Here is a 56,314-nt window from a genome sequence, read left to right on the forward strand (position 1 = left end):
ACGCGAAGGCTGCCCGAGGGCCGTTGCCATCGAGCAGAAGCAGTTCGACATCACATACACGAAGCACGCCGCTCAGCGTCGCCAGGTCGATCGACCGCAGGCCGCTGTCGTCGCTGTCTCCTACCCCACCATCGACCATGACAGTGTCGTCCCCCCGTTGATCCGCCACACGGCGCGACCCCCACTGCCTGACAGGGCCACGCCATTCCAGGAACCGCCGCTGCTGCCGGGGCGGACGCGGCCAATGCCACGCAACCGCCCATGAAAATACGAGAGCTTGAATACGAGTATGCCCGATAATCCATCCCGGTAAACCCGCAAGCCCCCGCTGAAGAAAACAGATACACAGGTGAAGAAAATGTCCCTGCCACTGGCACGGTTTTCGCATGCGCCGGCAGGCGGAATCACATTATCTGCACGTCGATGAATCGTTTTGCCAGGGAACGGATTTTCGTCACAGAAACCGACTGAAGTTTTAAGGTCCGCCGATTTTCTGCCGAATTTGCATATAGGTTCCGGTTGCAGCCGGCCGCCATTCAGGCAAAGTCGATAACACGGTGATCCGGTCTTTGATAATGACCGCACCCAGGGGGACAGCATGACCATGCACGCATCGCTCGACACGTCGACCACCGGCCCCGCGCCGCGCGGTCGCGGTTGCGCGAACGGCGTCCCGCCTGGAGACGATCACCCTGCTTGAGCACAGCGGGTCCATCCCGCCGTGCCTCCTCCGCCAGGATGCGCGGAGGCCCACGGACGATCCCGGCGGAGCCGGGCCACCGCCCAACAGGTGTCCTGTAGCAGACAGGTAGAGGGAGACAAACGTCATGAACGCATCGATCCGCAAGTTCCTGAAGGAAGAAGATGGCGTTACCGCACTCGAGTACGGCCTGCTGGCGGCTGTGATTGCAGGTGTGCTGATCGCACTGGGCAGCACGCAGATCCAGACGTTCTTCAGCACGCTCTTTGAGAATCTCACCAAGCTTGCCAACAAGGCATCAGGCACCACGCCCGCCTGAGCCGCGTCCCAGGCTGGATCAGGGACAACAGCTGCTGACCGTCCACTGACGGACGATGGAGTGTGCGATGACACTGCTGGGATTGCTGGCCATCGGTGTATGCCTGCGGATCGCGATCAGCGATCTGTACGCCCGCCGAGTGCCCAACGCCTGGCTGCTGTCCGCATCCGTCATCGCCATCGTACTGATCATCGCCGGCCAGTTCAGCGCGCCGCGCCTGCCGTGGGCTTCCCACGTTGCCGGCGCGGCGCTCGGCCTGGTCGCGCTGCTCCCGTTCTACGCGTTTCGCTGGATGGGCGCTGGCGACGTCAAATTCTTCTCGGTGCTGGGCCTGATGCTTGGCTGGAAAGCACTGCTGCCGATCTGGATCGTCGCCAGCCTGGCGGCGGGCGCACATGCCGCACTGGTGCTGGTGTCGCGCCGGCTGGGTCCGGTACTGCCCATCGGCCTGCAGGCCCAGGTGCACCGGGCGAGTTCGCAATGGCATTCGCACCCGGCGCTGCGCGGGATGCAGAGCGCCCGCCAGGGACGCCAGGGCATTCCCTACGCCGCCTACCTGGCAGTGTCCGCCATCGCTTGGGTCCTCATCAGCACGTACGGAGGTGTGGCATGAACATCCACAGTCCACGGCAGCAACGCGGCGTGGCCAGCATCGAGTTCGCATTGATGCTGATGCTGGGCCTGCTGCCGCTGCTGCTGTTCACCTTTTCCGGGGTCATGATCATGGCCGCGCAGCAGACCCTGGCGACGGCCTCGGCCGAGGGCGCGCGCGCCTCCCTGCGCTACGGCACCGCCAATGAGCGCCGCACTGCAGCCTGCGTCGCGGCCCGCAGCTCGATGCAGTGGCTGCTGAACTTCTCGGGACAGAGCGTCGACTGCAGCAACGGGGGCAGCAACGCCATCACTGTATCCGCTCAGGCCCCCTGCGCCGGCCTGGCCACGGCCCAATGCATGACCGTAACGGTCAGCTACGACTACGCCAGCCATCCCTTCCTGCCCGGCACCGCCACGCTCTACAAGTGGGTGATGACGGCTCCCATCCGCAGCATCGCGGTCGCGCAGCTCGACCTCGGCAGCGGCAACTGACGATCGCTGAAGGAGACGGTTCCATGCTCAAGTTGACCCGCATCGCCGCCGTCGCCCTGATCGGGCTGGCCGTGCTGCTGGCGGTGATCGCATTGATGATCGGGCGCAAGCAGGCCACACCTGCCGCGGCCGCACCGGTCGCGCACAGCGAAGCGCAGGCGGTCACCGTGGTGGAAGCGGTCGCACGCCTGCCTGCCGGCGAGCCGATCAGCGCCAACGGGCTGCGCCTGGCGCAGCGGACCACGGCGGTTGCCGGTGCTGCCAGCAGCATCGCCGCGGTGGTCGGCAAGGTGCCGGTGCAGGATATCGCTGAAGGCACTGCGATCAGCAGCAGCGCACTGGCCCAGGGCTTCTCGCTGCAGCTTCGCCCTGGTGAGCGTGCGCTGGCGGTACCCGTCGACGAACTGGTCGGTGCCGGCAACCGCATCCTGCCGGGGGATTTCGTTGACGTCTTCCTCAACCTGCGCAACGCACAGCCCAACGCCAGCGGTCCGGCCGAAGCAGCCCAGACCCGCCTGCTGCTGTCACGCCTGCGCGTACTCAGCTACGGCCAGCAGGATATCGCCCCGGTTGCCAGTGATGCCGTCGCCAACACTGAAGGCGACACCCGCAACGATCCACGCGCTGCCGACATCACCGGCAACAGCAGCAACCACGCTGCGGGCAATGAAGCCACCCAGCCAGCGCGCAGCGCCGTGCTGGCCGTACCGGTGGCCGATGCCAACCGTCTGCTGCTGGGCGCGCAGCAGGGCAAGCTGTTCCTGGCCCTGCGCAATCCCGCCGACACCGGCCTTCCCGACCTCGCCCTGTTCCCCCAGGCGCGCGGCGTGATCGATCCGCTGCGCGGCCTCGACGCAGAACAGCAGCTCGCGCTGCAACGGCCGGAGAACAACGCTTTCGCAGGCATCGACGGCGACGCGCTGGCCGGTCGCGGCAACGCGCCTGCCCGCAGCACCCCGGATGCGCCCGCCCGCGCCCCGGCGCCTCGACGCAGCGCGCCACGCGGGTCCGCCGGCATCGAGATCATCCGCGGTGACAGTTCCACCCCTCGTGGTTCCCTTTGACCTGCATCGAGCGCATCCATGACCCAACGTCGCCACCGCCCACACCCCTCTCCCCGCCAGCGTTGGCTGGCCCTGCTGCTGGTGCTGCTGGCTCCGGCAACGAGTGTGGCCGCCGACGATCTGGTATTGCAGGCGCGTGAGCAACGCCCCTGGAACCTGCCGGCTGATCTGGAGCGGGTTGCCATCGCCGATCCCGGTGTCGCCGATGTCGTGATGCTGCGTGGGCGGCGCCAGGCATTGCTGGTCGGCAAGGCGCCGGGCACCACCACCCTGCTGCTCTGGCACCACAAGCAGGCCGAGCCACAGCGGTTGCAGGTACGCGTGCAGAGCGCGGTGCAGGGCGCGGCCGACGCCGGCACCAGCGGGCTGATGTTCACCCAGCAGGACAGCCAGGGCCTGCTGCAGGGCAGCACCGACAGCGTGCTTTCGCACATGCAGGAACAGAAGACCGCTGCCATGGCGCTGGGCAAGGATGGCCTGCTTGCCGACGCCTCTACCGTCAACAGTGGCGGCGTGGTCCAGGTCGAGGTCAAGGTGGTCGAGTTCAACAAGACCGCGCTGAAGCAGATCGGCATCAGCTTCCAGAACCGCAATGGCAACTTCGCCTATGGCTTCGCCCGACCTGGCGGCCAGCTGCCGGGCAATACCGGCATCCTGCCCGGCATGAAGGAAGGCAACTCCGGCAATGAAGCCGAATCGCCCATTTCCTCGGCCTTCCGCCTGGTGTTCGGCTCGACCAAGGGCCTGTGGAACGCCGATGTCGACCTGCTGCAGAGCAATGGCATGGCACGCGTGCTGGCCGAACCGACCCTGGTCGCCCTGTCCGGGCAGAGCGCCAGCTTCCTCGCCGGTGGCGAACTGCCGATCCTGGAGCCCCAGGGCCTTGGCACCACAACCATCACCTACAAGCCGTTCGGCATCGGCCTGACCGTGACCCCGACGGTGCTGGCCCCCAACCGCATCGCACTGAAGGTGGCGCCGGAAGCCAGTGACCTGGACTACAGCAACGCCATCGCCCTCAACGGCGTGCAGATTCCATCGATCACCACGCGCCGCGCCGACACCACGGTCGAGCTGGGCGACGGTGAGAGCTTCGTGATCGGCGGCCTGGTCAGCTCCAACGTCGTTTCCAACGTCGGCAAGATCCCGCTGCTGGGCGACCTTCCGATCATTGGCTCGTTCTTCCGCAACTTCGACTACAAGCGCCAGGACAAGGAGCTGGTGATCATCGTCACGCCACGGCTGGTCCAGCCGTTGGCCCGCAACACCGAGCTGCCGCTGCCTGGCGAGCGCGAGGCCAAGCCGCACCTGCCCGAATGGGGCGCGTGGCTGCTTGGCCCGATCAGCCAGGACCCGGTACCCGGCTTCTCACGCTGATTCCATGATGCCTGCGATACCACGCCCATGCCCTACGCCACCGCCCAGCCGCTGCATCCGCAAGGACCACCGATGAACCTGGTCCTGTACGGAATCGATCGCGAACTGCTGCCCCGGCTGGCGGCAAAGCTGCCGCCGACCACCACCCTGCACTGGCAGGACAGCAGTACCCCGACCTCTGCACAGGACCTGCAGCGAGGGCCGCAGAGCCTGGTGCTGCTCGACTTCCGCCCGGAGCACGCGGCCGCCTCAAGCGTGCTTGCACAGCAGCTGCAGCAGACCGAACCGGACCTGATGCTGGTTGCAGTCGGCGCCACCAGCGCAGGCCAGGTGGAAGGCGTGGTGATGGCCCTGCGCGTTGGACTGCGCGACGTGCTGGACCTGGACAGCGACAATATCGGCATCGAAGCAGCGTTGCGCCGGGCGCTGTCGCCACGGCCGGCCGCCGCAGCACAGCACGCGCACAAGGCACGCTTGATCGTGCTGCTGGGCGTGCGTGCCGGCGTCGGCACCAGCACCCTGGCCGCGCACCTGTCGGTGCTGGCACAACAGACACGTGCGCTCGCCCAGGGCGAGGCCCTGCAGCAGGATGGCCTGCTGATGGAGCTGGCACAGCCTTCAGGCGATCTGGCGCTGTACCTCAACCTGGACAGCCGCTTCCACTACGAAGACGCACTGCGCAACGCCAGCCGCATTGATGCCACCCTCGCCCGCACCGCGATGGCACGTCACGATTCCGGGCTGGTCCTGCTGGACCGTGCGAGCGGTAGCGATGCGGTGCCGCCGTCCGATCCCGGCGCGCTGCTGCAGCGCCTGCGCGGCGTCTTCGCCAGCGTGTTGTGCGATGCCGGTGGCTGCCCGTTGCGGCAGCTGCCACCGCTGCTGCTGGACCAGGCGGACGAGATCTGGCTGGTCACCGACGCTTCGATCGCCACCCTGGTGTCGCTCGACCAGGCCCTGAAGCATCTGGCCGGGCAACGCGAACGCGAAAAACGCCTGCAGCTGGTGATCAACCGCCACGACGACAGCAGCGGCATGAGCCCGGAGCAGATCGCGCGCCGCTTCGAGGTGCCTCTGCTGGCCACTCTGCCTGAGCGCCCGCGCGTGCGCCTGGCCGCAAGCCAGGGCCACCTGCTGCTGCAGGACGCGCCGCGCGACCCCTATCTGCGTGCCCTCGCCCCGCTCGTCTCGCGCCTGGACCCGGCGGCCTGCCCGGTCCAGGCGCAAGGCCTGCGGGAAAGACTCTCCCTTGCCCTGGGTGGATCGCAATGGAAGACAAGGTAACCCCGTTCCCGCATGCCGCCACCCGCCCGGTGCTGCCCGACAGTACACCGGGCCACCAGCCGTTCGCGCAGACCGAGCAGTACCAGAAGGTGCTGTCGGCCGCACATGAGCACCTGCTCAACAGCATCGAGGACGAGCGCATCGACATCGATTCCTGGGCCCCTGACACCATCGCCCGCTGGGTGCAGGTGCAGACCGTGGGCTTCATCCAGGAATGGCGCATTCCGATCAACGAGGAAGAGATGCAGGTGGTCGCCGAAGGGCTGGTCAAGGAACTGACCGGCTTCGGGCCGCTGGACGACCTGCTGCACGATCCGTCCATCGAAGACATCCTGATCAACGGCTTCAAGGACGTGCACGTCTCGCAGGGCGGCCAGCTCAAGCGCGCCACCCAGCGCTTCACCGATGACACGCACCTGCTGCGCATCCTGCGCCGCATCCTGGCCCCGCTCGGCCGCCGCCTGGATGACTCCAATCCGATGGTCGATGCGCGCCTGCCCAATGGTGGCCGCCTCAATGCGATCATCTCGCCACTGGCGGTGGACGGGCCGATGGTCTCCATCCGCAAGTTCCGCAAGGATCCGTTCACCCCCGACGAACTGTTGGCCAAGGGCACCTTCGATGCGCCGATGCAGGCCTTGCTGAAGGCCATGGTGCTGGGCCGCTGCAACATCCTGGTGTCCGGCGGCACCAGTTCGGGCAAGACCTCGCTGCTGAATGCACTCGCCAGCTACGTGCCCCCGAACGAGCGCGTGATCACCGTCGAAGATACCGCCGAACTGTCGCTCAACCACCCGCATGTAGTACGGCTGGAAAGCCGCATCGGCGGCGCGGAGGGCCACGGTGCGGTCAGCATCCGCGACCTGGTCCGCAACAGCCTGCGCATGCGCCCGGACCGTATCGTGGTCGGCGAGGTACGTGGCGCCGAGGTGCTGGAAATGCTGCAGGCGATGAACACCGGCCATGACGGCTCGATGGCCACCATCCATGCCAACTCGCCACGCGACTGCCTGTACCGCATCGAGATGCTGGCCGGGTTCGCCGGGTTCCAGGGCAGCGAGGACAGCCTGCGCCGGCAAATTGCCAGTGCCATCGATTTCATCGTGCAGATCTCGCGCCTGGGCAGCGGGCGCCGTGTGCTGGTCTCGATCACCGAGATCACCGGCGTCAGCGACAACCTGATCACCACCCAGGAGATGTTCCGCCACGAGCTGCAGATCGACGGCAGCGGCAAGGAGACCGATCGCTGGATCGGGCTGGGCTTCCATCCGCATTCGCACAAGCTGGAGCCGTTCCGCCAGCAGCTGCGCGAATCGTTGTACGGAGACTTCTGAGCATGGGCACCGGCCTGCTGCTGGGCGTGTTGAGCATCATTTCGGTGCTGGTGGCGCTGGCGGTCTGGCTGTGGGGCACGGCCAGCAGCCGCGAACAGCGCCAGGCCTCGATGCAGCACGCCGAGCAGCAGCTGGCGCGTGGCAGTGCCGGCGGCGGGGTACCTGCCGGACCGTCCGTCACCGCGGCCAACGATCCTGCGCGACCCGCCGGCAGCGGGCGACGCGTGCTGCCACTGGACGGCCTGCTGCAGCGCGCAGGCCTGCAGACGGGTTGGAAGCTGCCGATCATGCTGCTGGTACCCGGCCTGGTGCTTGCGGTGGTGGCAACACTGCGGCTCGGCACCGCATGGATGTTCCCGCTGACCCTGCTGCTGTACCTGCTGGGCTGCTGGCTGTGGGTGATGCGGCGGACCACGAAACTGCGTGCGCAGCTGCTGCACCAGTTGCCGGACTTCCTCGACAACCTGGTGCGGCTGACCGCACTGGGCAACAGCCTGCAGGCCGCCTTCCAGGTTGCGTCGATGCAGACCAGCGCGCCGCTGCGCGGCCTGCTGGACACCACGGTGCGCTTCGCGCGCAGTGGGATGGAGCTGGACCGCGCGCTCGCACAGGCCGCCCATCCCTATCGCATGGATGTGCTGAAGGTGCTGTCGGTAGTGATCGGTGTCAGCGTGCGCATCGGTGGCCGCTCCGACCAGATCCTCCAGCGCATGGGCGATTTCATGCGCGACCTGGAGCAGGCCCAGCAGGAGCTTTCAGCGACGACTTCGGAGACGCGCATGTCGGCCTGGGTGCTGGGCCTGCTGCCACCGGCCTGCGCCGTACTGATGGCGATCGCCAGCCCGGACTTCTTCCAGCCGGTGCTGCACGACCCACTCGGTCACAAGATCCTGTTGATTGCCTTGGGCATGGAGCTGGCCGGTGGCTTCCTGCTGTATCGCCTGGCCAAGTCGCTATGAACGACCACCACTCCCCTGGAGAAGACCGATGAGCGCCAGCGCCTGGTTCGCCCTCTCCCTTCTGGTACTGGCCGCCGGCGTCGCCCTGCTCGGTATCGGCGGCTGGATACGCAGCCATCGTGAGCAGCGTACAACGGCCACGCTGAAGACGGCCCTGCAGCCGCGCGAAGAGTCCCGTGACACCGAAGCTGCACGGCGCGATTCGCTGGGCTGGCTGGAACGCTTCGGCCGCGCCCTCAGTGGCGGTCGTCTGGAAACGGCATTGCTGGCCAATGAAGACCGCCTGCTGTTGGATCTGGCCGGGTGGAACACCCGCCGTGGTACCGCCATCTACCTCGGCCTGCGCCTGCTGCTGGCCGTGCTGGTGCTGGTGCTGGCGTTGACGTTCAGCAGCGTCACGGGGTGGGCCAGGATCATGATGATGATTGGTGCGCTCGCCGCGGGCCTGCTGCTGCCCAAGTTCATTCTCTCCTCCTGGGTAAAGCGGCGCCGGCGTGCGGTCGACAACGAGCTGCCGCTGCTGATCGACCTGCTGCGCCTGCTGCAGGGCGTGGGCTTCAGCATGGACCAGAGCCTGCAGACGCTGGGCGACAAGCTGCGCGATGCGCTGCCGGTACTCGGCACCGAGCTGCAGGAGGCCAACGTCGCCTACACCCATGGCCGCACGCGCGCGCAGTCGTTGCGGCGCCTGAGCGAAGTCTATGCCGACGATGACCTGACCAGCCTGATGCAGCTGATCCTGCAGGTGCACGCGCATGGCGGCGCGGTGCAGGAGCCGCTGCGGCAGTTCAGCATCCGGCTGCGCGAACAGCGTCGCAACACACTGAAGGAAAAGGTCGGCAAGCTCTCGGTGAAGATGACCGTGGTGATGATGCTGACCTTGCTGCCAGCGCTGATGCTGGTCCTTGCCGGCCCGGCGCTGGTCGCGCTGGCCACCACCATGTCCAAGATGGGATCGCCCTGATGCCTGCCCTGCGCACCTCCTGCCTGCTGCTTGTGCTCGCCGCCGCCGCCAGCGGCTGCGCGTCGACGACGCCGAAGTACCTGCGTGCACCCAGCCTGGCCGCCCCCGAACCGGCGCCGCAGGACAGCCGCAACGCCTACCTGGAACTGATCGGGCGCATGCAGCTGCAGGGCGCCTGGTATGCCTCGCTGGCCCACGTGGACGCTTTCCGCCAGCGCTACGGCGATCCGCCGGCGCTGCGCCTGCTGCAGGCCGATGCGCTGCGCGAAACCGGCCAGGCCGACGCAGCGATCGCCCTGTACCGCGATCTTTCCAGTGGCTCCCAGGCCGCCGCGGCCGCACACGGGCTTGGCCTGATCGCCGCGCGCCGTGATGACGATGCCGGCAGTGAACAGGCGCTGGCCCGTGCCACGCAACTGCAACCGCTGAACACCGACTACCTGGGCGACCTCGGCTACGCGCGCCTGCGGGCCGGCCAGTTCGAACAGGCGCGGGAGCCGCTGGCCAAGGCGCTGGAACTGTCCCCGGGCAACGCCAAGGCCACCGCCAACCTCGCCCTGTGGGCCGTGCTGCGCGGCGATACCGCCACCGCCGAGCGCCTGGCCCAGCAGGCCAACCTCAACGAGGACACACGGCGCAGCATCCAGCAGCAGGCCGCGCAGATCCGCACCCGCCTGCAGCAGCGCCAGGCCACAACCGCAGCCTCGGCAACCGCCCCGCCACCGCCGCGTGCCGTCGCCAGCAGTACTGCAGGCAACACACGACTGGCCGTCGAGCCGCGCCGCGAGACCCGCGATGAGCGCGATCCGCAGCGCCTGCCGCCTTCGATGCTGGAACGCTTCAGCACCTCTGATCACCCGAACGGGAACACACCATGACCGCAACGCTCCTGACCCGACGCCTGTTGCCAGTGCTGGCCTGCCTGTTGATTGCAGGCGCCGCGCAGGCGCAGCAACAGCCGTTGACCGGGCAGATGCTCGGCGGCGGCAGCCCCTCACCGGCCTCGCAACCGTTGCAGTCCGAGGCGCTGACGACTGTGGACCTGTCCGCGCCAGCCCCGCCGGCACCTGCCGCGATGCCGGCGGCGATCGCCGCCACTGATGCCGCCGCACCGGTGGTCCGCCCTGCACGCAGCCAGATCGGCGATACCGCCCGCGGCCTGTTCCGCCTGCAGGCATCGGGCCAGCAGGCCGGCCAGCGCCTGCCGATCCTCGGCGACCAGGCCACGTTGAGCTATGCCCGCTACATCAAGAGTTTCGAACACGAGATCCCGGACTTCTTTGAAACCGATGTCGCCAAGTCCAAGGGAACATCCTCATCCGGACGCTGAGGTAGGCCATGAAACGCCCACGCCAGTTCAGTTTCAGCCGCCCGCGCGGTGGCATGTCGGTCACCATGATGCTGGTCATGCTGGCATTGCTGGCAATGCTGGGCCTGATCGAGATCGGCTACCTGTTCTGGGCCAAGCGTGACGCGCAGAAGGTCGCCGACCTGGCCGCGCTGGCCGGTGCGCAACGACTGGAGCTGTGCACCTCGGACAACAGCGACAACAGCGCAGCACGGCAGAGCGCAGTCACCCAGAACAAGTTCCCGGGCACCCTGCAGATCCGCTGCGGCAACTGGAGCGCCACACGCGCCACCACGAACCGCTTCATCACCAGCGTCGATGCCGCCAATCCGCGCAATGCAGTGCAGGTGGTCGCGCAGCGCAGCGTGCTGCCGTTCTTCGGCCAGAACACCAGCCTGCCCACCGTCAGCGTGCAGGCGGTAGCCCGACGTTCCGAACCGACAGCGGTATTCGCGGTCGGTTCGCAGCTGCTGCGCACCAATGGCGACTCGGTACTGCTGTCGACCCTGCGCCTGGTCGGCCTGGATGTCACCAACGCCACCGTGCTCTCCTATGACGGTCTGGCCCAGGCCAACATCACCCCGTCGGGCCTGCTCAAGGCGTTGAACATCCCGGTCACCGCCAATCTCAGCGTGGCCGACTTCAATCGCCTGCTGTCGGTCAACAAGATCTCGCTGGCGCAGCTGGTCGATGCCACGGCCACCGTGGTCGGCCGCGATACCACCGTGGGCGTGCAGCTGCGCGCCCTGTCCGACCTGGTCGCCACCCAGCTGGACATCAACAAGCTCAACATCGTGCTGGGCAGCCAGTCCGGCGGCGGTGGCCTGTTCGCGGAAGTTGTCTCACCCGATGGCACCGTCGGCAGCGCGCTGGAAACGAAGGTCAACGTGCTCAACCTGATCAGTACCGCCATCTCCATCGCCAACGATGGCAATGGCGTGGCGGTGAAGGGACTGGATCTGCTGGGCATCAACATCCAGGCCGGCGTGGTGGAGCCGCCCTCGATCGCCATCGGCGGCGTCGGCACGCGCGCGTACAACGCCCAGGTGCGGCTGATGGTAGACGTGGACAGCAATAACCTGTTCGCGGTGGGCCCGCTGCTGAATCTGCTCGGCACGCGCCTGCACCTGCCATTGCATGTCGATGTCGCCAATGCGATGGGCACGCTGACCGGCATCCAATGCGGCGCCAGCCCACAGAAGGCCACCATCCAGGTCGATTCGTCGGTGCTGCGCGCCTGTGTCGGCAATGTCGACCCTGCGCAACGCTTCTCCAAGAGCAATGTCTGCGACGCCACCCTGAAGAACGAGCAGTTGCTGAAGCTGCTCGGACAACCCTTGATCAATGACAAGATCACCCTGCCCGCCCTGACCAGCTCGCAGAACCTGACTCTGGCCGCCGGCGAGACTGCATCGACCCGGATCAACCCGCTGGCAGTAGGCAACGCGGTGTCGGATCTGGTCAATGAACTGCTGCGGGTGCTGTCGGGCATGCTCAGCTCGCCCAAACAGGGCATGAGCGCCAACGACACGGCCAAGGCATTGGCCGACCGCTACCTGCAGGCGGCCTTTCCGCCCAACACGCGCTATGACGTCAACAAGCTGATTCCGCTGCTGCGCGATGGCGACCCCAGCCGGCAGCTGGCGCCGCTGAACAGCTGGAACGTACCCGGTGGCCTGCCCTACGCCTGCGGCCTGCTGAACCTGGCCACCTGCCACAAGGACGGGCCGGTCTGGGATGCGTTCAATGTCACCGTCACCGGCCAGGGCCTGGGCGTGCTCGACGGGCTGCTCGGCTCACTGGTCGGCGGCCTGCTGATCAACCGCTGCGACAGCCTGCTCGGCAACCTGATCGACTACAACGGCTGCGTGCGCAACAATCTCGCCTCGTACATCCAGACCGCGCCGGCCGGCTTCCTCGATGGTGCCGGTGGAACCGGCGTCACCAACCCCGATGGCAGTGTCAGCTGCAGCGGGCTGCTGTGTACGCTGCTGAAGCCGATCCTGGCCGCGCTGCGCCCGGTCCTCAACAGTGTCGGCACCCTGCTGACCAACCTGCTGGCCAGCGTGCTGGGGCTGGAACTGGGTCGCACCGACGTCAATGTGCAGTCGATCCAGTGCAGCGCGGCACAGCTGGTCTATTGACCCGTGACGGGCGCCCTTGGCGGCGCCCGCGCCCATGCTAGACTCCCGGCGGGGAACCACCTTCATCTCAACCCACACTCATCCGTGGATGGTCTAGACATGCGAGAAACTTCAGGGGGCGCGGTCTTCGCCCGGCACGCGCGCGGCGCGGCACTGCTGGCCGTGGCCATGATGCTGGTGGCACCGGCGGCGATGGCCGCACGTGGCGACCGCGACGCTGCCGCCGAGCCGGCCACGCGCAGCGCGCCGGTGGTGCGCAACACCGTTGACGAGCTCAAGCAGCTGATGGATGCGCGCCAGCTGACCGAGCTGCGCACCACCTATAACGGCAACTACGGCGCCAGCCTGCTGTTCAACGCCAACACCCTGACCTACTACGTCGCGCTGTTCCAGGAGAAGAACTTCTGGCGGGTGATCAAGACCGACGCGGTGGACAACGCCGAACGTGTCTACCGCACCTTCGCCCAGCAGTCCGAGCAGCTGGCCCAGGTCTACATCGACACCACCCGCCTGGAAGCCGGCAAGCGCTACACCGAGCGCCTGGTGGCCTACAACGAAGAACGCCTGCGCACCCTGCAGCAGGAAATGGAACAGCAGCAGGCGCAGTCGGCGCAGGTCAGCGCCGCCCTGCAGCAGGCCCAGCAGCAGGCGGTCAGCCTGAGCAGCGACGTGCAGAGCACCAACAGCCAGCTGGACGCCCTGCAACGCCGCATCCAGATCCTGCAGGCCGAACAGGGCAACCCGGAGCTGAGCCTGCCCAAGCCGGACAGCGTGCCCTCGCCGGCACCCGCCGCCGCCAGCGACGGTCGCTGAAGGCCAACGCCCAGTAGTCCCGCACGACGGCGCCCTTGGGCGCCGTTGTCGTTTCCAGCATTAGCGGATTCAGCGGCACGCGTCGTACACCGCGTCATCGAGCTGCCGACGCTGTACGAAGTCCAGGCGCTTGGCCTTGGCCAGCACCTTCCCGCGCTGCTGCCGCGCACGCTCACAGGCGCCGGGATCCGCGCTGATGGGTATCAGCGCGGCCCGTGCCCGTCCCACCCGCGCGGCACGAGGTCGAGCCGGAACGACACTGGCCGTCCTGGCTGCCTCTGGCACCGGTCCACGCGACAGCGACGCCTCCGCCGGCACCTCCCAGCGCCATTCCGCACGTCCCTGGCAGGGCGTCTGCTGGTACACCGCATGCGGTCCATCCACGCACTTGTAGACATTGCTCTGTGCCTGCGCTGCCGTGGCCAGCAGCAGGCACAACAGCGGGCTGCATCGCAGTCTCGGCATCGCGGGCTCCTCGACCAGGCTGCCGCCATCGTCGGCGCGGTGGCCGCTTCATGCCAGAGCGATATGCGTCACAGCCCGGGCAATCCAGCACAGCCGTGCAAGCCGTCCGATGTGCGCTGCGATGTACTGCCGAAGGCACTGGCACCGCTGCCAGTACCTTCCCTCCCTTCCGCCAAGGAACCTGCAATGAGCAATTACGTCACCGTCGCCGATGGCGCCCGCATTTTCTACAAGGATTGGGGCAACGGCCAGCCGATCGTGTTCGCGCACGGCTGGCCACTGTCCTCTGATGCCTGGGACCCGCAGATGCTGTTCATGGGCCAGAACGGCTACCGCGTGATCGCCCACGACCGCCGCAGCCACGGCCGTTCCAGCCAGACCTGGGACGGCAACAACATGGACACCTACGCCGACGACCTCGCCGCGGTCATCGACGCGCTGGACCTGAAGGACGCGATCCTGGTCGGCCATTCCACCGGTGGTGGCGAAGTGGCCCACTACATCGGCCGCCACGGCAGCAAGCGCGTGGCCAAGGTGGTGCTGGTCGGCGCCGTGCCGCCGCTGATGCTGAAGACCGACACCAATCCGGCCGGTACCCCGCTGGACGTCTTCGACGGCATCCGCAGGGGCACCGGCGGTGACCGCTCGCAGTTCTTCAAGGATCTGACCACGCCGTTCTTCGGCGCCAACCGCGACGGCAACGCCGTTACCCAGGGCATGCGCGATTCGTTCTGGCTGCAGGGCATGCTCGGCGGCGTCAAGGGCCAGTACGACTGCGTGCACGAATTTTCGGAGGTGGACTACACCGAGGATCTGAAGAAGATCGATGTGCCCGCGCTGGTGGTGCATGGCGATGACGACCAGATCGTGCCATTCGATGCCTCGGCCAAGCTGTCCTCGCAGATCATCAAGGACACCGAACTGAAGGTGTACGCCGGAGCGCCGCACGGCCTGACCGTCACCCACGCCGATCGGTTCAACGCCGATCTGCTGGCGTTCGCACGCAGTTGATGTGCCGCGGCGGCGCCGTAATGGCGCCGCCGCCCCTTCGGTAGTGCCGGCCGCTGGCCGGCAATCCGATCATCCATCGCGATCCAGCGCAGCCGGCCAGCGGCCGGCTCTACCACGAGAACGTCAGATATCGCTGTGGTGGTGCGGGACACCGGTTTTCGGCAGCGGGTCATGCCCACCCACGAAGTGGCGCACCACTGGCGCACGTTCGCCGCGATGCAGCCCGCGCAGCACTTCCTGGATCGCCTTGTCATCGGCAGTGATGCGTTCGTGCTGGCGCAGATGCTCCAGCCACGACGGGGTCACGAAATACTCCAGGTGGATGCCCGGGCTGGCCACGTCCTCCACCACACCCCAGACCACGGCGCCATCGCGGCGACGGATCGTGCCCAGTGCGCGCATCTGCGCCTGGAACGCGGCGCGATCAGCATCGTCAATGCGGTACTCGATGGTCACCAGCACCGGGCCGCGATCGTTGGATACCGGCACCGACAGTTCCGGTGCCGGCCAGTGTCCCGCCGGGCGCAGGTTCAGGTCTTCAGTACCGGCAATGCGGACGCGCCACACCAGCAATCCGCCGATCACCGCACCCGCGGCAGCCACCAGCAAGGCCAGCTCCGGCGAGGTGCGCTGCGCCAGTGCACCCCAGCTCAGGCCACCCGCCGCCATGCCAGCGGAAAACACCATGATGTACAGCGCCAGTGCACGCGCCCGTACCCACGCTGGCACTGCGGTCTGCGCGGCAATCTGCAGCGACGACAGCACGGTGATCCAGGCAAACCCATTGATCAGCATCACCAATGGCAGCACGTACCAGCTGCGGGTCAGCGCCAGCCCGACCAGGCTGAGCGCCAGCGACAGGGTGGCCAGCAGCACCAGCAGGTCACGGTCCATCTGCGCACGCAGCTTCGGCAGCAGCAACGCACCACCCACGGCACCGATCCCGATGCAGCCGAGCAGCATGCCGTACTGCCCCGCCCCACCCTGCATCTGGCCGCGCACCACCACCGGCAGCAGTGCATTCATTGCCGCAGCAAAGAAGAAGAAGCCGACCGACTTGATCAACACCGCCTGCAACCGTCCGGCACGGCTGGCATAGCGCAGGCCCGCCTTCAGGCCGGCACCGAAGCCTTCCGGCGGCAGGCTGGACTGCTTCGGGTCGCGCTTCCAGCCCCACACCACGAACAGCATCGCGGCGAAGGTGATGGCGTTGAAGCCGAACGCCCAGACCGCACCGAGCTGGGCGACGATCACGCCGCCGATGGCCGGGCCGATCGAGCGCGCGATGTTGATGCCGATCGAGTTCAGCGCCACCGCCGAGGCCAGCATCGGTTGCGGCACCAGTTCGGACACGATCGCTGCCTGCGCCGGCATCGCCATCGCCGCACCGCAGCCCATGCAGAAGGTCAGCAGCACCAGCAGCTGCGGGGTCAGCATGTCCATCGCGGTCAGTGCCGCCATCACCGCCGCGACCAGCAGCATCCAGCCCTGGGTGGCCAGCAGGTACCTGCGACGGTCGACGATGTCGGCCAGGGTACCTGCGGCCAGTGCCAGCAGCACGATCGGCACCGTGGTGGCCGATTGCACCAGGGCCACCATCAACGGTGAGCCGGTACGCTCGGCCATCACCCAGGCAGCGGCCACGTCATTGACCCAGGTGCCGATGTTGCTGGCCAGGATCGCCAGCCAGATCGAGCGGAACATCCGGATTTTCAGCGGGGACCAGGCGCCTGCGGCCTGTGCGGAAGGTTGCGACGCGGTTGCGTTCACCATTGCCATGCTCCAACGATCGAGGCGAACAACGTGTCCTGGCCTCCGGCCTGCTTCAGCGCAGGACCGGCGTCGACCCAGGCCAGCTGCAGCTGCCATTGCCAGTGTTCGCTGGCCTGCCAGCGGGTTTCGGATTTGTACTGATTACCGATGCGGCGCGCGCCACCGGCGCTGCCCGGCAAGGCCACCAGCGGTGCCGGCGTGGTGTAGACCGCATCGGCGCGCCGATGCTTCCAGGCCATCTGTACGCCCAGTTCCGTCGTCACCGCGTCGTGCAGGCGCAGGGTCAGGGTCGGCTGGATGTCCATCAGGTTGGCCGGGGCCAGCAGGCTGGCCTCGCTGAAATAGGCCGACTTCGGGAACAAGGCGTTGAAGGTTCCCAGCCGGCCGTCATGCAGGTTGCCATCGCCACTGGCGATGTCGGCCTTCAGCCCCAGCCGCGGCTGCAGCGGCAGGTTGGTCCAGCGCCACCCCGTATCGGTCGCCAGCGTCCAGGCGCGGATATCGAGCGTGCCGGCGGTCGTCCGCAGTTCACCGCCCTGCGCCACCAGCTCACTGTTCCAGTCCAGTGCACCGGCCTGGCCGAACCAGCGCGTGCCCAGAGTGTGCCGACGTTCGGTACCGCTGCCTGCGGCGAAGCGCGCGCCGTCGCGGCGGTAGTCCAGCAGGTACAGATCCCACTGGCCCGCCCACTGCCCGCGCGCCGTCGTGGCATACGCGCCCCAGAGATGGGCGCCGTGTTCGCCGCGATCATCAAAGGCGCCCGGCCGGTTCTCCACCGGCCGCAGCGCCATCAGATCAAGCGTGCCGAATCTACCTTTCCAACCCATACGTGCACCGTCGAACGCCAGGCGGATGTTCGGCCCATCACGCACCGACAGCAGCCGTGAACTGCCATAGCCGGCTTCCTGCCGGCCCAGCTGCAGATGGAACGCGCCCTGCTGCCAGCGCCAATACGCCTGCTGCACATCCAGCGCGCTGCGGTCGGTACGACCCGGGCCGCCGGCCTTGCCACTTTCACCATGCACACCCAGCTGCAGCTTCGCCTGCCAGGTCTCTTCCACATAGGTGGCCGAGGCCAACGCGCGCAGCAGGCCATAGCCATCCTCGCCACCGCCAATGCCGAACCGGCTCGGGTCGTAGTACAGCCCACGCACGCGCAGCGACGCCTCCCATTGCAGTTGGCCGTCGCCCGCGTCGCTGCAGCGGCCGCCGTCGCAGGCCTGCACCAGCGAGGGTGCGGCCAGCAGCGCCAGGCTCAGAACGCGAAGCACGAGCATCCCATCGCGCCCCAGAACGCGGTCAGGTCGTCGGTGGGTGCAGCATGCCGGGCCGCATGGCCGTGCGCGCCGTGGGTGCTGCAGGCCACACCGTGATGGTGATGGTGCGCGGCGGCCAATCCGGTGGCGGTACCGCCGACGTGGTAGCCACCGAACCTGTTGACCGGCGACCAGTTGGGCATCGCCGGCGGCAGCTGCGGCGCAAGCCCGGCATAGTCGGCGTCGGCATGCACGATGCGGCCACCGACCACGGTCAACACGCTGGTGATGTCGGCGATCTGCGCATCATCCACGCGGAAGAAATCGGCCGAGAGCAGGATGAAGTCGGCCAGCTGGCCGGCCTTCAGCGTGCCCTTGACCGCCTCGTCGCCGGAGAACCAGGCGCTGCCCTGGGTCCACAGGCGCAGCGCCTGCTCGCGTTCGAGCAGGTTCTCATCGCCATACAGGGCCAGCCCGCCCACGGTGCGTCCGGTCACCAGCCAGGACAACGCCACCCAGGGGTTGTAGCTGGCCACGCGGGTGGCGTCGGTACCGGCACCGACCGGCACGCCTTCGGCCAGCATGCGCTTGACCGGCGGCGTATGCCGCGCGGCCTGCACGCCGTAGCGCTCGACGAAGGCCTCGCCCTGGTAGGCCATGCGGTGCTGCACGGCAATGCCGCCGCCCAGCGCGCGGATGCGCTCGATGTTGCGCGGCGTGATCGTCTCAGCATGGTCGATGAACCAGTGCAGGCCATCGAACGGCACCTCGCGGTTGACCTGTTCGTACACATCGAGGATGCGGGTGATGCTCTCGTCGTACGTCGCATGGATGCGGAACGGCCAACGCTTCTCGACCAGCAGCTTCACCACATCGTGCAGTTCCGGTTCCAGCTCCGGCGGCAGTTCCGGGCGCGGTTCGTTGAACAGCTCGAAGTCGGCCGCGGAGAACACCAGCATCTCGCCGGCACCGTTGTGGCGCAGCAGGTCATCACCCTGCCGCGGCTGCAGCATCTCGCTCCAGCCGCGGAAATCATCCACTTCCTTGCCCTTGTTCTGGGTGAACAGGTTGTAGGCGATGCGCACCGTCAGCTGGTCATCGCGATGCAGCTGCTCGATGACCTGGTAGTCCTCGGGATAGTTCTGGAAACCGCCGCCGGCGTCGATCACCGAGGTGATGCCGAGCCGGTTCAGTTCGCGCATGAAGTGGCGCGTCGAATTGGCCTGGTACTCGATCGGCAGCTTCGGACCCTTGGCCAGGGTCGCGTACAGGATCAGCGCGTTGGGCTTGGCCAGCAGCAGCCCGGTCGGGTTGCCGAGCGAATCACGCACGATCTGCCCGCCCGGTGGATCCGGCGTGTCCTTGGTATAGCCGCAGGCGCGCAACGCGGCGCGGTTGAGCAGCGCCCGGTCGTACAGGTGCAGCAGGAATACCGGCGTATCCGGCGCGATGTCGTTGAGCTCCTGCAGCGTGGGCAGGCGCTTCTCGTTGAACTGGGTGGCGGTGAAGCCACCGACCACGCGCACCCACTGCGGTGCAGGCGTGCGGTCGACCTGCGCCTTCAGCATGTCCAAGGCATCGCCCAGCGAACGCAGGCCGTCCCAACGCAGTTCCAGGTTGTAGTTCAGGCCACCACGTATCAGGTGGGTATGGCTGTCGTTGAGGCCAGGCAGCAGGCGCCGGCCCTGGGCGTCGATCAGGGTCGCTTCATTGCCCCAGCCACGCATGATCTCCTCGTCGCTGCCGACGGCAACGATGCGCCCTTCCTGCACGGCCAGCGCCTGTGCATGCGGCTGCTGTGGGTCAAGGGTGGTGATGCGGGCATTGCGGATGACCAGCGTGCTCATGCGACGCTCCTTGGAAGTGGAATCGAGTGCGGCACCGGCACGGCCGGCCAGGCCCAGCGCCACCGCGGCGCTGCCGGCCAGCACCACGTTGCGGCGGCCGTGATCGAGTGGATCGTGACTCATGCGAGGTCTCCCGGAAGGCGTTGGCCGTCCAGTGCCCAGGCGCCGGGCCCGGTCAGCGCGAGGGCCAGCAGTACCGTGGTCCACATCAACGGGTACTCGCTGCCGCCGCGCATCCAGAACCAGCCCTTGGGCAGGGCCAACAGTACGGTGAAGCCGATGAAGGCCGCCGCTGCAAGCGCGGCGACGCGGGTCTGCCAGCCCAGCAGCACGGCCAGCCCTGACAGCACCTGCAGCAGGGCCAGCAGCAGCGGCAGCGGTGCCACCGCTGGCAGGCCGAAGCCGCGCAGTTCGGTGGCGAAGCCGGCCAGCCCGGGGCCACCGAACCAGCCGAACAGCTTGCCCAGCGCATGTGGCAGCAGGAATCCCCCGGCTGCCACGCGCAGCATCAGCAGGGCCAGGTCGAGGCCATGGCCAGCCAGCATGCTCAGTGCCCGCCTTCCTGCGCGCCGAACATGCGCTTGGCGTACTGGATGCCGATGCCATAGCCACCGGCGTGGTCGCGGGCGATGCCGGTGGTCAGGTCGTAGGTCTCACCACGCGCCCAGTCACGCTGCAGCTCCAACAGGTACTGCACGCTGGTCATCGGCACCGCACCGGCCTGCACCATGCGGGTGATCGCACGCTCGTGTGCTTCTTCGCTGACATCACCGCAGGCATCGGTGATCACGTAGACCTCGAAACCCTGCGCCAGCGCCGACAGCGCCGGGCCGACGATGCAGACGCTGGTCCACAGGCCGGCAAGGACCAGGCGACGCTTGCCGATGCGGTTGATCTCATCGATCACCGGCTGGTCTTCCCAGGTGTTCATCGAGGTACGGTCGAACACCGGCTGGCCCGGGAAGATCTCCGGCAGTTCCGGGAACATCGGGCCGGAGAACGACGCTTCGGCAACGGTGGTCAGCAGCACCGGCACGTTGAAGCCCTTGGCGCCCTTGCTGATCAGCGACACGTTGTTGCGCAGCGCGGAGATGTCGATGGTGTGGGTAGCAAACGCCATCTGTGACTGGAAGTCGATCAGCACCAGGGCATGGTCGGTGGGCGACAACAGGGCCGGGGCGGGCGTGGCGGTGGCAAGGCTCATGGTTGGACTCCGTTGGAAACACGATCAGGGGGAAGCAACAGGGCGGCATCACCGGCCAGGTACTGGCCGGGGCTGCAGCCGGTCTCGGCGCGGAAGCTGCGGACGAAATGGCTCTGGTCGAAGAAGCCCAGCTGCTGCGCCAAGCAGGACATCGGCAGCTGCGCGACCGGCAACAACTGGCGCGCACGTTCGATGCGGCGACGGCGCACGTAGCGCAGCGGGCTTGCACCGGTGCCGCTGCGGAACAGGCGCACCAGATGGAAACGGCTGACACAGGCGGCCTGCGCCAGTTCGGTCACCCGCAACGGTTGTGACAGATGCTCGTCGACGTAGCGCAGGGCGCGCTGCAATGCCGCCGCCTGGTGCGGGGCCAGCGATGCAGCAGGCGAAGCCGACGGGGAAACAGTGGCCATGTGGGGCGCCGCGAAGGGGTGGCCCATGGTGCGTGTACGCCGGGCGATGCCCTACCCCCGTCGGTCGAGGCCAGCACCTACCCGAATGGGGGAGGCCGATGGCCGAGCCGGCGACGACCGAACAGCCGCGCATCCAGTGAATAGGCACCCGGGCCCAGCGCCAGCAAGGCCAGCGGCAACACCACCAGTGGCCACGGCAGTGCCTGTGCATACAGGCCCAGTGTTGCCGGCAGTACCGCCAGCGGCGTCAGTACGCCCAGCGCGAGCATCGCCACCGCCAGCAGGCACAGCGCCGACAGCCAGCCCGCGGCGTGCGTGCCCGGCGTGCACAACGCAGCGGCCACGCACAGCCGCAGCCACAGCAGGCCGATGCCCGGCCCGCGGTCGGGGAACATCACGAACAGGCGCTGCATGGCCGGGCTCCACAGGACATGCCGGCGTGATAGCCGACCTCGGCACCAGGCGCCTACCCCGTTCGGGTCACCCGGGGCTGCCCCGCACCTGCCAGAATGCGCGCCATGCATGGCCGCCCCTTCCCGTTCCTGCGTCGCCTGCCGGCGCTGCTGACGTGCCTGCTGCTGTGGACCGCCCTGCCCGCCCTTGCCGTGCAGCGACCGGCCGTGAGCAGCGGGTTGCCTGGCTACGAGCACACCGCGTGGCGGGTCGGCCAGGGTGCACCCGGTGACATCTGGGACATCAGCCAGGACCGTGACGGCCTGTTGTGGCTGGCCACCGGTTCGGGCCTGTACCGTTTCGATGGACGCCGCTTCGAACGGCAGGCGCCACCGGCTGGCACCCGCTACCCGTCCACCAACATGGTCACGTTGGAACACAGCGCCGATGGCGCACTGTGGATCGGCTATTTCCAGGCAGGCATCAGCCAGTTCGCGCGCGGCCAGCTGTACAACTACGGCCGCGGCCAGGGCGTGCCGGTTGGCGTGGTCCCGCACTTCAGCCAGGACCGCGACGGCCGGATGTGGGCGGCCATCAATGGAGGGCTGCGCGAGTTCGATGGCCAGCGCTGGCAGCCGCTGCCCGCGGGCGCCGGGGTGCCGGAACACCGCGTGCAATGGGTGCTGCACGACAGCCGCGGCACCTTCTGGGTACTGGCCGACCTCAGGATCTGGATGCGCCCTGCAGGCCAGCCGCGTTTCGAGGACACCGGCATCGCCGTATCCCAGATGGCGACGCTGACCGAGAGCCCGCAGGGCGAAGTCTGGCTGGCCGACCGTGTGCGCGGCACCTCGCCGCTGGCCAACGCGCAGGGCCTGCTGCCGGACAGCGAACGCGAAGCGCGACGCCTGCCGGACCTGGTCGCCGCACGCCTGCAGTTCACTGCCGACGGCGCGTTATGGGCCACGATGAGCCCGCATGGCGGTGTCGCGCGGATCACGTTCGACGGCAGCCGCGCCGTGCGCATGGAGCGTTTCGATTCGCCGCACGGGCTGACCGCCACCTCGGCCGTGCCGATCATCGCCGACCGCGAAGGCAATCTCTGGGTTGGCACCAATCTCGGCCTCAACCGCTTCCGCGCGCGTAGCGTGCACACGCTGGCGGTCGGCCCCAGTGATCCCTATCGCTCGCTGGTGCGGGCCAGCGATGGGCGTGTGTACGGCTACGGCGAGGACCTCAAGCCGTACGACCTGCGCCGGCCACTGCTGGAAGGCAGCGCCGCACAACTGCAGGCGGCCGCGCGCCGGGCGCCCACGCCGATCTGGCAGTTCGACTGGGTCAACCTGGCACGCACGGTGGCTGGCCACTCCACGCTGATTCCGCTGCCCGAGCCCTTCACCGGGCAACCGCTGCATGCCCTGCTGTTCGCCGATGACGACCAGGCCTGGGTCTGCACCGGTGAACGTGGCGTGCTGCATTATCTGCACGGCCAGTGGCAGCGCGAAACGCGCCTGCCCGAACAGGCCTGCTCATCACTGGCGCTGGATGCCAATGGCCAGCTGCTGCTCGGCTATGCCGACGGCCGGCTGCGCAGCATGGGAGCGACCCGCATCGAAACCTTCGATGCCAACCACGGGCTGTCGGTCGGCCCGGTCACCGCACTGCTACACCACGAGGATCTTTTGCTGGTGGCCGGTGAGGCCGGGCTGGCCGCCCGCATCGGCAAGGGCCGCTTCATGCCGGTCAACACCGACATGGCCGGCGTGCTGGAGGGCATCACCGGCATGGTTGCCGATGCGCACGGTCACCTGTGGCTCAATGGCAGCCGTGGCCTGGTCCGGCTGGGGAGCGATCAGCTGCGACGGGCGCTGCGTACCGGGCAGCCGGTGACGCCACGCCTGTTCGATGCGGTGGATGGCATGCCGGGCATCGCCCTGCAGAGCGGACCGATCGCCACCGCCGCGCTGGCCGATGACGGACTGCTGTGGCTGGCCACCAACCAGGGCCTGGCCTGGCTGGATACCACGCGCTCGCACATCAACACCATGGCGCCCAGCGTGCGCATCGGCGAAGTGCTGTACGGCAGCGCACACGAGCCCCTGCGTGACGGCCTGCGCCTGCCGGCCGGCACCAGCCAGCTGCCGATCGACTACGTGGCGCTGTCGCTGGCACGTCCGGAGCGCAACCGCTACCGCTATCGCCTGTCCGGCGTTGACGATGGCTGGCAGGATGCCGGCAGCAGCACGCGGGCGTACTACACCAACCTCGCCCCGGGCAATTATCGGTTCGACGTGGAGGCCGCCAACGAAGACGGTATCTGGAGCACTACGCCTGCCAGCCGCAGCTTCCGCATCGCGCCCACCTTCATGCAGACCGTGTGGTTCAAGCTGCTGTGCGCAGCCGCGATCCTCGCGCTGCTGGTGATGGCGGTGCGAATCCGCAGCGGGCAACTGGCGGCCTTGTTCCGCGCACGCCTGCAGGAGCGCAACGGCGAACGCGAACGCATTGCCCGCGACCTGCACGACACCCTGCTGCAGGGCAGCCAGGGCCTGATCCTGCGCCTGCACGCGATCAGCCAGTCGCCGCAGACCCCGGACACGGTGCGCGGCCAGCTGGAATCGGCGATGCAACTGGCCGAGCGCAACCTGGCCGAGGGCCGTGAGCGGGTCAACGCACTGCGTGATGGTCCCTTCGCCGGCCGTGACCTCGCTTCAGCGCTGGCCGATGTGCATGCCGAGTACGCCGGGCATGGCACCAATCCACTGCGCCTGACCGTGGAAGGCGCAACCCCACCACTGCAGGCCGATGCCGCCGAAGAAGTGTTCCTGATCGGACGCGAAGCCATCCGCAATGCGTTGCGCCATGCCAACGCCAGCGCCATCGAAGTGGAGCTGTCCTACGGCACGCGGTGCTTCCTGCTGCACGTGCGCGATGATGGCGTCGGCATCACCGATGAAGACGCCGGCCACGGCCATTGGGGGCTGCAGGGCATGCGTGAACGTGCACAACGTCTTGGCGCCGAACTGCAGCTGTGGACCCGGCCCGGCCTGGGCACCGAAGTGGCGCTGGCGGTCCCGGCACGGCGCCTGTATCACCGCCGTCCATCGCGCTGGCGCTGGCCCTGGAGTAAAGCAAACCATGACTGAGTCCCCTGCCCCGATCGGCGTGCTGGTGGTCGACGACCATCCACTGCTGCGCGACGGCCTGGCCGCCCTGCTGGGCGCACAACCCGATCTGCGCCTGCTCGGCGAGGCCGCCGATGGCGAGGAAGCCATCGCCTGCTACCAGCGGCTGCAGCCCGACGTGGTGCTGATGGACCTGCAGATGCCACGGCTGGATGGCGTCGAAGCGATCGCGCGGATCCGCGCGATGGACCCGCGCGCGCGCATCATCGTGCTGACCACCTACCGTGGTGACGTACGCGCGGTCCGCGCGCTGCAGGCCGGTGCCAGCGCCTACCTGCTGAAGGACATGCTGCGTCACGAACTGATCGACACCATCCGCATCGTCGCCGGTGGCCGGCGCGCACCGATTCCGCCGGCAGTGGCGGCGAGCATTGCGGCGCATGTCGTCGAGGATCGGCTGTCACCGCGTGAAACCGAGGTGCTGCGGCACGTCGCCAGCGGGCTGTCGAACAAGCGCATCGGCGAGCGCATGCAGATTTCCGAGCAGACGGTGAAAGCGCACATGAAGAGCCTGATGGACAAGCTCGGCGTGGGTGATCGCACGCACGCGGTCACCCAGGCGCTGCGGCGCGGGATCATCAGCCTGGACGACAGCGGTCACGATTAGGGGGTTGTTCGGCAGGGCCTGCGGCCCTGCACCTGCGGTAGTGCCGGCCGCTGGCCGGCAACCTCAACGGCAACAGCATGGAATCCGTGGGATGGCGGTAGAGCCACGCCATGCGTGGATGAATCGCAATCGGGGTCGACCATCCCGACGTTCGGTCCAAGGACAAGGCGGCGCACTTCCAGCTACAGCGCCTCGGCCAGGAACGCGAGCACCGCGGGCCCTACCTCACGGTCCGCAAGCGCGTGACCTTCAGCGGTACCCCCCACGTCAATGAACGGGCCCACATCATGGCGATGGGTGGTCGGCTGCAGGATCGGCGTGAGCAGATGTCCGGCGTCTGCGTAATACAGGAAGCGATCGCGCGTTCCCCGCCCGGCCGCCGCCAGCTGGCGTTGCGCCACCGCCATCATCACACCTGAATCGCCGAGGCGATCATCCCCTCCACCAATCCACAGCGTGCGTGCAGCGATGTTCCCGATGGGCAGCATCGCCGCACGCAATGCCGGTTCCCACTGCGGCCCCGGCCTACCCCAGTCAATCTCCTCGCGATACGGCAGCCACGGCAGCGGCCGGCCCTGCCAGCTCAATGGTGATCGCTCCACCGCGCGGAAATCCGCAGGAGCCACGTCGCGTGCAATACCGCGGAACGGGGCTGGACTGCCGACCCAGGACACCGCGGCGCGCAGCCCGGGCAGATGCACCGCCGTCGCCATGGTCACGATGCCGCCCCAGGAGCCTCCCATCAGCCCCACCCGCTGCGGGTCCACGCAGGGATGCCGTTGCAGCCAATGCACTGCATCGCGCACGGTTTCGAGCGGAACCTCGATCAGGTCCTTGGGCACCCCCGGCCCGCGGTACCACGCCACCGACAGCGCGACGTAGCCGTTGCTCGCCAACCAGGCGGCATAGAGGTCACCACCGTCGAATCCACCTTCCGCACCGCCCAAGGCCACCACTGCGGGCGCCCCTGCATCGGTTTTCAGGTCCGCCGGCAGGTACAGGTGCGCGGGGCGACCCTCGATCTGGACCCGTTGCACCCGCACCCCAGGCAGCATCAGGTGGCGCTGCAGGGAACGCCGTGCAACCACCGATCCTGCACGCTCCACCTCCAGTTCGAAGGTCTGTGGCTGGAACCCCACGCCATCGCCGGAGCGCTGCCACTGCACGGGAAGTGCACGGGCCCTTCCTTCCTGCGGCTGCATCGACCAGATCAGCCCGCTGGCGTCGATACCCCGGTAGCTGCCCTGCTCGGAGCCGCTGCGTGAGGTGTCGACAATCCCTTGGAGGTCCGCGCGAAGTACGGCCTGTGACTGCCAGCGCTGGCCGGCACTGTCCTGCATCGACAACCGCAGCTGGATCGCTTCGGCCGCCGCCAGCCCCTCGACGGTAATGATGGGCACGCGATCGGCGCGCCCCTGATGATCCTCGACGTTGACCCTTACATCAGCCAACGCAGGCAGCGTCAGCACGCCCAGCAACACCCCCACGCTCCAACGCATCCGCATATCCCGCCTCGCTCTGCAAAACCGCAGGGTGCACTGCCCGCAGCGCGTGGATTGCATACTTCGGCGACGATGGCGCCAACCGTTCCATCTCTGGCACCAGCCGTGCGTCAGGTACGTGTCGCCAGTGCTGCTTCCAGCGCCGGCCGGTAGCTGCGGCTGACAGGTAGCTGCACATCGTCGGCCAACACAAGCAGCGCATCGCCATTGTGACGCTCGATCAGTGATCGCACCCGCAGCGGATTCACCAGTATCGAACGATGCACGCGCAGCAGCCCTCCCCCCGCCAGTCGCCCGGCCAGCTGTGCCAGAGGTTCGCGAAGCAGATGCAGTTGCTGTCCTACGTGCACGCAGGCGTAGTGTCCGGCCATGTCGACATAGTCGATCTGCGCCAGCGGCACATACTGGACGCCACCGGTACCAGGTACTGCCAGCGCCTGCGCACCGTGGTCCGTAGCCGGTGCCAGCCCCGCCAACCGGCGCACGCGCTCGATCGCTTCCTGCAGGCGCGGCGCCGCCACCGGTTTAAGCAGATAGTCGGCTACGCCCAGTTCAAAGGCGCGCAGCGCGTGCTGTGGTAGCGCGGTGACGAAGATGGTGTGTGCCGCCAGCGCCGGCTGCTGCTGCGGCAACTCCCAGCCGCGACCGTCGGGCAGCACCAGATCCAGCAGCAACAGATCGAATCGGCGCCCCCGCAGCTGCTCGCGTGCCTGCGAAAGAGTGGCGGCTTCGGCATCGATCCGGACCTGCGGAATGTCAACCAGCAACTGGCGCAGGCGGCCACGCGCCAGTGCAACGTCGTCCACCAGCAGGACACTCAATGGACGCGTCATGCGACGACCTCCGGCAGGACCAGCCGTGCACGGTAGCCACCGTGCTCGCTGCCGGCCTGCAGCCTGCCTCCCGACAACGCCAGCCGCCGCTGCACCGCAGCGTGGCCAGTACCCAGGCCATCGCTCGTAGAGGGGCGCATGCAGGGATTGAACAGCGTCACCTCAAGCAGGCCTCCTTCCACCTGCGCATGCAGCTCGATCCGCAAGGGCGCATCACCGGGCTGCCAGCCGCTGTGCAGGACCGCGTTCTCGATCAACGGCTGCAGCAGCAGGCCCGGCACCTGCCACGCCAGGGCCTGGGCGCTGGCCTGCAGGTGCAGCTGCAGCGCCTCGTCGCGCAGCAGCGACTGCAGGGCCACATAGTCCTGGGCGGCTCCGAGCTCATCGGCCAGGGCGCGATGCGGCGGGCATTGCAGGGTATCGCGAAGCAGCGAGGACAGCTGTGCCAACGCCATGTCCGCCATGCCGGGGTGCTGCAGGGCCAGGCCACCAATGGCGTTGAGTGCATTGAACAGGAAGTGGTGCTGCAGATGTTGGCGCAGGGCGGCTTCACGGGCCTGCCGCAGCACCTCCGACTGCGCCTTCAAGCGCTGCAACCCGGCCAGGCCATGACCCACGCCCGCCACCGCGATGAAGGTCGGCAATGCGAACAACGCCGTGATACCGATCGCACGCATCACCTGCGCCGGTGCAGGCCAGGGTCGCGCCTGCCACTGTTGCAGCAGCAGGTGGCCCAAGGTCCATCCCAGTGCGGTCAGCAATGGGGTCAGCAGCAGGCCCAGACCCAGCCAGCCAATCAGATGCCGGCGTCCAGGCAGTGGCCAGCGCCGGCACGCTGCCCACAACGCCGGCGTCGCCAGCATCCAGGGCAGCTCGGCGCCCAGGATGAACAACGCCGCCGGCAGCAGACCACCGGGTGTCTGGCTCAGGTGTACTGCAGGCACCGCGGTGGCGATCAACAGCCCCCACAGGGCCAGCATCACCCAACACGGGCGTGGCAACGAAAGTGGCGGCTCTGCGGCAGGCAGCAGGAAGTCAGGGGAAACAGGCATGCAGGGATTCAAACCGGAAACGGGCACCATGCTAGGTGCCCGCACCGGATCGTTCCCGTGCCGGAAGCAAGGGGCTCATCCACGCATGGCGTGGATCTACTGCTGACCGCAGGTGGCGATGCCTTGAAGGTTACCGGTAGATCCACGCCATGCGTGGATTCCGTTCGAGGCCCCAGGGTCGGATCCCTTCCCACGGGGAAGGGCTCTGACCCTGTCTATCATTGCGCCTTCGCAGCCTCGACATTCCACGCTGCGACCTTGGTCTTGGTGTCGGCCAGCATCTTGTCCAGCGCGGCGCGGTCATACACGTTGCCGCGCAGGATCACGCTGTCGATTTTTTCGGTGGCAGCAATGTCCTGCAGCGGGTTGGCGGTCAGCAGCACCAGATCGGCGGCCTTGCCCTGCGCGACTCCACCATAACGGTCCATCTGGCCGAACCAGGACGGGCCGGAACGGGTTGCGGCCGACAGCGCCTGCGGTGCGCTCAGGCCCTCCTTCACGAACAGCTGCAGCTCCTGGTGCAGGGCGATGCCCGGGAAGTTGAACGAGTTGAGGAAACCCGCATCGGTGCCCGCAATGATCGTCACACCGGCTTCCTGCAGCATCGGCAGCACCGCCGCGACCTGGTGATACTGCGCGTGGCGCGCTTCGATCTGTGCCGGCGTGGCCTTGGCGGCACGGTCGACGCGCCACTGGTAGGTCGCGCGCAGGCCCGGACCGATATAGGCCAGGTACGGATCGTTGGCGTGGTCATCCTGGTCGAGGTAGTCGAGGATGCGGCCGCCGTTGAGGGTCGGGGTCACGAATACGCCGCGCTTTGCGAAATCGCGGTACGCGTGCATCGCCGTGTCGCGGTCGAAGCTGGCGTCGAGGCGCCGGTTGGCTTCGGCGCGGTCGATGCGACCGGCACCGAAGTCGGCAGCGATCTGCGCTTCGTCCTTGCTGCCGGCCTTGAATGCGTAATCCAGATGCTCGATCGAGGCCAGGCCGGCATCGACCGCCTGCTCCACGGTCAGTGCCATCGGAATATGCCCCGAGGCCTTGAAGCCGGCCTTGCGCGCAGCACTGGCCGAGTACAGGAACAGTTCCGGCTTCAGCGTGCTGTCGGTGATCTTCACGAAATCAACCTTGTCGTGCTGCAGGCGGGTGATCGCCTTGTCGGCGTCAGCCTCGCTCCCCACCTCGATCGTGCCCTTCCAGACCGGCTTGATGCCTTCGATCTTCGCGCCCGAACTGAGCAGGCGCGGACCAAACAGCGTGCCCTTTGCGATCTCGCCGCGCCACTGCAGCACCTGCTCGGGCAGGTCACCGGAACAGTCGCGCACGGTGGTGATGCCGTGCGCGATATATAGCGGCAGCAGCGCCTTGTTCTCTTCGATCAGCGCCGGGCCACCGCCGAAATGCACGTGCATGTCCCACAGGCCCGGGATCAGGTACTTGCCCTTGGCATCGATCTGGCGGGCAGCGCTCCACTGGCTGTGCATCGTGGCGTCCGGGCCGACGGCGACGATGTCCTCGCCACGGATCACCACGCTCTGCCCAGCCAGGGTGCTGGCGTGCTCGACATCGACCACGGTGGCATTGCGGATCAACAGGTCAGCGCGCTCGGCGGCCGAGGCCGACAGCGGGGCCACCGCAAGGAGGATGGCAAGGGACAACGGACGGGAACGGAACATGGACAGCATCCTGGTGGGCACGCGCAGCGTGCAGGGTGGAAGGGGACGGTCTTCAGCGTGCCGCGCCGTGCTGGCGCAGCAGGGTTTCAATTCCGGTATAGCCGCGCTGGCGCGCGTGCGCCAGCGGCGTCACGCCGTCGCCGTCGGCCAGTTCGGGGTCGGCGCCGGCCTCCAGCAGCAGCTGCACGATCTGCACGTGGCGCGCGCCGCCATCCCCGAGCAGGATCGCTTCCAGCAGCGCGGTCCAGTGCAGGCGGTTGACATGGTCCACAGCGACGCCGGCACGCAGCAGCGTGCGCACGGTGGCGACGTGGCCGCGCTCGGCGGCGGGAATCAAGGCGGTGCCGCCGTAGCGGTTGGTGCTGCGCAGGTCAGCGCCATGCGCCAGGGTCATCGCCAGGATCTCGTCCAGTCCACGCGCGCCGGCGTACAGGTAGGCGCTGTCCTGCAACGCATCCTTGGCGTTGACGTCGGCGCCGGCTTCGATCAGTTCACGCGCGGCATCCACGTTGTTGCCGTGCGTGGCCAGCAGCAGCGCGGTGCGGCCCTGGCCATCGCGCGCCTCCAGATCGGCGCCGTCTTCCAGCGCTCCGCGCACCGCCTCGGCATCGCCGCGGGTGGCGGCATCGCGCAGGCGGCCATCAGCCGAGCCCGCGGTGGCCGAACAGGCTGGAATGACCATCGCCAGCAGGCACAGCAGCAACAGGCGCCCCATCGGAGCGGGCCAGCGATGGCAACGATGGATTCGCATCTTCGGTTCTCCTGTGCGGCGAGCACTGCGGGCGATGCCGGTACAACCGGGGCGCGGTGCTTGCTGCCCCCTCCCCTGCATGGTAGAAGTCGTCACGCGCATCCAGAAGTGAAATGTTCAAATGCAAGACAGTGCCAAATCGAATAGAACGCTGTTCGAACTGGACCTGCTGCGGGCGCTGGTGATGGTGGCCGACTGCGGCAGCTTCACCACGGCGGCCACGCGCCTGCATTCGACCCAGTCCACGGTCAGCCAGAAGGTGCGCCGACTGGAGGAACTGGCCGGGCATCGCCTGCTCGAACGCGGCCACCGCGACGTACACCCCACCGACGCCGGTCACACCCTGCTTGGCTACGCGCGGCGCATGCTCGACCTGAACGAGGAAATGGCGCAGGCGCTGGCCGGCGCCACCGTGGAAACCGCAGTGCGCATCGGCGTGCCCGAGGACTTCGTCAACGCACAGACCACGCGCATGCTGGCCGCCTTCAGCCGCCGCCACCCACAGGTGAAACTGGAGATCAGCAGCGGCCTCAGCCGCGACCTGGCCCACGGCTTCGACCATGGCGAGCTGGACCTGGTGCTGGTCAAGCAACGCCGCAACACGCGCCAGGCGGTGCACTGCCGGCGCGAGCCGATGCACTGGATCGACAGCCTGCGCAGCAGCTGCCTGCAGCAGGACCCGTTGCCGCTGGTCACCTTCCCGCCGCGCGGGCTGTACCGCGACGAGATGATCCACGCCGTGGAGGCGCTGGGCCTGCGCTGGCGCATCGCCTTCACCAGTTCGTCGCTGAGTGGCATCCAGGGCGCGGTGGCCGATGGCATCGGCATCAGCCTGCTGCCACGCCGCGCGGTCACCCGCGATCACCGCATCATCGATGGCGAGCGCGAGCTGCCGGTGATCGACAACTACGAGATCGGCCTGCTGCATCGCGCCGATGCCGATGATGCGGTGCGTGCGCTGGCCAGCGAACTGTGGCGCCAGGTGCAGCGCGAACCGGACTGACCACCGCACCAGAGGTAGTGCCGGCCGCTGGCCGGCAACCTCGACAGCCACATTGTCCAGCGCGGGCATGGATCTCGCGCATTGATCATCGATATCTGATCAGACCCGCCGCACCAGGGCACTACATCGCCGGCTACGGTGCCTGTTGTTTCCGTGCTCCACGGCGCCTTGCCATGTCCGACGAAATCCCCGCCCGCTTCGATCCCCTGCCCGCTGCCCTGCAGACACATCTGCAGCACCAGCGTTCGCTGATCGCTGCGCGCGTGGCCGCCGGCTTTCCGACGCTACCGGTGCAGTGGCCGCTGCCGGCCGCCACGCTGCAGCGCGTGGTCGATGCCGAGCTGATCGACCGCAACGACTGCGATGGCTGGGAAGCGCTGGGCGTGGCGTTCGGTGACACCCTGGCCCAGCGCGTGCCGGGCCTGGCCTGGATGCAGGTCACCGATGCCTGGGGCATTGATGCGGTGCTGCGTTATGCCGACAGCAGCCTGCAGATCGGCGCCAGCACGCTGCTGCTCAAGCGCGTCGAGCAGGGCGAGGTCATCGACATCGCCCATCTGCTGGCGTGGCTGGAAGAGTTCGTCGCTACCCGCGCCGACGATTACGTCTGAAAAGCCGCCAAGCGTGGCTCGGCGCTACACGGGTTGGCCCGGCGCGGATCTACAGCCAGCGACCGTCAACCACTACGCGTCGTTCCACCGGCACCCCGGCCACAGCGGCCGGGCCGTGATCGGCACGCGCCGCCACGAAAGTGGCCGGATGCCCTTCCACAAGACCGTACTGCGGCAAGCCGATCACCTGCGCGGCATGGGTGGTCACCATGTCCAGCGCCAGCATCAGGTCGGCATCGGTATGGAAGCCGGAGCGGTAGCCCAGCAGCATCGCCCGCTGCAACAGATCGCCGTTGCCATACGGCCACCAGCAGTCACGGATGTTGTCGTTGCCGGCAAACACGCGCACGCCGGCATCATGCAGCGCGCGCAGCGGCGGGAACGCATGATCACCCGGCGCGTTGCTCATGATCGCTACGCCGGCCGTGGCCAATGCTTCGCCCACCTGCAGCGCGCGCGACAGCGGCACCTCGCCCAGCGAATAGGCATGACTGACCGCCACCCTTCCCTGCAGGCCGGCGGCCCGGGTCCGCGCGGCGATACGCAGCAGCTGGGCCAGGCCGGTTTCGCCGGGCTCATGCAGGTGGATGTCCAGCTGCACGCCATAGCGCTCGGCCAGGCCGAACAACAGTGCCAGCTGGCCCTCGGCATCGCCATCGAGCGTGGTGGGGTCGATGCCACCGAGCACCTCCACGCCAGCGGCGAGCGCCTGCTCCAGTACGGCGGCGGTACCCGGGCAGGACATCACGCCGGCCTGCGGGAACGCCACCAGCTGGACATGCATGATGTCGGCACAGCGCAGTGCGGCCTCGCGCACCGCTTCCAGATGACGCAGGCCGGTGCTGCCATCGATGTCGACATGGCAGCGCATCGCCACGGTGCCAAAGCCGCTGCACTGGCGGATCAGCGCCTCGGCACGATCGACCATCGGCGCCGCAGCCGCCACTGCCGCCTTTTCCACCGCCAGCCGCTCACGCAGGCTGTTCACCGGCTGATGCGGGTGCCAACGGTCGCCGACGAAGCTCTTGTCGAGGTGAATGTGGCCATCGACCAGCCCGGGCAGCACCGCGAAGCCCTTCAGATCGACGCATTCCGCCTCATCGGCAGGCGCAGCATCGCCATTGAGCCCGCTGATGCGGCCATCACGGATATGGAAATGCAGCGGTGCGCCATCGCGGTCAACGCCACCGTGGACGAACTGCAGGGTCATCGGGAACTCCAGGAAAGCCAGGACTGGCGCCATCCTGCGCCTCGACACAACCATCGGCCAACGAAATATCTGGATGGCACGCATTCACCAGAGCGATGAATGCCCCTGCGACCGCCGGTCGCAGCGACACCGTGCACACCGCTGAACAGGTACCATAGGCGCCTGTTTCCGCTGTGATGCCACATGGGCCCGTCCGACCGCCACGATCGTCTCCGCCGCTGGCAGGCCGCGTCCCTGCTCGCCGCCGCGCCGATCGCCAGCCTGTCCGCCACTGATGCTGCGGCCGCTGCGCCGCTGCAGTCGCCGCCGGGCCAGCAGCGCATCGCCCCGGCTGCACTCGTCGAGCGCCTGCACCAGCGCGTGCTGTCCGGACAGAGCGCGACCGCCACCCTGGAACACTGGTGCGCCGAACATGGGCTGGCCGAACAGGCACGGGTCCGCGCGGTGCGCGTGCACGGCCAGGACAAGACGGCACCGGCCGACGTGCTGCAGGCACTGGGCGCGAAACCCGGCACCGACCTGCGCTATCGCCGTGTGCAGCTGGTCTGCGGCAGCCGCGTGCTGTCCGAGGCCGACAACTGGTACCTGCCTGGCCACCTCAGCCCGGCCATGAACCAGGTACTGGACAGCACCGACGAACCGTTCGGTCGCGTGGTCGGTCCGCTGGGCTTCCAGCGCCAGACCCTGGCCGACCAGACCTTCTGGCCGCCACGCGGCGAAGGCGACCACGGCGTGATCCTGGAAGTGCGCGCCCTGCTGCGTGACCGCCAGCAGCAGCCTTTCAGCTACGTCATCGAGTCGTACCTGCTGCAGGCGCTTCCGTAACGCGCCCTGGCGCCGGGCATCCGCCGGTGCTACGGGCCCGCCATGCCGTTGGCGGCCGGGTCCACCGAGAACACGAAACGCCCACCGTGCTGGTCCCTGCCCCATGTCATCGGCGCCGTGGCAAGGCTGTAGACCGGGGCCGCCTTGTCCATGCCGATTGCTTCGGACCAGGCACTGAAATCCTCATCGGTGCGGCTGCGGATCTCGCCAACACACAGGCTGTAGCCGCAGGCAAGGGACACCAGCGTGCCGTCCTGGCCCATGAGCCGGTTGGCGGCCGTCCTGTACAGGCGGGTCAGGTCCTGCACTTCGGGGTGGCCGGCCGCATCGCGCTCGAACTGGCTGATTGCCTGCGCGAAAGCCTTGTCGGAACCCAGCAGCGCCTCGCTCTTCTGCACGGACACCGCACCCTCGCTCAGCAGCATGCGCTCGCCCTCGAGGAAGTGCCCCTCCGTTCGCGCGGGCCCAGCGGCAGCCGTCGTGGCGCTCGATGCCGTTGCCGCGCGCGATGGCCCAGCGTGCTCCGCTGGCTGCGCGTGAGGCTGCGCAGGCCCAGCATTGGCCACCTCCGCGGCATCCTCCACGCTGGCCGCCTGCTTGCCACTGCAACCTGTAACAGCCAGCACTGCAATCACGCTCCACACCCTGACATCCATGCGCATCCTCCTCCGGGTAGCGTCACAGCATGCCACGCACGCAGCGGCTACACGGGTGCGCTGCACAAAGAAAAGCCCGGCAATGCCGGGCCTTTCGTTCGCCTGCGGGATCAACGGAACCGGTAGTCCAGCTGCACCCAGTACTGGCGGCCATACGGATCGTAGTTGCCGACCGGATAGAACGGCCAGCCGCCTCCGTTCTTGTCCGCCGGTGGGCGGCTGTCACGCAGGTTGTTGACGATCACACCCACCGACAGATTCTCGCCAAACTGGCGGAACACGCTGGCGTTGTAAGTCATGTACGGCGCGATGCGGCCACTGCCATCGGTCTTCGGCAGCGAGCCGAAGCGGTTGCCGTACAGCGTGGTGGTCCAGTCACCCTGGTTCCAGGTGATGCTGCCGTTGGCCTTGCTGCGCCACTGGTAGTCATCCAGCGAATTGCGGATGTCACGCTCCGGATCATCGGAGAACTGTCGGTATTTGTGCTCCAGCACCACGGTGTAGGCCAGGCGCGTGGTGAAGCGGCCATAGCGGCCGGCATCGAAACGCCAGTTGCCCTTCAGGTCCAGGCCGCGGACCGATTCGGAGGCCGCATTGATCGGATTGATCAGCACACGGGTCACCTGGTCCGGCTGCACGGTGGCATTGGACGGATTGCGGATCACCCGCGACAGCGCGTCCTGGCACAGCGGCGAACCGATATCGCGCGCTTCGCCGCCCAGCGTGCGGCCCAGCCGGCAATCGGCCTCGTCGCGCAGGATACGGCTGGTATCGAGGCTGGTCACCTCGTTGTCGATGCGGATGTCGTAGTAGTCGGCACTGAAATCCAGGCCGGACAGCGGCGACCAGACCACACCGAAGCCATACGACTTGGCCGTTTCCGGCTGCAGCTGCGCGTTGGCGCGGTTGCTGTAGTCGATCGACAGGCCGTTGTAGTCGCAGTTGTCATACGACTGGCCGGCGGTGCGGCAGCGCCAGTAGTCGGTCATGCCCGGGTTGTAGCCACGGGTCTCGGTAGCGAACACGTAGTTCATGTCCGGCGCACGGAAGCTGGTCGCCGCAGAGCCGCGGATCAGCAGGCTCTCGATCGGGCGGAACTCGACGCCGAAGCTCCAGGTCGCCTTGCCGATGTGCTCGCCGCCGGCACGGTACTGGTCATAGCGTCCGGCCAGCGTGGTGGTCAGCGACTGCAGCAGCGGCAGCTGCAGTTCCACGCCCGCGGCGTAGCGGTCACGCTCGCCGCCGGCACCGATACCGGCGCTGGTGTTCCAGAACTCACCGGTTCCCAGCCGCGGGTCCGGGCGGTTGCGGTAGCCCTGGCTGCCGGCTTCGACCACCGCTGCCAACGCAGCGTCACCACCGGGCAGCGCGAACAGGCGGCCGTTGACGCTGGCGCTGAAGGTCTGCAGCCACGCCGCGTTGCGGCTTTCCTGGTAGCCGGACAGGCCCTGGTACTCCTCCGGCGTCAGCGGTTTGAACAGTCGTGCCGGGTCCGGTGCATAGATCTCGACGCCGTTGCGCACGCCCAGCTTCGGGCCAAGCAGGTATTCGTTGATGCCGGCCAGCAGCACCGGACGACGGGTACGGTTCTCGTAGCGCGAACGGCTGTAGACCGCTTCGTAGTCCCAGCCGCTGTCGCCGATCTGGCCACGCGCGCCGACGTTGAACGACCACGAGTTTTCCAGGAAACGGTTCGCGTTGCGCGGCAGGCCACCGATTTCTTCCGGCGCGAAGCGGCGGTACCAGCTTTCCAGGTTGCCGGTGGTCCGGTTGTAGAAGTAGTTGCGGGCCGAGGTCCAGGTAGGCGCACGGGTGTTGTTGGTGATGCGCGCACTGCCCACCGCCAGATCGGCGAACAGATCGGTGGTCTCGTTGACGTGGAAGGTCAGCAGGCCATAGCCGTTGAGGTTGCGCTTCTGGGTCTGCACGGTCCAGTAGCTGGCGGCGGCCTCGTTGCTGCCGCAGTACCACCCCTGGCGCGGGTTGTTGGCGCGGAACACGCTGCCGCCATAGATGCCCGACGCCGCGTCGCAGCCAGTGACGCCCGGATCGATGTTGCGGCCAGTGGCGGCATTGCGGCGATAGGCGATCGCAGTCGCCTGCGGCGCCTTGCCGGCCGGATCATCGTCCAGCGAATCCATGAAGTCGCGCTGGCGCGCATGGATCGCCTTGCGCACATCGAACTCGAAGCCGAACAGCGCGTCCCAACGCTCGCCGGAACTGCCACCGACAACCTGCGCGCGCTGGTTGTCGCCACCGCCCTGCTGGGTGCCACCGGCGCGCACGTTCACGTCCACGCCCTCAAAGCGGTCCTTGAGGATGATGTTGACCACGCCGGCGATCGCATCGGAGCCGTATACCGCCGACGCACCTGCCGCCAGGACCTCGATGCGCTCGATCAGCGCACTGGGAATGTTGGCCAGGTTGACCACGTTCACCGAGCCCTCGTAGGCCAGCGGGTAGTCGGCCTGGCGGCGGCCGTTGACCAGCACCAGCGTGCGGTTCGGGCCCAGCCCGCGCAGGTTGATGGTGTTGGCGGCCGGGGTGAAGGTGTTGCCGAAGTCCTCGCCCTGCACGTTGCCGGTGTTCTCGGTCAGCGCGCTCAGCGCATCGAACGCGTTGCGGTAGCCCTGCGCGTCGATCTGCTCGCGGCTGATCACCGTCACCGGCGACGGCCCTTCGACGCTGGCGCGTGGAATGCGCGAGCCGGTGACCTTCACTTCCTGCAGCGAGGTGGGTGCGCTTTCCTGCGCGAAGGCCGGCAACGAGACCAGCATCAGGGACGACAGCGCGAGCACCAGCGGACGCGGGCGCAGCGCCTTGTGAGAGGCGGACATGGGCTTCCTGGGGGAGTGGGTGGTGGTACGGGGCCAGCGGCCTGTGCGGCACATAACGATCCCGTAACGAAAGTGTCCTGAATGGGTGGTTTCAACGGAAATGACCAGCCCTGATGGGCTTATGCCTGAACCGAATCAGACCCGGCCCCAGGCCCGCCCCGTTTTTGCAATGTTTTGAATGGTCTGGCTCTGCGGGCGAGGCCATCGTTGCCGGGATGATGACCTCGTACCCGACCCCTACCCTTCCCCCCCTGCGCCCGGTGCTGCGCCGCCACCTGCTGCAGTTGCAGGCAGCGCCGGTCACCCTGCGTCCGTTCCAACGCACCGATCTGCCACGCTGGCGCCTGTTCGATGACCGCCGCCGGCGCGGCCGCCGTCACCCCGGCTGCATCGACGAGGAAGCCCGCTTTCTCGCCCACATGCATCGTTCCCGCCTGGAGCAGGACAACGACCAGCTGCTGCTGGGGGTGTTCGACGATGAACACAGCACGGTGCTGGACCAGCTGCACATCCGGCTGCAGTCGCTGCACGCGCGCAGCGCCGAACTGCTGTCGCTGCAGCATTGGCACCCGCATGCCGATGCCGCGCTGCGGGCACTGTGCCCGTTCCTGTTCGAGGATGTCGGCCTGCATCGCCTGTTCGTGATGCTGCCGCCGGACTGCAGCGCGCCATTCGCCAACGCGCTGCGAGCCTTCGGCTTCGAACAGGAAGGCGTGCTGCGCGACCATCATCTGGGCCTGGACGGATGGCAGGACCGCCAGTTGCTGGCACTGACCGCGCCGATGTGGCGCCGCCAGCGTCCGGCGCTGGACTAGCGCACCCGCTCCAGCGCGTTGCCGGCACCGGTCAGCACCGAGCAGGCGTGGTCCTGCAGCTCTTCGGCGCTGGCCTCGTTGCCGGTGCCGGCGTCCACGCGGGTGGCCAGCAGGATGAAGCCGGGGCCACCCTGCACTGCATCCCGGCCAGCCACGACCAGGCTCCACTGGCCCACGTCGTCCACGCCTGCGAGGTCATGGGCCAGCAGATTGAGCGGATTCGCGGTCAGCTCCGCCCCCGGCAGCAGGCGTGCCTGGTACTGATGGCCGCGCAGCAGCACCGGCAGCGCTGCCCACTGGGTGCCCAGCTCACCGGCATGGGCCTCCAGTGCCTGCAGCACGTCGGCACGCAGGCAATCCACGTGGATATGCAGCTGATGCTGCGAGCGGCCATGCGGTGAATTCAGTGCCAGGCTGGCGACGCTGCGCGGCAGCGGTTGGCCCAGCGCCAGCTCGGTATGGCTGCGCGCCCGCCAGGCCGCCGCGAAGTAGTTCGGTGCCCCCCGCTGGTAGAGACCGCGGTTCTCGATCCCGCTGACCTTGTCCAGCGGCATCAACAGGAACTGGTAGTCGCCATGCGCATCCTTGACCAGCACATCGCGCCGATCCGCCGCCGTCTCCACGCGCAGGCAGTCGCCGCGCGGGCCCTCGGCGCCCCGGCAGTCACGCTCGATCAACCGCCACAGCGCATCGGAATGGGCCGGCGGCGGAGGCGTACTGGCACAGCCAGCCAGAACGGACAGGGACAACAGCAGCAACGGACGGGACACGGCACTCACATCGATGGCACGACCCACGGCCGCGCCGCCTAGTGTAGCCTGCGCCCTCAGCCAGGCAGCGCCTCCGGCGCCTCGGCTTTTTCCTCCACCTTGCCCGGCGTGTACTTGGTCGCGCCGAAGTACAGCACGCGCCACTGGCTCAGGTTGCCGATGAACCAGTGCGCCACCGAGTCATGGCCATAGCCATCGAAGAACGTCTCCACCTCCGGCGGCAGCAGCGTGGTGTTGTCCCACGACTCCAATGTGACGCGCTCGGCCATCGTCAGCGTCGCACCGCGTTCACGGCGCCGGCGCAGCCCGACGATCTTGCCCAGCATCGTGTCGTTCTCCTTCTCCAGCCCGCGGCGTTGTTTCCGCACGGCAGACAGCTCGTCATCGCGGGCTTTCAGTTCGTCGGAAACCCGGTTCCACTCGGCGGTCCTGTCCGCATTGCCCTGCTCGGCCAGATGCAGATTGTCATTGCTCCACGGGGACGGCAGCTGCGACTGGCGGCGACGCAGGGTCCGCACCTGTTCACGCAGCGCATCCTCGCGCGCGGCCAGGCGTTGCATCGATGGCAGCTTGTCACCGCGCGCCACGCGCACGCGCAGCCAGCGGTACAGCAGCTCCATGTGCGAAGCCTGCACGTCTTCCATGCGTCCACGCTTGACCCGCACCGCCTGCAGATAGGCGTTGAACACCGCCTGCAGCTCAGGATCCTGCTTGTCGAACTCGGCCTTGACCTGATCTTCGAGGAGGCTGATCGGATTCAGCAGCACACCACCGGCCTGCGCCATGTCGTACATCTCGTTCAGCGCAAAGCGCGCGATGCTGTTCTGCCGCCCCTGATGCTGGGGGTCATAGCCCCCGCCCACGTCCGAATGCACGCCGGGGAACCAGATCTCCACCGTGTTGGCCGGATACAGCGCGTGCTCGCGGGTCGAATCCAGCGGGAACTGGCCGCGCAGCTCATGGGCAGCGGTCATGTGCACCGACTGCTCCACGATTTCCGGAACGCCCATGCCTTCGGCCCAGCCGGTATGGCCATTGCGGTAGTTCACCGCGGCGGCCGCCAGGCTCGGCCACACCGAGCACACCGTGTCGAACACGCCCATGAAGCCGATCCGCAGGGGGATGCGTTCGCGGTACAGCCAGGTGCCGTCAGCCTGCCGCCGGCAGCGTGCGGCGAGGTCGCGGGCGAACGCCCGTGCCGAGGCCGCCCCGCGCGAAAACCCCAGCACCGACACGCTGACCACCAGGATCCGCATCGGCTCCGGCTGGGTATCGATCAGTTCGTCCAGCGCCTGCAGCGCGAAATCGATGCGCTCGCGCCCACCCTTGCCGATCGACAGTCCCAGCAGGCCACCGCTGTCACCGACTTCCGGGCATGGCGTCCCCACACCGGACAGGTACTGGCGCTTGCTGTTGGGGCGATCCCTTACATGCGCGTCGTAAAGGCGGGCGATGTTGGAAAGGGCCCGCTCTCCCATGTCCTTGTCCAGTTCCTCCTGGCGATTGTTGCCGGTGCCGTCGAAGAACACGCTCAGGTGCAGGCTCTGGGTACAGCCCGTGGTGGCGGCCTCCTTGTCGGGTACCGTTTTACACATCGCTTCCTGGCGGCGGCGGCGCTCGGCATCGCTCAACGGGCGTGTGCCGCGGGCCAGCCGCGCCGTGCGCGCGGTGCCCTCGGCCTGGGCTACCGGATCGGGAGTGCCGGGCTCGAGATCCACCTGCCCCGGAATCGCGGTCGGATCAGTACTGGTCATGGTCCTTGTGCTCCTTCGGCACTGGCATGCGCCGCACATTCCATTTGTTGACACCCTTGTCCAGCAGCTCGGCCTCGACATGGCCGTCCGGATAGAAATGCAGCAGCAACGTCGAGGGGTTCGGCGGATAGGGGGTCTTCAGCGGCACCACGGCCTCGCGTGGCACGCGGTGCCCTTCACTCAGGTAGCGGTTGGTCGCCAGGTCATAGCGATTGGCCTCGATCCAGCGCACGCGCACGCTGTCCGGCCCCTTGCCCTGCGGCGCCCGCGGGCCCATCCCGGAGCCGCCATTGGTGTACCCGTCCAGCCCGCCCAGATACTGCCCATCGACGCGCACGTCGGCGAGGTAGTACGGGCTGTAGTTGAACGCAAACAACGACATGATCGGCGTCTTGCCGCGTGCCATGGCCCGGCTGCAGCCCACGCCCATCACCAGCACGGCGATCACCGCCAGCATGCTCCACCACAGGTACTTGTTGCTCATCATCGCGATCCCGCTCCGTTCAATCCCAGCTTTCTTCCAGGGGCCAGACTTCGTCGCCGATATCGGCCGCGCCGCGCCGCCCGCTGGCGAAGTCCTGCAGGCGCTGCTGCCATGCCGGGTCCTCGCCGAGATCCGTACCGGCCAACAGCGCCCAGGTCGCCACCATCACCACCCGGCGGCTGTCTTCGATGCCGGCCGCAGCGGCCGTCGCCACCACGCGCCGAAAGAAGGTGTACCAGCGCGCCCGTGGCTGGCGCGCCAACAGCTCGGGGTCGGTCAGCTGGAAGTGGTCGATCAGGGTATAGGGGTAGCTGGCGTCGATCAGGGCACGCCGCTGCGGTGCCTCCAGCACCCACGGTGGTTCATGCGGATCCTGCGCGGCGTCGTGCAGATCCAGGTGCGCCCATTGCAGGTCGTGCCGCAGGTACCACCAGCGCTCCCCCAGCGCCAGGAATGCACGGCACTGCGGCTCATCGAGCACCTGCACCCACCAGGGCAGCACGCGTGCATCGAAGAAGCGCGCCAGGAACTCCTTGCCGTTGGGGTAGCTGGCATCCAGGCGCCGTTGCAGGCGCTGCTGCAGCGCCTCAGCGGTCAGGGTCGTGTCGATCAGGCTGAGCAGGCCCGGCGAGCGTGCCTGCGCAGCCGCCCGCTGCAGGAAGCGATCGATGTCCATGTCACGCGGCAGCCGTGCCAGGAACACGCTGGCGTCCTCGCTGCCGTCGGCCAGCAGGCCATCAAACAACCGCAGCGGCGTCCACGGCAGCGTACGCAGCACCTGCGAGGGTTGGTCGCACTGCGCGCCATCCAGCAGCACGAAGCGCTGCGCTTCCGCTTCCAGTGGCGGCAGCGCGAGAGGTGGGAAATGCCAGTCCCGGGTCACGCTCAGCCTCCCTTCGGCGTCAGGGGCGCCGCGCGTTGCGCCGCCAGCAGCAGGCATTCCTTGCACACGGACTGCGGGAACACCGGCAGCGGGTAGCGACTGCCTCCCCCCGGCAGGAATGACTTGCGCCCTGCGTGCACCGTGATGCGCCCGGGCGCATTGAAGACGATGTTGCTGCCGCTGATGGTGATGCTGGCGCCCGCCGAGGTGGCCACGTGGACGGTGCGGCCCGCTCCGAGTTCAACAGCGCCCTGGGCGCTGGCAGCGCGCAGCGACTGCCGCGACTGCATGCCCACACGATCCTGCTGCGCCTTGATATCCAGCACCTGCTCCGCACTGGCCATGGTCAAGGCAGGCACCGTTGCATCGGCGCCCTGCAGGGTTGCGGCGAGCACACCGATGGCCTGGCGGCCGTGCCAGCGCGCCTGCCCCATGACCGTCGCATCGCTGTGCTGGCCACTGCCCAGCACCAGGGTTTCACCCTGCGCCCACTGCAGTCCCTGGCCGGCCACCATCACCGCGCCGGCGGGGGCAGAGAGGCCAAGCAGCGCGTCGCCGCTATGCGGAACGGACCCTTCTGCCGCCTCCGCGCTGCGTTGCGGGGCGGCGCCGACCGCCGCCTGCATCGTCTCGCCGGGCACCGTGCTGCGTACGCTGGCCAGCAGTACAGGCAGCGGCGCGCGCGTACCATCCAGCCGGGAGTGCTGTGGCGACTGCGCCCCGAGATGCGACGCGGGCTGCACCGTCAGGTGGGTCGCCGCGGCGCGGGCCTGGCGCTCGGCGAGTGTCGCCAACTGCTGCAGCAGCGCCGCGGCCTGCGGGGTGGCGCCAGCCGGCTCCTCGCCACGATGCTGATAGGCATCCATCCAGAGCCCGCGTTGCCCGCGGACACTGCCCCAGGCATCACTGCGCAGTTCGAAACCCGTACCACGCAGGCTGCCGCGATAGTTGTCCGCCCGGTGCCGCAGATGACCCAGCGCCAGCGCCGTGGTCTGCTGGCTGCTGGCCAGCTGTGCACCCAGCTGCTGGTCGCTGTCGTCGAACAGCAGGTGGTTCCAGCCCTCGCCCTGCCACTCGCGGGACTGAACGCCCCACAGCGCGCCGGCGTTCCGATGCGCCGCTTCGCCCGCCGCCGCCGCATGCCAGGCCGGTGCCTGGCCACCGCCCAGGTTGGCCTGCGCGCTGCCCCCTCCATCGCGTGCCTGCGCATAGGCCGAGGTGTCCAGCTCCGCGTCCGCCCCGGCCGGTGTCGGCGCGACCCCGGCCTCGCCGCGCCCGTTGTACAGCGCGCCCAGGACCAACGGGCGGTCGATGTCACCCTCGAGGAATCCGATCAGCACTTCCTGGCCGATACGCGGCAGGAACTGGCTGCCGACACCGGGGCCGGCATAGCGCTGCGCCACGCGCAGCCACGCACTGCCCGCATCACCCTGCTCGCCCTGGAAATGGAAACGCACCCGGATCCGTCCCAGCGCATCGGCATGCAGTTCACCGCCGTCACTGCCCTGCCCAGCCACAACAATCGCGGTCTGGTACCCGGGCGCCAGCGGTCGCGGATTGCGCCGGGCACCGGTGCCATCGTCCAACACCGGGCGCCAGCGCTGCTCCCGCTGCAGGGCGACGAAATCCTGTGCATAGCCCTGCTCACGTGCCTGGCCAAGCAACGTACCGAACGGATCGGGCGCCGTATCCGCGGCCAGTGCATGGCGCAGGTCTGTCGGCAGATTGTTCACGCCCGCATGCTCGACCGTCACCAGCAGCAGCTCCGTCGGCAAGGCGCCTGGCGTGCCGGTCAGCACCCAGGCCTGTCCCGCATCGGCGCTGCGGACGCTGCCGCGCCCGCACCACTGGCGGGCCTGCGCGTCCAGCGCTTCCACCACCAGCCGCGCATGGTGCTGCAGCTCGGCCGCATCGGCGAAGGCGTGCGCCCCCACCGGATCGTAATCCTCCCTTGCCCCTTGCGCTGCAGCCTGCACCGGCAGCTGGCCGGCCAGCGAGCGTACGCTGCGGTAGTCGCTGCTGTGCAGCTGCACGTGGGTGCTCTGCAGGCGACGCAGCTGCCCCAGCTGCTGCACGCCATCGCTCTGCTCGGTGCCATCGGCGCGGTGGAAGCGGATGCCACCGGCTGCCTGCGAAGCAGCGGCTTCCGGCAGCAGGGTCGAATCGGCGAACAGGAAAATGCCATGCCCCGCCGTTGCATCCTCCGCCTCCTGCACGCACCAGCCCAACCCTTCTTCGGCCAGCAGCCGCTGTACGAAGGCCAGATCGGTCTCGCGGTACTGCACGCAGTAACTGCGGGGCCGTGAGCGGGACAGCATCCCGTCGACCTCATCGCTCCAGCGCCAATGGGCATGTTCGGGGTACGCCTGGAACACCGCATCCAGGATGTCGCGCACGCTCTGTTCCTGGAAAACACGGCTGCGGCGCGCCTGGTCGAGCCACCAGGTCCAGTCACGCAGGGTGACCCGGTAGCGCGCCAGCCCGCCATCGCTGCCCACGCATCGCGCATCGGCAATGACGCCGTGGCGCGGCCAGTCCCGGCCATCGGCCAGCCGTGCATGCAGGCACGCCGGTTGCCCAAGCCAGCCGGCCAGTGGCAGCGACGCGTCCAGCGCAAGCACATCGATCTGCAGCTGCCGCCCTTGCGACAGGGCATCATGGCCCTGCCAATGGTCGACAACGACCGCCGGCGTGCCGGGTAGATCCAACCGATACAGGCGGCTGCCGGCCTCCAGGCCCGCTGCCTGCACCATGAGGTTGCGAATCGCTTCCATGGCGTTCCTACCGTTGCTGCCCCGGTAGCCGGAGGCAGGTCCTTCCCCTGTAGGACGACGGTAGCAGATGGAAAACCACGGCGCACGCCCGCGCCGTCACGCCGGATTAACGTTCCGGATCAATAGGTTCCGTAGGAGACTTCCACCGCCACCGGCTTGCCCCCGTCCTGCACCGGTTGCAGGGTGAAGCGGTCCAGCGCGCTGCTGTCATCACCCAGTGGCGTGCTGCGGAACTGCAGGCGATAGGTCGCCCCGGCCTGCACGCTGCCATCGGGCAGCAGCCGTGCGCTGGCCGGAAGCAGCAGCCCGCCCAGATCGCTGTAAGCCTCCGCCGCATCACTGAAACCGTAGTCGACGAGTTCATCGGTGCGACGCATTTCGTAGACCCGCGTCGGCCAGGGAGGTCCCGCACTACGGCCATTGCGCAGATCGGTCACCCACTGCTCCGGCAACTGGTAGACCTTGCGCAGCGCGGTGTCATCCAGCTCGGCACTGGCTACCTGCAGGCAACACACCACGCGCTTGCTCTCGCGGTCGTAGATCGAGAAGCGCGCATCGCGGGCCACGGCCGTGGGCAACAGCGCGAACGGAACGTCCCGCAATGCAGGCTCGGCACCATCGCGGGAACCGAGATTGCGCCAGCCGCCGAAGGTCGGCTCAGCGGCCTGCGCCAGCGGCGCAGCCAGGCAGAGAGCCAACGCCAGTCCACCGGCGGCGCGTCCGATCCAGTTCTGCATGTCGTTCATCCATCGATGGCGTCAGGCCAATCAGTTTCGTGAGGATGCCATGAAGGTGGAGCGGTTGCCATGCCATGCGCTCCGGCCGGCGAGCCCGCCCCCGCCCATTGAAAACCCATCACTGGCCTTCGGGCGCCATGTATGCAGTCTGGTGTCCGGTAAAGCGGACACCATCGAATCCGAAGCAGAAGCGCCCGTCGTTGATCGAACGGTAGGCCAGCATCGCTCCGACCAGGCAGAACTGCTGCGCATCCACGGATGTGTCCACCTTTCCATAAGTGGTCGGCTCTCCTTTGCTGGACAAAGGGCCGGACAATGCGTCGATCGGCAACGGATACACCACCCCGCTCCGGGCGTTGATGACGACCACCGAGCGCTGGAAGTACTCAGGCCATTCCTCCAGCTCCGCCACGATGTAGTGCCCGTTGAAGTTCGGCCGCTGCTCGGCGAGCACCTTGTCGATCTGGGCACGATGACGATCATCACAGAAGTTGATCGGACTGCTCAGGAAAGCGCACCCGGAATGAGGGGAGAGCATCTTGACGCCGGCATATCGTGCGTTGCCCGCTGTTGTTGCAGGCACTTCCTTCGTCGTGGTGACCACCCCCGTCGGCGGCACAACTGCGGCCGGGTTCTCCGATGAATTCGGCTTCCCCGTGCAAGCGGCGGCCGAAAGAAGAAGGCCGAGCAACAGCACAGGCTGCAGTCCCCGCCAGACGCTGGTATTGCCCTTCATCATCGTTCTGCGTTCCAGGATTTCGACAAGAAGCGCGCGAACCGCCGGTGTGGACTCCACGTTTTCCCTGTTCGCGCCATCGCCTGCCCTTCTTGATCAGGCCCAATCGGGCGTACATATCAACTGTGACTTCTGTGCATCACCGGCCTGCGGGCCCAGCATTGGCCTTTCGCCGCGCCGGCTGCGCGCATCATCGGGAAACTCCGACCCCAGCGCCATCCGGGTTCGCGCACGCGCCTGGTCCAGTGGCAGATCGATCAGGATGCCGATGGGCGTGGGTGCGGTTCCCAGATGGGCAACCACCCTGTAGACCGGCAGGCCATGGAAATCGGCCTTGACGCAGAAGTACGCCATCCCGAACGCCTCATCGCGTTCGCAGGGTTCCGGCGTGTGCAGGGCCAGGTAAGGGTTCGCGGGCCGGCCTGATTCAGCACTGAGGTACCAGCCCTTCGGCTGGCAATCGAGCAATCCGTCAAAGAGCGTTTCAGTGCTGTCCGGATCACCCGGCAGCGGTGGCTCCGCCTGCGCGGCATGGGCGTCGGCCTTGATCTGTGCCTCGATGGCGGCCTGCGCACGGCGTGCGGTGTCGGCCTGCTCGACATCCTGTGAGGTGGCTTGCCGGCACGCCGCCAGCGACAGCACAAGGCTGGCCAGGAACAGCTGACGCAGCGCAACGGGGCGTTGACGATTCACTGACCTGTCCTGGTGCATGACTCCCGGTCTCCCAGAGGTGAAGCGCCCGATTGGCACGCAGAACGCTGCGCCGCGTCACCCACGGGCGCAGCAGACCGACGCCGATTCCCGTATGCCTGCGGCCAACCGCGCGCACTGTTGCGGGCCACCGCTGACGCCCGGTCCCGAATCTAGTAGGTCCCGAACGGAACCTCGATCTTCAAGGCCGCCCCGCCCTTGGAGGGCTTCAAGGTGTAGGTATGAACACCACCGTCTCCATCAGCCAGCGAGGTCTCGCGGCGCTGGACCGTATAGCGCTCGCCGGCGATCTCCAGGATGTTCGCCCCCACCGCCCGCGCGTCCGGCGGCAGCAGCAGGCCTCCGGCGGCTTCACGTTCTTCCTTGAAGGTATAGCTGCTCATCGCACCCTGCACCTTCAGCAGCTGGACATGCGGGCGATAGGGCGCGGCATCGAGATTCCAGCCATTGGTCAGATCGGTGACCCACGGCCCGGGAATGTCAAAGCGATCCTGGAGCTCGCTTTCGCCCACCTCGGCACTTTCCACTGACAGGCAACACACTACCTTGCCCGCCTTGGCATCGTAGACCGCCCAGCGACTTCCCGCAGCTGCGGCATGAGGCAGCATGGAGAAGTGGAACTGCCGCTCCAGATCACTGTCGGAGACCCTGCGCCAGCCGCCCACTTCGGGAGGCTGCGCATGGCACCCCACTGCGAGCGCGACACCCACTACCAAAAGAGCAGCTCTAATCACGAAACCCGCCATCTTCAGTTGCCTGTCTTGGACCAATGGGGATCATCGACCTTTTTCGGCTTGCCGTCGTAGTTCCAATGCAGGACATCGTAACTGGCACCCACGTCGATGATGTCACGCTTGCTGCCGATCGTCACACTGGTGCCATCGGCCTTCTTCACCGTCTTGCCGATGCCCCAGGCAGGACTCAACCGCATGTCGATTGCTTCACCGCCATTGTGGTTTGATCGGTAGGGCTTGCCGATGGCGCCCGCGGCCCCGTAGGCGCTATCCATGGCCTTGGCTCCCTGCTTGGCGGCCTTGAGATCCGGCTTGCCATTGGCATCCAGGTGCTGCCAATCGATGTTCACGGCCGCATCGCCATTCTGCGGCTCGAACGCGGGCACCGTGGCTGGATCCGTGCCATTGACGATTTCCCGTGCGTAGTACATCAGGTACGAGCGCTGGGGCGGGCGCAGCGTCGTATTGATGTTCACGGTCACACCGGCCTCATCCAGCGCCGCGAGGAAGCGGGTGATGTTCGACTGGAAGGGCTCCTTCAGATCCGCAACGTTCTTGCTCTGCTTGAACCGCTTGTACCATTGCGCACCGCTCTTCTCACGCTCGCCGTTGTAGCTGTCGTCCTTGCTGGGTGCCGCGTTGGCATTGGCGGTGGCGACCGCGGAGTAGAAGTTGTTCAGCAACCCGATCGGGTGCAGGTGGAAGACCTCCGGCGCGCCCGGGAAACCCTTCACATTGGGCGCCACATCCTTCCACCAGCGCAGGTTCTTGATGCGCAGCTTCTCCGCGCTCCATTCCACAGCGCCGTCGAGCATCAGCGGATCCAGCTCGTTCCACTTGGCGTCTTCCCCGCCCCACTCGCTTTCGTAGCGGACAATCATCCGGCTCAACGCCTGCGCGAGCAGGGGCTGCTTGCTGGCTGCCTGCAGTTCAGGCTTGCTGATATGCCCATTGCCGTCGGTGTCCAGCAAGGCGTGCAGCTTCTGGATCAACGCGCTGCGCTCAACCTTGTCCGCACGCATGCGATGGTCGGTCACCTCATGGGGCTGCATCATCCCCAGCTTCACCAGCGTCGCCGCCATCATGTCGACCGGCTGGATGCCCCCCTCCTCCACCGTCTCGAATCCCGGCCACGCCCAAGGCGACTGCCAGCCCACCTTGGCGTGCCCCGCCTCGCATGCCCAGCCCAGCACAAAACTACCCGGCTTCTCGCCGCAGGCAGCCACTTCCCACCAGGCCTTGCCATCACTGTCCAGCGCACGTTTCGGCGCAGGCAGCCGCTCCAGCTCTGCGCGGGACATCACCCGCACCAGGCCCACGGCCTCACCGTCGGGACCATCGGCACGCAACGGGTGCTTCTTCCACCACTTCATCCCACCCGCCGAGCACTGCTGCAGATCCTTGCGCAGGATCCAGAACGGCTCTCCCAATGGCATCCGCATCTCGCGCCGCTGGTAGTTGTGCTTTCGCGCTTCCTTCTCCGACTGGGTACGCTGGGTATCGGCAGGGCCTACGAATACACCGGTGAACTGTCCATCCTTTGCGTTTGCATAACTTTTGCTGCTCGCAGAATAGGCACCCAGCGCCTTGCGATCGAACACCTTCAACTCCGAACGCTGGACAAGCGTCCACGCGCCCAGGCCCGAGTCCTTGAGCTGGATCAAGCCAGGCTCCGGCTCCATCACGCCGTCCGGATCGGCCGCCTTCTTCAGGCGCGCGCCCTTCTCGATCACGAACAGGCTTCCTGTTCCCGGCGGCAGCAGCGACGCATAGCGACGCGACTTGGCCAGGAATACGGGAAGCTCGCTACCTGCGAAAACCTCCAGGTGCATCAATGGGCGTATGCCACGCTTGGGCAACGGCTGGGCATCCACGTACTGCTGGTACTCGCCGACATGGCCCAGCAGTGCGCCTGCACCGATCGCGATCGGCTTTTCGGGAATGACCACCTTGTCCAGCTGGACCGGTTGCTTCGGACCGGGATCAAGCTCGGGCATGAATATCCAGCCCTGCTTCGCGGCTGGGTCAACGGCCTCGCCCGGGCGAACCGGTGCGATCTCGCCTTCGAGGATCCGGTCAATCTGTGCCCATTTGTCCTTGCGGTTCTTCACGGTGATCCGGGCACCGCGCGGCAACAGGCCCAACCGGGCCGAGCGGCCGCTGGCCTCGCTGCGGATGTTCAAACCGATGATCGGCGCGGGTGCAGCCTCACTCATCTGCGTGTGCCTCCTGCACGACGTTGTCCCATTCCTTCACCTGTCCAGGCCCCCAGCCCAACTGCTCCAGAGCGTCGGCGACATCATCGGATTCACCCGAAGTTCCACCGCAATCGCAGCCGATGTGGTCATCCTCATCGATCGATGCCTGCGCCGCCGCAGGCGGCGGTGGCACCTCCTGCGCGTCCTTCGCTTTCTCGCCCACCACGAACTCGTTGCCCTCGGTCCAGAACCCGGGGCGTGCGCGCTTGCGATCCTCCTGATAGCCCGTGAAGTCCATCAGGTGCATGTAGAGGCTGTAGAAGGAAAGCTCGGTTCCCGGCTCCGGCGCGGCGGCTGGCTTCGAATCCTTCGAGTCCTTCGCAGTTTTCGTGGCGGGTGCCGGCGCGACCGCCTTGGACGGAGCGGTGGCGGCAGCAGCCGGAGCGGCCGCCGTCTGCGGCGCCGCAGGAGCGCTGTCCGCCGCCGTCGCAACCTTCTTGTCCTGTGCTTCCTTCGCCGCCTTGTCGGCCGCCTCGAATTTCGCCTGTGCATCGGCCGGCAGCTTCAGCGTATGCCGCACCAGCACGAAGCCCTTCGAATACAGTGCCTTGCGCTGCACCTGCGGGAAGGTGATTTCCGGATAGCGTTCGTCGATCCGGTAGGCCACCACCTCGCCGTCCTTGATGCAGCGCACGCCCTGGGTCTGGTCCAGCACGGTGCCACTGCCTGCATCGAAATGGACGCCCCCATGCCACAGGCCGCTGGCCCCCACCGGGAAGAAGCCATCGTCGACACGCGCCAAGGCGCCTTCTTCCTGGGCAGGAAGGCCGAGGTACATCGCGCCATCAAAGGCATCGCTCTTGCCCTGCCTCGGGAAGGGATACATCCAGGTTGTCTGCGCCTCTACCGGCGCGCAGCAGCCCAGCTCGTAACCCCCGAACTTCTTCATGTACTTCGAAACACTCGACCCGTAGGCGTCGGTACCGTCCTCCGCCCCGCCGGTACGCAGGAACGCAAGCACGGCAGGGCGCACCCATTGCCCGGTCTTCTTGTCCGGCTTGCCCGGGCCGTAGCCCTTCAGGTGGGCGGCGGCAATGATGCCGGACTCGGTCACCACGAAGCCCTTCATGGTCTGACCGATGAACTTGGTCGTGCCGAAATAGCGCCCCTGCCGGCAGAGTTCGCGCATCCACTCCTCGCCCGCCTTGTCCTGCATTGCTTCGTCCGCAAGGAACACCTCGCGGCTCGTAGCACCGTTCTTGCCCGTCCAGTGGCCCTTCCACTCCTGCTTTTTCTTGATCTCGGCCGTCGTCTTGTAATACCCAAGCTGCATCAGCGCCTGCTCACCGAACTGGTACTTGCCGATGTAGTTATAGGTATTGATGATGCCGATGTCTCCGCTCGATTCCTCGAAGCCGACAGCATCCAGGAACGCCTTCAGGTTCTTAGCACTCATGGCTCGCCCCCGCAGTCACCCAGCCGCCTGACCATCTCGAGATTCACGGGCTTGCGTGCATCGAGCACCGCGCGCTGCGCGTCTGATGGATTGCCCAACCAGCGCACCTCACAGTTCAGGATCAAGCGGCCGACCATGTGCCTGTCTGCAGGATCGTAGAGCGCTGCCAGCTGTGTTGAGCCGCAGGCATGTGCCTGGCAGGCGGAGTACAGCCACCAGGTACGCCCTTCGATCGACAACGGCTTGCCTGCCGCACTGGGCCCGGTCAGCAGTCGCGCCTTCAGCGACGGTGCTTGCTTGGCGGGCACCTCTGCCAGAAGGGTATCGAATGCCTGGGTCACCACTGCATTGCTGCGCCCGCAGCCATCGGGGGCCGACAGCCCCTTGCCGACGAGGGCGAACAGATATGTCGCCAGGGGCTGCTTGGCGCAGGTCGGCTGCGGAAGATCGATGGAGGCGTCTCCCGGGCGGGCGCCGCTTGCATGCGCGTCCAGTGGCGCTGCTGCAGCGCACTCCCACGACAACGCCGCCACCAGTGGCAGCAGGAATATCGTCTTCTTCATGTTCTTCATCCTGAGAAACCGATGATCCGTTTCTGCTTCATGTCGCCCAGCACCCACGTCGGCAACTCGCTCTTGTAGTTGCTGGGACCGAGGAAGGATTTGCGCTGCGCGTGGACAGCGATCGAACCGGGCGCATTGACCACGATTCCACCATCGGCCACGGTGATGCTGGCGCCTCCTGACGTAGCGATATGCAGCGTTTTGCCCGCAGCGAGCTCGATGTGGGCCTGGCCACTCGCACCGCGCAGGCCCGAGCGCGCCTGGATGCGGATGGAATCTGCCTGTGCCTGGACTTCAAGCGCCCCAGTGCCACTCACAACGGACATCGCTGCAGCTGCCCCGCCTTCCTCGACGGTGGTTGCCAACAGGCCCAACGACTGGCTTGCATGCAGGCGGGCCTGCCCCATGACCGTGGTATCGGAATGCCCGCCGCTGGCCAGAAGCAGTGCTTCGCCGCTGCTCCACATCATGCCCTGACCGGCGACGTGCACTACCCCGTCGGGTGCCGTCATCCCAAGCAGAGGAGCGCCGCTATGGGGAGTCCGTCCTTCACCGGGCTCGGCACTGTGCTTAGGGGCTTCCGCGACTCCCGACGTGTATTGCGTCCCGGCAACCACCGTTCGGACAGCTGCCGTCATCGCCGGCAAGGGGGCCTGCTTCTGCACAATGCGCGACCGCATCGCCCCTCTCGCCCCCTCCTGCATCGCCAGCGGGCTGGTCACGTGCTTGCGCGCGGCCTGGGTGAATCGCTCGCCCAGCGTCTGCAGCTGGGTCAGCAGCGCGGAGGGCTGCACCGCCTCGCCCGCGGGCGCGGACGATCGATGGCCATAGGCGGTGAGCCACACGCCCGCCGTCGCGCGTACCGCACCCCAGGCATCGCTGCGCAGTTCGAAACCGGTGCCACGCACGCTGCCGACAAAGTTGTCAGCCTGGTGCCGAAGATGACCCAGCGTCAGCTGCGATACCTGCTGGCTGCTGGCCAGCTGCGCACGCAGCTGCTGGTTGGAATCGTCGAACAACAGATGGTTGCTGCCTTCACCGCCATCCCATTCGCGCGAGCGGATACCCCACAGCGCACCGCCCTGGCGATGCGCCTGGTCGCCCGCGCCGGCCGCATGCCACGCCGGTGCCCGGCCACCACTGAGGTTGGCCTGCGCGCTGTGGCGTGCATCGCCGGCCTGGCCATAGGCCGACACGTCGCCCTGGCCACTGGCACCAGCGGGCGTCGGCACCACACCGGCCTCGCCACGCCCGTTGTACAGCGTTCCCAGCACCAGCGGCCGATCGATATCGCCATCCAGGAAGCCGACCAGCACTTCCTGGCCGATCCGCGGCAGGAACTGGCTGCCAACGCCAGGGCCGGCGTAGCGCTGTGCCACGCGCAACCAGGCACTGTCGTGAGCGCCCCCGCCCTGTCCCTGCTGGAAATGGAAGCGCACGCGCACACGGCCCTGGCTGTCCGCATGCAGATCCTTGCTGGTGCCGCCCTGCCCGGCCACTACCACGGCCGTCTGGTAGCCCGGCACGATCGGGCGCGGATTCAGCCGGGCACCGGTGCCATCCAGCAGCAGTGGCCGCCACGGCGTGCTGCGTTCAACCGCCTCGAACCGGTTGCTGTAGCCCACCGCATCGGCCTGCTGCCACAGCGCCGCGTCGTCGCTCTCGGCCGGCGCGACACCGAACGCATCATCAAGGGTGCGCCGCAGGTCGGTCGGCAGGTTGTTGATGCCGGCATGGTCGACGGCAACCAGCAGCAGCTCCGGCGGTGTCGCGCCCGGCGCCTGCTGCAGCCGCAGCCAGGCCCCCGATCGCAGGCCACGCACGGTGCCCTGTCCGCGCCAGCGTCGGCTGTGTGCTTCGCGTGCCTGGGCCAGCAGCCGCGCCTGGCGCGAAGCGGCGGCACCATCGCTGAACGCGTAGGCACCCACGGCATCGAAATCCTCGCGCGCCGACTGGCTGCCACCGCCGTCCATCGGCGACTGGCCGGCCAAGGCACGCACCTGCCGGTAATCATCACTCTGCAGGCTGACCGTGGTGCTGGCCAGGCTCCGGCACATGCCGATGGCCTGCACGCTGTCACTGGCTTCGGTGGCATCACTGCGATGGAAACGCACGCCGGTCCCGGCGCTGGTCGCATCCTCCGGCAACGCCACGCTGTCGGCGAAGATCTCCATGCCATTGCCGCAGGGAGCCTCTTCATCGGCGTACAGTCGCCAGCCCAGCCCCTCTTCGGCCAGCAGGCGCTGCAGGAAATCCAGATCGCTCTCGCGGTACTGCACGCAGTAGCTGCGCACGCGTTCGCCCAGGAAGTCGTCGACCCCCTCGGCCCAGCGCCAGCGCGCGATGTCCCCATGCCCGGCAAGAACCGCGTCAACGATCGCGCGAACGGCCTGCTCCTGGAACACACGGCTGTGGCGCGCGTGCTGCAGCCACCAGGTCCATGACACCAGATGCAGACGGTAGCGGACCAGCCCACCATCGCCTCCAACCCGGGCGGCATCGGCCACCAGTCCGCTGCGCTGCGATTGCCCACCGTCAGCGAGTTGCAGGGTCAATGTGGCGCGCGTTGCAGGCAGTGTCTCGAGGGCAGCATCCGCATCGGTGGAAAGCACGTCTACTTCGGTCCACGCGTGTTCGCCCAACGCGTCACGTCCACGCCAACGCTCCACGGTGCATGCCGTGAATGCGTCGGACTGCAGGCGATACAGACGCTGGGCGTCGCCAAGACCGGCGACCTGCGCCATCAGGTTGTTCAGCTGATCCATGCCATTTCCAGAGTGAAAGCCGCACGACTCTCGGGTGCGCGGCGTCGGTTTCCAGCCAATAAATCTACCAGATCGTGGTGTTCGTCAAAATCACGGCGCAAGATCGGGCAATGAACTGAGTTCTCCGTCACATAACTGACGGAATGCCGTATTCAGCCCCCGTGACTTTCCCTCATCCCGTAACCGCGTTCACATTCAACCGCTAGAATCGACCGCAGTCCCCAACGAGACCTGCCATGCTGGATCAGGAAGCCCTGCTGGCCCCGATTTCCGAACACGCCCCGACCGGTGAAGACCTGTCATTCTCGGCCGAGTTCGATCGGATCATCGAAAACCGTCGTGCCGACGACCCGACCCTGGACCAGGGCGCGTGGCAGACCGACATCAAGTACGCCGACTGGAGCAGCGTGCTGCGCGATGCCAACGATCTGC

51 protein-coding genes (2 of these 51 running past the window's edge) are annotated in these 56,314 nt (G+C 67.4%); 21 read left to right on the plus strand and 30 right to left on the minus strand.

Annotated features, from left to right (window positions below):
- Positions 1–139, minus strand: the start of a protein-coding gene (locus tag SriyCCGPB3_RS12545; protein WP_110712594.1) for an AraC family transcriptional regulator. Its footprint begins 842 nt before the window's first position; 139 of the gene's 981 nt are visible here — the first part of the coding sequence; the start codon lies at positions 137–139; its stop codon lies off the left edge, out of view.
- A 688-nt stretch (positions 140–827) separates the two neighbouring features.
- Here SriyCCGPB3_RS12545 and SriyCCGPB3_RS12550 point away from each other — a divergent pair.
- From SriyCCGPB3_RS12550 to SriyCCGPB3_RS12610, 13 genes are all read left to right on the plus strand, one after another.
- Positions 828–1,019 (plus strand): Flp family type IVb pilin, encoded by a 192-nt coding sequence (locus tag SriyCCGPB3_RS12550; RefSeq protein WP_049448369.1) that lies wholly within the window; start codon positions 828–830, stop codon positions 1,017–1,019.
- A 67-nt stretch (positions 1,020–1,086) separates the two neighbouring features.
- On the plus strand, positions 1,087–1,632 hold the full coding sequence (locus tag SriyCCGPB3_RS12555) for an A24 family peptidase (protein ID WP_180854466.1): 546 nt from the start codon (positions 1,087–1,089) through the stop codon (positions 1,630–1,632).
- Positions 1,629–2,105 (plus strand): TadE/TadG family type IV pilus assembly protein, encoded by a 477-nt coding sequence (locus tag SriyCCGPB3_RS12560; RefSeq protein WP_110712596.1) that lies wholly within the window; start codon positions 1,629–1,631, stop codon positions 2,103–2,105. The genes SriyCCGPB3_RS12555 and SriyCCGPB3_RS12560 overlap by 4 nt, the downstream gene beginning before the upstream one ends.
- Positions 2,106–2,128: 23 nt before the next feature.
- Positions 2,129–3,169: a Flp pilus assembly protein CpaB gene (cpaB, locus tag SriyCCGPB3_RS12565; RefSeq protein ID WP_153855556.1), complete on the plus strand. Its 1,041-nt coding sequence runs from the start codon at positions 2,129–2,131 to the stop codon at positions 3,167–3,169.
- A gap of 18 nt (positions 3,170–3,187) precedes the next feature.
- Complete coding sequence (locus tag SriyCCGPB3_RS12570) at positions 3,188–4,546, plus strand: type II and III secretion system protein family protein (protein WP_110712598.1); 1,359 nt, start codon at positions 3,188–3,190, stop codon at positions 4,544–4,546.
- A gap of 27 nt (positions 4,547–4,573) precedes the next feature.
- Positions 4,574–5,830, plus strand: coding sequence for an AAA family ATPase (locus SriyCCGPB3_RS12575; RefSeq protein ID WP_110712599.1), 1,257 nt, complete (start codon positions 4,574–4,576; stop codon positions 5,828–5,830).
- Positions 5,815–7,164: a CpaF family protein gene (locus tag SriyCCGPB3_RS12580; RefSeq protein ID WP_110712600.1), complete on the plus strand. Its 1,350-nt coding sequence runs from the start codon at positions 5,815–5,817 to the stop codon at positions 7,162–7,164. The genes SriyCCGPB3_RS12575 and SriyCCGPB3_RS12580 overlap by 16 nt, the downstream gene beginning before the upstream one ends.
- A gap of 2 nt (positions 7,165–7,166) precedes the next feature.
- Positions 7,167–8,123: a type II secretion system F family protein gene (locus tag SriyCCGPB3_RS12585; protein ID WP_110712601.1), complete on the plus strand. Its 957-nt coding sequence runs from the start codon at positions 7,167–7,169 to the stop codon at positions 8,121–8,123.
- A 28-nt stretch (positions 8,124–8,151) separates the two neighbouring features.
- Positions 8,152–9,087, plus strand: a complete 936-nt coding sequence (locus SriyCCGPB3_RS12590) for a type II secretion system F family protein (protein WP_110712602.1) — start codon at positions 8,152–8,154, stop codon at positions 9,085–9,087.
- A complete protein-coding gene (locus tag SriyCCGPB3_RS12595; protein WP_350259350.1) occupies positions 9,087–9,965 on the plus strand; it encodes a Flp pilus assembly protein TadD in 879 nt (292 codons plus the stop codon). Before SriyCCGPB3_RS12590 ends, SriyCCGPB3_RS12595 begins: the two co-directional genes overlap by 1 nt.
- The gene (locus SriyCCGPB3_RS12600) at positions 9,962–10,417 is read left to right on the plus strand and encodes a DUF3613 domain-containing protein (protein ID WP_350259351.1); all 456 of its coding nucleotides are present in this window, start codon (positions 9,962–9,964) and stop codon (positions 10,415–10,417) included. Before SriyCCGPB3_RS12595 ends, SriyCCGPB3_RS12600 begins: the two co-directional genes overlap by 4 nt.
- Positions 10,418–10,425: 8 nt before the next feature.
- Positions 10,426–12,579 (plus strand): TadG family pilus assembly protein, encoded by a 2,154-nt coding sequence (locus SriyCCGPB3_RS12605; RefSeq protein ID WP_180846317.1) that lies wholly within the window; start codon positions 10,426–10,428, stop codon positions 12,577–12,579.
- A gap of 99 nt (positions 12,580–12,678) precedes the next feature.
- Positions 12,679–13,392, plus strand: a complete 714-nt coding sequence (locus SriyCCGPB3_RS12610; protein WP_164161979.1) for a DUF2968 domain-containing protein — start codon at positions 12,679–12,681, stop codon at positions 13,390–13,392.
- Positions 13,393–13,461: 69 nt separating this feature from the next.
- On the opposite strand, the gene SriyCCGPB3_RS12615 is transcribed toward SriyCCGPB3_RS12610, so the two are convergent.
- Complete coding sequence (locus SriyCCGPB3_RS12615; RefSeq protein ID WP_110712607.1) at positions 13,462–13,857, minus strand: hypothetical protein; 396 nt, start codon at positions 13,855–13,857, stop codon at positions 13,462–13,464.
- A 186-nt stretch (positions 13,858–14,043) separates the two neighbouring features.
- Between SriyCCGPB3_RS12615 and SriyCCGPB3_RS12620 the strand changes: the two genes are divergently transcribed.
- Positions 14,044–14,868 carry an alpha/beta fold hydrolase gene (locus tag SriyCCGPB3_RS12620; protein ID WP_350259352.1) on the plus strand — a complete coding sequence of 275 codons (825 nt, stop codon included), beginning with the start codon at positions 14,044–14,046 and terminating at the stop codon, positions 14,866–14,868.
- Positions 14,869–14,991: 123 nt separating this feature from the next.
- Here SriyCCGPB3_RS12620 and SriyCCGPB3_RS12625 read toward each other — a convergent pair whose 3' ends face one another.
- The 7 genes from SriyCCGPB3_RS12625 to SriyCCGPB3_RS12655 form a co-directional block, all read right to left on the minus strand.
- Complete coding sequence (locus tag SriyCCGPB3_RS12625; RefSeq protein WP_110712609.1) at positions 14,992–16,641, minus strand: MFS transporter; 1,650 nt, start codon at positions 16,639–16,641, stop codon at positions 14,992–14,994.
- Complete coding sequence (locus SriyCCGPB3_RS12630; RefSeq protein WP_164161977.1) at positions 16,635–17,918, minus strand: alginate export family protein; 1,284 nt, start codon at positions 17,916–17,918, stop codon at positions 16,635–16,637. Before SriyCCGPB3_RS12630 ends, SriyCCGPB3_RS12625 begins: the two co-directional genes overlap by 7 nt.
- On the minus strand, positions 17,897–19,744 hold the full coding sequence (locus SriyCCGPB3_RS12635; protein WP_180846337.1) for an amidohydrolase: 1,848 nt from the start codon (positions 19,742–19,744) through the stop codon (positions 17,897–17,899). Before SriyCCGPB3_RS12635 ends, SriyCCGPB3_RS12630 begins: the two co-directional genes overlap by 22 nt.
- 119 nt (positions 19,745–19,863) lie before the next feature.
- Positions 19,864–20,289: a DoxX family protein gene (locus SriyCCGPB3_RS12640; RefSeq protein ID WP_049398467.1), complete on the minus strand. Its 426-nt coding sequence runs from the start codon at positions 20,287–20,289 to the stop codon at positions 19,864–19,866.
- A gap of 2 nt (positions 20,290–20,291) precedes the next feature.
- Entirely contained in the window at positions 20,292–20,948 is a 657-nt protein-coding gene (locus SriyCCGPB3_RS12645) for a hydrolase (RefSeq protein ID WP_110712612.1), read from the minus strand.
- A complete protein-coding gene (locus tag SriyCCGPB3_RS12650) occupies positions 20,945–21,388 on the minus strand; it encodes a helix-turn-helix transcriptional regulator (protein ID WP_110712613.1) in 444 nt (147 codons plus the stop codon). The genes SriyCCGPB3_RS12645 and SriyCCGPB3_RS12650 overlap by 4 nt, the downstream gene beginning before the upstream one ends.
- Before the next feature lie 50 nt (positions 21,389–21,438).
- Complete coding sequence (locus SriyCCGPB3_RS12655; RefSeq protein ID WP_110712614.1) at positions 21,439–21,774, minus strand: hypothetical protein; 336 nt, start codon at positions 21,772–21,774, stop codon at positions 21,439–21,441.
- A 96-nt stretch (positions 21,775–21,870) separates the two neighbouring features.
- On the opposite strand from SriyCCGPB3_RS12655, the gene SriyCCGPB3_RS12660 reads away from it, so the two are divergent.
- The gene (locus SriyCCGPB3_RS12660) at positions 21,871–24,900 is read left to right on the plus strand and encodes a sensor histidine kinase (protein WP_350259353.1); all 3,030 of its coding nucleotides are present in this window, start codon (positions 21,871–21,873) and stop codon (positions 24,898–24,900) included.
- Positions 24,893–25,546 (plus strand): response regulator, encoded by a 654-nt coding sequence (locus SriyCCGPB3_RS12665; RefSeq protein WP_180854475.1) that lies wholly within the window; start codon positions 24,893–24,895, stop codon positions 25,544–25,546. Before SriyCCGPB3_RS12660 ends, SriyCCGPB3_RS12665 begins: the two co-directional genes overlap by 8 nt.
- A 182-nt stretch (positions 25,547–25,728) precedes the next feature.
- On the opposite strand, the gene SriyCCGPB3_RS12670 is transcribed toward SriyCCGPB3_RS12665, so the two are convergent.
- From SriyCCGPB3_RS12670 to SriyCCGPB3_RS12690, 5 genes are all read right to left on the minus strand, one after another.
- A complete protein-coding gene (locus SriyCCGPB3_RS12670; RefSeq protein ID WP_350259354.1) occupies positions 25,729–27,027 on the minus strand; it encodes an acyl-CoA thioesterase/bile acid-CoA:amino acid N-acyltransferase family protein in 1,299 nt (432 codons plus the stop codon).
- A gap of 131 nt (positions 27,028–27,158) precedes the next feature.
- Positions 27,159–27,881 (minus strand): LytR/AlgR family response regulator transcription factor, encoded by a 723-nt coding sequence (locus SriyCCGPB3_RS12675; protein WP_180854476.1) that lies wholly within the window; start codon positions 27,879–27,881, stop codon positions 27,159–27,161.
- Positions 27,878–28,933 (minus strand): sensor histidine kinase, encoded by a 1,056-nt coding sequence (locus tag SriyCCGPB3_RS12680; RefSeq protein WP_248857886.1) that lies wholly within the window; start codon positions 28,931–28,933, stop codon positions 27,878–27,880. The genes SriyCCGPB3_RS12675 and SriyCCGPB3_RS12680 overlap by 4 nt, the downstream gene beginning before the upstream one ends.
- A 218-nt stretch (positions 28,934–29,151) precedes the next feature.
- Positions 29,152–30,609, minus strand: coding sequence for an amidohydrolase family protein (locus tag SriyCCGPB3_RS12685; protein ID WP_350259355.1), 1,458 nt, complete (start codon positions 30,607–30,609; stop codon positions 29,152–29,154).
- Positions 30,610–30,661: 52 nt separating this feature from the next.
- On the minus strand, positions 30,662–31,360 hold the full coding sequence (locus SriyCCGPB3_RS12690; RefSeq protein ID WP_110712618.1) for an ankyrin repeat domain-containing protein: 699 nt from the start codon (positions 31,358–31,360) through the stop codon (positions 30,662–30,664).
- Between the two features lie 121 nt (positions 31,361–31,481).
- Between SriyCCGPB3_RS12690 and SriyCCGPB3_RS12695 the strand changes: the two genes are divergently transcribed.
- Both SriyCCGPB3_RS12695 and SriyCCGPB3_RS12700 read left to right on the plus strand, forming a co-directional pair.
- Entirely contained in the window at positions 31,482–32,363 is an 882-nt protein-coding gene (locus SriyCCGPB3_RS12695) for a LysR substrate-binding domain-containing protein (RefSeq protein WP_110712619.1), read from the plus strand.
- A gap of 173 nt (positions 32,364–32,536) precedes the next feature.
- Positions 32,537–32,974 carry a DUF3806 domain-containing protein gene (locus tag SriyCCGPB3_RS12700; protein WP_153855570.1) on the plus strand — a complete coding sequence of 146 codons (438 nt, stop codon included), beginning with the start codon at positions 32,537–32,539 and terminating at the stop codon, positions 32,972–32,974.
- Between the two features lie 49 nt (positions 32,975–33,023).
- Here SriyCCGPB3_RS12700 and SriyCCGPB3_RS12705 read toward each other — a convergent pair whose 3' ends face one another.
- Entirely contained in the window at positions 33,024–34,184 is a 1,161-nt protein-coding gene (locus tag SriyCCGPB3_RS12705; RefSeq protein ID WP_180854480.1) for an amidohydrolase family protein, read from the minus strand.
- A 183-nt stretch (positions 34,185–34,367) separates the two neighbouring features.
- Here SriyCCGPB3_RS12705 and SriyCCGPB3_RS12710 point away from each other — a divergent pair, with 183 nt between their 5' ends.
- Entirely contained in the window at positions 34,368–35,009 is a 642-nt protein-coding gene (locus tag SriyCCGPB3_RS12710) for a hypothetical protein (RefSeq protein ID WP_153855572.1), read from the plus strand.
- 29 nt (positions 35,010–35,038) lie between these two features.
- Here the strand turns inward: SriyCCGPB3_RS12710 and SriyCCGPB3_RS12715 are convergent, their stop codons facing one another.
- Both SriyCCGPB3_RS12715 and SriyCCGPB3_RS12720 read right to left on the minus strand, forming a co-directional pair.
- Complete coding sequence (locus tag SriyCCGPB3_RS12715) at positions 35,039–35,434, minus strand: hypothetical protein (RefSeq protein WP_258011545.1); 396 nt, start codon at positions 35,432–35,434, stop codon at positions 35,039–35,041.
- A 341-nt stretch (positions 35,435–35,775) separates the two neighbouring features.
- Positions 35,776–38,502, minus strand: coding sequence for a TonB-dependent receptor plug domain-containing protein (locus SriyCCGPB3_RS12720; RefSeq protein ID WP_180854482.1), 2,727 nt, complete (start codon positions 38,500–38,502; stop codon positions 35,776–35,778).
- Positions 38,503–38,717: 215 nt separating this feature from the next.
- Between SriyCCGPB3_RS12720 and SriyCCGPB3_RS12725 the strand changes: the two genes are divergently transcribed.
- Positions 38,718–39,317, plus strand: a complete 600-nt coding sequence (locus SriyCCGPB3_RS12725) for a GNAT family N-acetyltransferase (RefSeq protein ID WP_350259356.1) — start codon at positions 38,718–38,720, stop codon at positions 39,315–39,317.
- Here the strand turns inward: SriyCCGPB3_RS12725 and SriyCCGPB3_RS12730 are convergent.
- The 13 genes from SriyCCGPB3_RS12730 to SriyCCGPB3_RS12790 all read right to left on the minus strand — a co-directional run bounded on the left by SriyCCGPB3_RS12730 (position 39,314) and on the right by SriyCCGPB3_RS12790 (position 55,882).
- Positions 39,314–40,087, minus strand: coding sequence for a CDP-diacylglycerol diphosphatase (locus SriyCCGPB3_RS12730; RefSeq protein ID WP_350259357.1), 774 nt, complete (start codon positions 40,085–40,087; stop codon positions 39,314–39,316). The genes SriyCCGPB3_RS12725 and SriyCCGPB3_RS12730 overlap by 4 nt on opposite strands.
- Before the next feature lie 56 nt (positions 40,088–40,143).
- Positions 40,144–41,841 carry a T6SS phospholipase effector Tle1-like catalytic domain-containing protein gene (locus SriyCCGPB3_RS12735; protein ID WP_350259358.1) on the minus strand — a complete coding sequence of 566 codons (1,698 nt, stop codon included), beginning with the start codon at positions 41,839–41,841 and terminating at the stop codon, positions 40,144–40,146.
- Positions 41,828–42,325 carry a hypothetical protein gene (locus SriyCCGPB3_RS12740; protein ID WP_162622054.1) on the minus strand — a complete coding sequence of 166 codons (498 nt, stop codon included), beginning with the start codon at positions 42,323–42,325 and terminating at the stop codon, positions 41,828–41,830. Before SriyCCGPB3_RS12740 ends, SriyCCGPB3_RS12735 begins: the two co-directional genes overlap by 14 nt.
- Before the next feature lie 19 nt (positions 42,326–42,344).
- A complete protein-coding gene (locus SriyCCGPB3_RS12745) occupies positions 42,345–43,208 on the minus strand; it encodes a DUF4123 domain-containing protein (protein ID WP_350259359.1) in 864 nt (287 codons plus the stop codon).
- A gap of 2 nt (positions 43,209–43,210) precedes the next feature.
- Positions 43,211–45,982 (minus strand): type VI secretion system Vgr family protein, encoded by a 2,772-nt coding sequence (locus tag SriyCCGPB3_RS12750; RefSeq protein WP_350259360.1) that lies wholly within the window; start codon positions 45,980–45,982, stop codon positions 43,211–43,213.
- Between the two features lie 119 nt (positions 45,983–46,101).
- Positions 46,102–46,719: a decarboxylase gene (locus SriyCCGPB3_RS12755; RefSeq protein ID WP_350259361.1), complete on the minus strand. Its 618-nt coding sequence runs from the start codon at positions 46,717–46,719 to the stop codon at positions 46,102–46,104.
- Between the two features lie 118 nt (positions 46,720–46,837).
- Entirely contained in the window at positions 46,838–47,455 is a 618-nt protein-coding gene (locus SriyCCGPB3_RS12760; RefSeq protein ID WP_350259362.1) for a hypothetical protein, read from the minus strand.
- A gap of 96 nt (positions 47,456–47,551) precedes the next feature.
- On the minus strand, positions 47,552–48,097 hold the full coding sequence (locus tag SriyCCGPB3_RS12765) for a hypothetical protein (protein WP_162622057.1): 546 nt from the start codon (positions 48,095–48,097) through the stop codon (positions 47,552–47,554).
- Positions 48,098–48,318: 221 nt separating this feature from the next.
- On the minus strand, positions 48,319–48,912 hold the full coding sequence (locus SriyCCGPB3_RS12770) for a hypothetical protein (protein ID WP_110712632.1): 594 nt from the start codon (positions 48,910–48,912) through the stop codon (positions 48,319–48,321).
- 2 nt (positions 48,913–48,914) lie between these two features.
- Positions 48,915–51,116, minus strand: coding sequence for an SH3 domain-containing protein (locus SriyCCGPB3_RS12775; RefSeq protein ID WP_180854491.1), 2,202 nt, complete (start codon positions 51,114–51,116; stop codon positions 48,915–48,917).
- Positions 51,109–52,554, minus strand: a complete 1,446-nt coding sequence (locus SriyCCGPB3_RS12780; protein ID WP_350259364.1) for a hypothetical protein — start codon at positions 52,552–52,554, stop codon at positions 51,109–51,111. Before SriyCCGPB3_RS12780 ends, SriyCCGPB3_RS12775 begins: the two co-directional genes overlap by 8 nt.
- Positions 52,551–53,117 (minus strand): Ivy family c-type lysozyme inhibitor, encoded by a 567-nt coding sequence (locus tag SriyCCGPB3_RS12785; protein ID WP_162622058.1) that lies wholly within the window; start codon positions 53,115–53,117, stop codon positions 52,551–52,553. Before SriyCCGPB3_RS12785 ends, SriyCCGPB3_RS12780 begins: the two co-directional genes overlap by 4 nt.
- A 5-nt stretch (positions 53,118–53,122) precedes the next feature.
- Complete coding sequence (locus SriyCCGPB3_RS12790) at positions 53,123–55,882, minus strand: type VI secretion system Vgr family protein (protein WP_350259365.1); 2,760 nt, start codon at positions 55,880–55,882, stop codon at positions 53,123–53,125.
- Positions 55,883–56,118: 236 nt separating this feature from the next.
- Here SriyCCGPB3_RS12790 and tssA point away from each other — a divergent pair, with 236 nt between their 5' ends.
- Positions 56,119–56,314 carry the start of a type VI secretion system protein TssA gene (tssA, locus tag SriyCCGPB3_RS12795; RefSeq protein WP_110712636.1) on the plus strand. 866 nt of this gene lie beyond the right edge of the window, so only the first 196 of its 1,062 coding nucleotides appear in the window; the start codon lies at positions 56,119–56,121; its stop codon lies beyond the right edge, outside the window.

The sequence above is a fragment of the Stenotrophomonas riyadhensis genome, from assembly GCF_040256885.1.
Lineage (GTDB): Bacteria > Pseudomonadota > Gammaproteobacteria > Xanthomonadales > Xanthomonadaceae > Stenotrophomonas > Stenotrophomonas riyadhensis.

Excerpts from the sequence above, each read along its gene's own strand:
- SriyCCGPB3_RS12550 (WP_049448369.1), top strand. The coding sequence starts at position 828 with ATGAACGCATCGATCCGCAAGTTCCTGAAGGAAGAAGATGGCGTTACC.
- SriyCCGPB3_RS12555 (WP_180854466.1), top strand. The coding sequence starts at position 1,087 with ATGACACTGCTGGGATTGCTGGCCATCGGTGTATGCCTGCGGATCGCG.
- SriyCCGPB3_RS12560 (WP_110712596.1), top strand. The coding sequence starts at position 1,629 with ATGAACATCCACAGTCCACGGCAGCAACGCGGCGTGGCCAGCATCGAG.
- cpaB (WP_153855556.1), top strand. The coding sequence starts at position 2,129 with ATGCTCAAGTTGACCCGCATCGCCGCCGTCGCCCTGATCGGGCTGGCC.
- SriyCCGPB3_RS12570 (WP_110712598.1), top strand. The coding sequence starts at position 3,188 with ATGACCCAACGTCGCCACCGCCCACACCCCTCTCCCCGCCAGCGTTGG.
- SriyCCGPB3_RS12575 (WP_110712599.1), top strand. The coding sequence starts at position 4,574 with ATGCCCTACGCCACCGCCCAGCCGCTGCATCCGCAAGGACCACCGATG.
- SriyCCGPB3_RS12580 (WP_110712600.1), top strand. The coding sequence starts at position 5,815 with ATGGAAGACAAGGTAACCCCGTTCCCGCATGCCGCCACCCGCCCGGTG.
- SriyCCGPB3_RS12585 (WP_110712601.1), top strand. The coding sequence starts at position 7,167 with ATGGGCACCGGCCTGCTGCTGGGCGTGTTGAGCATCATTTCGGTGCTG.
- SriyCCGPB3_RS12590 (WP_110712602.1), top strand. The coding sequence starts at position 8,152 with ATGAGCGCCAGCGCCTGGTTCGCCCTCTCCCTTCTGGTACTGGCCGCC.
- SriyCCGPB3_RS12595 (WP_350259350.1), top strand. The coding sequence starts at position 9,087 with ATGCCTGCCCTGCGCACCTCCTGCCTGCTGCTTGTGCTCGCCGCCGCC.
- SriyCCGPB3_RS12600 (WP_350259351.1), top strand. The coding sequence starts at position 9,962 with ATGACCGCAACGCTCCTGACCCGACGCCTGTTGCCAGTGCTGGCCTGC.
- SriyCCGPB3_RS12605 (WP_180846317.1), top strand. The coding sequence starts at position 10,426 with ATGAAACGCCCACGCCAGTTCAGTTTCAGCCGCCCGCGCGGTGGCATG.
- SriyCCGPB3_RS12610 (WP_164161979.1), top strand. The coding sequence starts at position 12,679 with ATGCGAGAAACTTCAGGGGGCGCGGTCTTCGCCCGGCACGCGCGCGGC.
- SriyCCGPB3_RS12615 (WP_110712607.1), bottom strand. The coding sequence starts at position 13,857 with ATGCCGAGACTGCGATGCAGCCCGCTGTTGTGCCTGCTGCTGGCCACG.
- SriyCCGPB3_RS12620 (WP_350259352.1), top strand. The coding sequence starts at position 14,044 with ATGAGCAATTACGTCACCGTCGCCGATGGCGCCCGCATTTTCTACAAG.
- SriyCCGPB3_RS12625 (WP_110712609.1), bottom strand. The coding sequence starts at position 16,641 with ATGGTGAACGCAACCGCGTCGCAACCTTCCGCACAGGCCGCAGGCGCC.
- SriyCCGPB3_RS12630 (WP_164161977.1), bottom strand. The coding sequence starts at position 17,918 with ATGCTCGTGCTTCGCGTTCTGAGCCTGGCGCTGCTGGCCGCACCCTCG.
- SriyCCGPB3_RS12635 (WP_180846337.1), bottom strand. The coding sequence starts at position 19,744 with ATGAGCACGCTGGTCATCCGCAATGCCCGCATCACCACCCTTGACCCA.
- SriyCCGPB3_RS12640 (WP_049398467.1), bottom strand. The coding sequence starts at position 20,289 with ATGCTGGCTGGCCATGGCCTCGACCTGGCCCTGCTGATGCTGCGCGTG.
- SriyCCGPB3_RS12645 (WP_110712612.1), bottom strand. The coding sequence starts at position 20,948 with ATGAGCCTTGCCACCGCCACGCCCGCCCCGGCCCTGTTGTCGCCCACC.
- SriyCCGPB3_RS12650 (WP_110712613.1), bottom strand. The coding sequence starts at position 21,388 with ATGGGCCACCCCTTCGCGGCGCCCCACATGGCCACTGTTTCCCCGTCG.
- SriyCCGPB3_RS12655 (WP_110712614.1), bottom strand. The coding sequence starts at position 21,774 with ATGCAGCGCCTGTTCGTGATGTTCCCCGACCGCGGGCCGGGCATCGGC.
- SriyCCGPB3_RS12660 (WP_350259353.1), top strand. The coding sequence starts at position 21,871 with ATGCGCGCCATGCATGGCCGCCCCTTCCCGTTCCTGCGTCGCCTGCCG.
- SriyCCGPB3_RS12665 (WP_180854475.1), top strand. The coding sequence starts at position 24,893 with ATGACTGAGTCCCCTGCCCCGATCGGCGTGCTGGTGGTCGACGACCAT.
- SriyCCGPB3_RS12675 (WP_180854476.1), bottom strand. The coding sequence starts at position 27,881 with ATGACGCGTCCATTGAGTGTCCTGCTGGTGGACGACGTTGCACTGGCG.
- SriyCCGPB3_RS12680 (WP_248857886.1), bottom strand. The coding sequence starts at position 28,933 with ATGCCTGTTTCCCCTGACTTCCTGCTGCCTGCCGCAGAGCCGCCACTT.
- SriyCCGPB3_RS12685 (WP_350259355.1), bottom strand. The coding sequence starts at position 30,609 with ATGTTCCGTTCCCGTCCGTTGTCCCTTGCCATCCTCCTTGCGGTGGCC.
- SriyCCGPB3_RS12690 (WP_110712618.1), bottom strand. The coding sequence starts at position 31,360 with ATGCGAATCCATCGTTGCCATCGCTGGCCCGCTCCGATGGGGCGCCTG.
- SriyCCGPB3_RS12695 (WP_110712619.1), top strand. The coding sequence starts at position 31,482 with ATGCAAGACAGTGCCAAATCGAATAGAACGCTGTTCGAACTGGACCTG.
- SriyCCGPB3_RS12700 (WP_153855570.1), top strand. The coding sequence starts at position 32,537 with ATGTCCGACGAAATCCCCGCCCGCTTCGATCCCCTGCCCGCTGCCCTG.
- SriyCCGPB3_RS12705 (WP_180854480.1), bottom strand. The coding sequence starts at position 34,184 with ATGACCCTGCAGTTCGTCCACGGTGGCGTTGACCGCGATGGCGCACCG.
- SriyCCGPB3_RS12710 (WP_153855572.1), top strand. The coding sequence starts at position 34,368 with ATGGGCCCGTCCGACCGCCACGATCGTCTCCGCCGCTGGCAGGCCGCG.
- SriyCCGPB3_RS12715 (WP_258011545.1), bottom strand. The coding sequence starts at position 35,434 with ATGCTGCTGAGCGAGGGTGCGGTGTCCGTGCAGAAGAGCGAGGCGCTG.
- SriyCCGPB3_RS12720 (WP_180854482.1), bottom strand. The coding sequence starts at position 38,502 with ATGTCCGCCTCTCACAAGGCGCTGCGCCCGCGTCCGCTGGTGCTCGCG.
- SriyCCGPB3_RS12725 (WP_350259356.1), top strand. The coding sequence starts at position 38,718 with ATGATGACCTCGTACCCGACCCCTACCCTTCCCCCCCTGCGCCCGGTG.
- SriyCCGPB3_RS12735 (WP_350259358.1), bottom strand. The coding sequence starts at position 41,841 with ATGACCAGTACTGATCCGACCGCGATTCCGGGGCAGGTGGATCTCGAG.
- SriyCCGPB3_RS12740 (WP_162622054.1), bottom strand. The coding sequence starts at position 42,325 with ATGAGCAACAAGTACCTGTGGTGGAGCATGCTGGCGGTGATCGCCGTG.
- SriyCCGPB3_RS12750 (WP_350259360.1), bottom strand. The coding sequence starts at position 45,982 with ATGGAAGCGATTCGCAACCTCATGGTGCAGGCAGCGGGCCTGGAGGCC.
- SriyCCGPB3_RS12755 (WP_350259361.1), bottom strand. The coding sequence starts at position 46,719 with ATGCAGAACTGGATCGGACGCGCCGCCGGTGGACTGGCGTTGGCTCTC.
- SriyCCGPB3_RS12760 (WP_350259362.1), bottom strand. The coding sequence starts at position 47,455 with ATGAAGGGCAATACCAGCGTCTGGCGGGGACTGCAGCCTGTGCTGTTG.
- SriyCCGPB3_RS12770 (WP_110712632.1), bottom strand. The coding sequence starts at position 48,912 with ATGGCGGGTTTCGTGATTAGAGCTGCTCTTTTGGTAGTGGGTGTCGCG.
- SriyCCGPB3_RS12775 (WP_180854491.1), bottom strand. The coding sequence starts at position 51,116 with ATGAGTGAGGCTGCACCCGCGCCGATCATCGGTTTGAACATCCGCAGC.
- SriyCCGPB3_RS12780 (WP_350259364.1), bottom strand. The coding sequence starts at position 52,554 with ATGAGTGCTAAGAACCTGAAGGCGTTCCTGGATGCTGTCGGCTTCGAG.
- SriyCCGPB3_RS12785 (WP_162622058.1), bottom strand. The coding sequence starts at position 53,117 with ATGAAGAAGACGATATTCCTGCTGCCACTGGTGGCGGCGTTGTCGTGG.
- SriyCCGPB3_RS12790 (WP_350259365.1), bottom strand. The coding sequence starts at position 55,882 with ATGGATCAGCTGAACAACCTGATGGCGCAGGTCGCCGGTCTTGGCGAC.